Genomic DNA, 57671 nt, shown 5'->3' with positions numbered 1-57671 from the left:
TCTCATAAGTTCTATTACGCGGTAACTGTCTTTCTTACCATTTAACGGTATAGAAACCACTTGTTCTTTATTAAATCCAAGATTTTTATTGCGCATAAACTGCAATTGTCCTTGAAAAACCAACGTACCTGTTATCAAAACGATTGCAATTACAAACTGCACTACTATCAACGCATTGCGCACTCCGTTTTTTCCCAAATCCCATTTGCCTTTCAGAGCTTTTAGTGTGTTTAGCTTACTTAAAAGTAATGCCGGGTAACCACCTGTAAACAAGGTTACTATTAGAATCCCCAATAAAAAGCTACCCAAAATAGCAGGCGTTATTAAATTCTGAAAAGTAGCATCTGTATTAAAGAGTGTTTTATAGGGACCAATCAATAAATTAGAGAGTATTAGCGCCAAGACTATCGCAATGGCGAACACCATTAAACTCTCTAACCAAAATTGACCAAAAAGTTGTCCTTTTACGGCGCCAAGGGTTTTTCTCATACCTATTTCCTTAAGGCGTTTTTCACCCAAGGCAATATTCATGTTCACAAAATTGGCACAGGCAATAAAAATGATCAAAAAGGCGATGCCTAATATCATATAAGGAAATGTTCTTTTTATTTGCAGTACGCCCGAATTAAAATTTGCGAAACGTTTGTCCGTATAAGGCAATAAATTAAGTTGACTGTAATTACCGTTTACATCTGGCTGTGCCCCATCACGCTTCATATTATTCATTTGCTCTTCTTTGTGCAAAAGAGTAAACGCTACCGTACTTTCTTCAAACTGAGATTTAGAAACCCCGTCAGCCAATTGAAGGTAAACTGGGTGATTTTGAGAATCCCAATCATCTGTATATTCTTTATAATCCCAATGGCTTTCAAATGGTATTGCAATATCAAAACTGACACTACTATTATCTGGTAAGCTTTTTAAAATACTGGAAACCGTAAAAGGTTTTTCTTCTTTGCCTATTAGAATTCTTACGGTTTTTCCAATACCATCAGTAGTGCCAAATAGCTTTTTAGAAGCTTTTTCTGTAAGAGATACTGAGTTTTGATCAGGCATTGGTTTATTAGTATCCCCCAAAAGTGTAGGGAAACTAAAAATTGAAAAATAGTCGGCATCTACAAATTCTGCATCTAAATTAAAATCGTTATCGCCATACGACACAAGCGCATTTTCACTCAATGCCCTTGATATTTGTTTTACACCTGGCACCTCTTCTTTTAAAGCAGGAGCAAAAGGCACCGGATTAGCTGTAGAAATATCAGAACCTTTTGGAGTCTGATTGGTATAGTACACTTGATAGACCGACTCTTTATTTTCATGAAATTGGTCATAAGACAACTCGAACAACGCTGTCATCGTCAATAACAGTGCAACCGCAAATGCCAAGGTCAATCCCACAATATTTGCTGCAGTGAACACCTTATTTTTCAATAAGTTTCGATAAGCGACTTTTATATAATTCTTAAACATGTTTTGATTTTTGTTTTGATTGATTGATGACTTTTATATTACTCCGTTCGTAAACTCTTTACCGGGTTTGCCCTTGCAGCTTTAATGGCTTGCATACCTAAAGTAAATGCGGTTATGCATAATGCAATACAGCCCGATAGGGCAAACATCCACCATTGAATTGATATACTGTATGCAAAACCGCCCAACCAAGCATTCATCATATACCACGCAACGGGAAATGCTACAATAGTTGCAATGCCTACTAAAATCATATAATCCTTTGAAAGTAACACTACAATTTTCAATACACTTGCCCCTAAAACTTTACGAATACCTATCTCTTTTATTCTTCTTTTTGCCATAAAGGAGATTAGACCGAACATACCTAGACATGAAATAAATATGGTAAGTAACGCTACCACATTTACGGTTTTCAACATACCGTCCATTAAACGGTATTGTCCGCTTACTTTTTCACCAAGGTTACTTTGTACATAATTTTTTCTAGAATCTATTTTAGAGAATGCTAAAGCAATCATATCCCTAACCTCTTTTTCTTTACCGTCAACTACTTTAACTGACAGGTAACGATGCTTCTCTAATTCGTCCTCGTTTCGATAATAATGAACCAAGGGTTCAACAGCATTTTGTAAGTCTTGATAATGAAAGTCTTCCATGACACCAACCACAGGATTGCCTATGAAGGCGTCATTTTTATATTTTAAACGCTTTCCTTCTATAGTCGTCCAACCAAAAGCGGCCATGGCACTACGATTTATGATTACAGGTCTTTCTTCACCATTATCCATTTCCCTATTAAAATCCCTACCTGTTACTAACGGAATCTTAAGTGTACTTAAATACCCCGCATCGGCAAAAGAACGACGAAGACGCACATCGGTATCCGTATTTGCATCATAAAATCGCGTGTAATTAAAGTAGTAATCTGACGGTATGGCTTGACTTGTAGCTACATTGGTTACATACGGATTTGCCTCTAAGTTATTTAAAAGCGCTTTAAAGCTAGACTTGGCAGCATCCATATCTTTAAAATCAAGGTCAATATTACCCACTATTACATGTTCTCTTTCAAAACCTAAATCAGCTTTTTTCATAAAACTGATCTGACTGTTTAGAATAACGGCAACACAAATAAATAGAATGGCTATGGCAAACTGAAAAATGATAAATGTATTTCGTAAAATAAAACTTCCCTTAGCACTATCTAACTTACCTTTTACTCCTTGAGAAACCGGCAAGGAAATAAACCGTAACGTTGGTAAAATACCAACTATCAACGTTACTACAACACCTAATAAAATAGCACCCAATATTACAGGGTAATCATTTGCCAAACTGAAATTAATCTCCCCAAAATCAGCTCCAAAAATATCATTCATTTTGGGTAGCAGGAAGCCAAAGAACAATCCGCCAGAAATTAATATGGAAAGTATTACCAAAATTCCGTTTTCTAAGCAAAACTGCGTAATCACTCCTTTTCCACTACCACCTAATATTTTACGTACTGCAATATCCTTAGTTCTACGATACATAGTAGAGGTATTCAAGTTCAGTAAGTTTACAAGTACCAGAAGGAGCACAAAAAATGATGTAGCTATATTTCCTGCAATTATAATTTCTACTACGGGTATAGAATCAATACGGACCTCAGCATGTGGTATTACCTCCATTCGTGAAATGACCGAAGGATCTTCATAATTTTCTCTTACCAGTTGACCTACACGCTTCTCAAATTCTAGAATATCAGCATCTTGACGTAGCTTCATAAATACCGGTGAAAAACTGTCATCCCAATTATCCTGATTTTTAAAACCTACATTATCCTTTAAAATCGTGTTGGGCATTAAAACATCTAATCTAAAAGAAGAGTAAGGACTTATTGGTTCTAATACCCCTGTAATTGTTAAGTTCAAAGTGTCTGCCGCAATTAAACTTTTACCCACGGGATTTTCTTCCCCAAACAATTGCTTACTTACCTTGTCGGTCAGAACAACTGAATACTTTTCATTTAGCGCAGTACTTTGGTTGCCATATTTTAAAGGCAGTGCGAAAACATCAAAAAATTCAGGATCGGCATATGTAGTTGTTTTCTGATATTCATTATCTCCTACCTCTAACCAAATATTACCCCAACCATGTAAATGCGTACCCGCAATTACTTCTGGCGAAGTGCTTTTTATCTTATCAAGTAATGGATATACCGCTTCATTGTAATCATTACCGTCTGCCAAATGTGTCTTTAGATAAAAAATCTGGTCTTGATCTGGTATCATATCATCTGCTATATAATAAGCATAAACCGAAAACATAAGCGTTAGCACACCACCAATACCAATACTTAACCCCAATAGATTCAATGAGGAGAGCATTCTATTTTTCCATAGATTCCTAAAGGATAGTTTTAGATGATTTCTTATCATTTTTTCAAATTATTCTGTTCGTAAACTCTTTACGGGGTTAGCCCTTGCAGCTTTTATGGCTTGAAAGCTAACTGTCGCAATAGTCACCAACATAGCACCAAGCATGGCAATGGCAAAAATCCACCATTTAAGTACTACCCTATACGGATATTCCTGTAGCCAACCGTTCATAATGAAGTAAGCTATAGGTACGGCAATAAAACAAGAGATCACCACTAGTTTTAAAAAGTCTTTAGAAAGCATGTTCCATACATTGAAAATAGATGCCCCTAGCACTTTGCGTACTCCTATTTCTTTCTTTCTTTGCTCTGCAACAAATGAGGTCAACCCAAATAATCCTAAACAACTTATTAGAATTGCCAGTGCCGTGAATACCCCAGAAAGGGTTCCTATACGTTCTTCAGAAGCAAATTTTTCTCCATATTCCCCATCTATAAAATCATACTCAAATGGTATGTCTGGAAAATGTTCCTTGAATACACTTTCTATGGTTGTAATATTCTGAGTTGCACTTTGATTTGGGTTTAATCGCATGTTGTAATAACTGGCATTATTATGCCTATCATACACATACACTCCTTGCTTTACCGGTTCATAAGGAGACTGGGTAATCATATCTTGAACAACACCTATAATTTTCAATGGCGGATTGGGGTCTTCTTCATCATCATCTCGTAACAACTGCCCTACAGGATTCTCCATACCCAAATATTTCTTTGCCGTTTCATTGATCAACACCCCTAAAGAATCGGTTGCAAAATCCCTTGAAAAGTCACGCCCCTCTAAAATTTTAAGATTCAATGATTTAGCGTACTCTGGTGATACTTCTGTCCAAGCTAAATCTTCTTGAAATCCTTCCGGTTTGCCTTCCCATGTAAAACCGCCTCTGTTAGACCATATTTGGGTAGTGGGACTACTAGAAGTCGACATTTCCACTACTGCTCCCGATCCTATAAATTCAGCTCGCATTAAATCATACTTGCCCACAAAATCTTGACTGAACGTCGGTATTTGAATCAATCCTTCCTTATCATACCCAACAGGTCTATTTTTTGCAAAATTGATTTGCTGCATTACAATCACCGTACCTATAATAAAAGCTACCGAGACCGTAAACTGTATTACAACCAATATTTTTCTTGGCAACCCTGCGTACTTTCCGGTTTTGAAGGTACCCTTAAGCACATCTACCGGTTTAAAAGATGATAGGTATAGAGCCGGGTAGCTACCTGCCAACAAGGAAGTAAACACTATAAATAGCAATGACACTAACCAAAACATACCATTATCCCACGGAAAGGATATTTCTTTTCTAGATAGCTCATTAAATCCGTTTAAAGAAAGTAATACCAATAACATGGCCACAATAAATGCAAATAGCACCACGATGAAGGATTCACTTAAAAACTGATAGATCAGCTGACCTCTCTGCGATCCGATTGATTTGCGAATACCTACTTCTTTACCTCGTTTCTCTGACCGTGCAGTACTCAAATTCATAAAATTGATACATGCCAATAACAACACAAATGCACCAATAACACCAAAGAGCCAAACATACTTTATGCGTCCACCTTCTTGCTTTCCGTTTTCGAAACTGCTGCGCAAATACCAGTCTTTCATAGGAAACAGAAATATCTGCGGATTAAACTGAGCCGTATCTTCGTTTAAATCTTTTTTTACGTTTTTTATTCTATCCGTTACTTGTGCAATAGTAGTGTTATCTGCTAACTCCACGAACATTTGAAAGGAGTTGTTCCCCCACTGATCCTCTGCGTTCTTAATCCACTCATTAACTGCCAAATACTTCTCCCAAGGAATAATAAATTCTGTATCGTTAAAGGAATTATTTACCGGTATATCACTATAAACCGCGCTTACATTTAGCTTATGTTCGTTGCTAACGGTTACCGTTTTACCTATTGGGTCTTCATTACCGAACAATGCCTCTGTCGTTGATGCCGATAACATAATGGAGTTGATTTCCCGTAGCGCATCTTGTTCTCCCTTAATAATTTCCAGGCCAAAAAGCTCAGGTCCATTCTGTTGCATGTAATTACCTGGTCTAGATATACTCTTTTCACCATATTTCAAATAATGGTCATTGGTCCATGAACACATGACCAAATGCTTAAAATTATCACCGTAACCATCTCTTAAGGCTTTCTCCAAAGGTCTTGGTATGGCAGGTCCGGTTCCTGTTTCGCCATTAAAGGTTTGCGATTGAAAAACTTGGGCAATACGCTCTTTGTTCTTAAAGTAGCTATTATACGATAGCTCATCTTGGATCCAAAGCCCAATAATTAAAGTTACTGCCATACCTAGGGCAAGTCCGCCCACATTTATAACAGTATACCCCTTGTTCTTGAGTAGATTTCGCCAAGCAACTTTTAAATAGTTCTTAAACATGATAGTTCGTTTTTTGATTGATGATTAGTTGATGCTAAACATTGATTGATTGATGACCATAAATTTGAACCTAAATTCATGCCATACTACTAATTTACTATATATCAAATAGTTACAATAAAACACATAAACTAGTGTGTAAAATAATTAGACAACTGATGTACAATATATTTACAAAGACCACTTAAAAATGAGAATGTTACACCAATTTCAATCAACGAAAAACGAAGTTTAATTTATCATTTTCAACTATTACTCTGAACGTAAACTTTTTACCGGGTTTGCTACTGCAGATTTTAATGATTGTAATCCTACAGTTAAAAAGGTAATGATTATTACAAGTGCACCACTTGCTAAAAAAACCCAAAATTTAATTTCTATGCGATACGTAAAACCTTCTAACCATCTAGAAATAAGGTAATAGGCAATAGGTGATGCCAACACAAAAGCAATAAGTACCAGTTTAATAAAGTCTTTCGTAAGTAATTTAATTACAGACTGCACACTTGCACCCAAAACTTTACGAACACCTATTTCTTTTTTCTTTTGCTCAGCTACATATGAGATAAGTCCAAATAAGCCCAAACAGCTTATAAAAATTGCCAAAATGGTAAACCCTACCGAGATAATCCCTAATCGTTTTTCTTCTTCGTATAACTTTTCTATTTCTTTATCTACAAATCGATAATCAAAAGGAATGTTACTTAAGGTAGATTTCCATTTTTGCTCCAAACCTTGTAGTAATTGACCATAGTTTTCTGTGTTTGCCTTAATAAACAACCAGTCAGGTTCGGTTTCCTTATGCAAGAACAAAGGTTGAATCTCTTCTTTTAACGAAGCAAAATGATAATTTTTCACCACACCAATAATTCGTAATTCGTCAATTTCATCGCCATAACTTTTCATCAAAGTAGCACTTAGCGCGTTTTCTATGTCAATATTAAAAGCCTTTAGCGTAGCCTCGTTGACTATGATCTGGTCTACTGTATCGGCAGCATTAAAATCCCTACCTTTCAACAATTCTATACCCATGGTATTGAAATAGCCATCGCTTACGCCATTACGCTTTACCACTGTTTTATTCTCCTTGTTTCCACCAGGCAAGTAAAATCCGTTATCCGCCAAAATAATCTCCGATGGCGAATAATTTCCGCTAGCCACTTTCAATACGCCCGGTACTTTTAAAAATGATGCTTTTAAAGATTCAAACTTAGTTGACGATTCTTCGGCCCTATTCGTAATGCTAAGAGATTATCTTTTTTATAACCTAGGTCTTTGCTTTGGGTATATTTGAATTGTTGGGCCATTATAATTACCGTAGTTATTAAACATATAGAAATTACAAATTGAAATACCACCAAAGCTTTTCTAAACGTACCACTACCAGATCGTAAAATAGCCGAACTTTTTAATGCGCTCACCGGCTTTATAGAAGATAGAACAATTGCAGGATAAACACCGGAAGCCAAACCTGTAACAACACCTATCGCCAATAATATTACCACAATCTGCCATTGGTATAAGCTTGTATAGGTCAATGTTTCCTGTGTTATTCCATTTACAAATGGCAAAGACAATATAACTATTGGAATACTGATCAACATGGCGAATATGGATAGTAACAACGACTCGCCTAAAAATTGCCTCATTAATGTATTTTTACCTGCGCCAACTACTTTTCTAATCCCAATTTCACGTGCCCTTTTACTAGCCCTGGCCGTACTTAGATTTATAAAATTAATACATGCCACCAATTGGATAAAAAACGCCAAACTCAATAAAAAGTAAAGGTATGTGCTATTAGATACAACGTCTAGCTGATTTTTTCTACCATTGGAGTATAAGTGGATATCCGTAACTTTTGTAAGCTCTAGCGTCTTACTGCTCATACCGGCATCTTTTAAATCTTGCCCTCCTCTATCTTCCATAAATTGAGGTAATTTTCGTTGTAGACCTAAACTACTACCATTTGAATTCAATTTTACATAACTATAGGCAAAATTATTGGTGGCAAAGCTTTGAAAATTCTGCACAAAAGTTCCCATACCCGGGGTACTCATGCTTACAATGTAACTAGGATTAAAATGCGTTTTATAAGCCTTTTCATCATAAACTCCTTTTACGGTAAGGATCAACGCACTTTCGCCACTGCCCCAAACTACGGTTTTGTCTAAAGAACTAGTATTACCGAATAACTTATCAGACATATAGGATGACAGCATCACCGTATTGGGCTCATCTAAAGCTGTTTTCTCATCACCTTCAAGTATTTTAAAATTGAATACTTTAAAAAAGGTTGAATCTGCTAAATACACTCTTGGTTCATAGTAAGCATCTTCGCTATTTACCGCTCTTATTAATGGACTATAAAATGCATCGGTCAACACCACTCTGGTTGCTTCTTCTACCTCGGCAAAATCATCTTTTAACGCAAATGCTATGGGTGGTGACGAGGTGGCGGAATCAAAAGATTCTTGACCGTCACGATCTATAATTGTCTCGACCCTATAAATAGATGCCGCCTCGTTATGGTGCTGATCATAACCCAACTGTTCAAAAACATATAGTAGAATTACCAAACAACTTACGGTACCCAGTGTTAGCCCTAATAAGTTGATGATAGTTTGCTGCTTGTTTTTCATTAAATTACGCCAAGCTATTTTTATATAATTCTTTAACATGATGTTCTTTTTGATTGATGAAGTTTAATGCTATGCTTACTCTGACCGTAAACTTTTTACCGGGTTTACAATTGCCGCCTTTATACTTTGGTAACTTACCGTTACAATTGCAACTACAATTGCCAATACTGCTGCAAGAGCAAAAATGCCGATACCGATTTCAATGCGATATGAGAAATCTTCTAACCACTTGTTCATGGCGAACCAACCTAGAGGTAAAGAAATGAGAATAGCTACACCCACCAATTTTAAGAAGTCTACCGTAAGCCGGTAAGATATTTGACTTACAGTAGCTCCCAACACTTTTCTAACACCGATTTCTTTTGTTCGTTTTTCGGCATTAAAGGCAGCTAATCCAAATAATCCCAAACAAGCAATAAAAATGGACAGCATAGTAAAAATGAAAAATATCTGACTCAGTTTTTGTTCCGCTTCATAAGTGGTATTAAAGGCTTCGTCCATAAAACGATAATCGAAAGGTTGCCCGGGTGCCATGGCGTTCCATGTATTTTCTATTGCTGAAATATTATCTACAAAGTTTCCACCGCTCATTCTTACCGCCATATTCTCGGCATCAGAATTAAGTTGTATTCCTAGTGCATCAATATTATTACGCAAAGATGTAAAATGAAAGTCTTTGACCACACCGATTATGGTATAGTAGGTAGGATTTTCAAGTTCTATTTCTTCTGATATGCGCATACCTAAAGCCTCTTCTGCGGTGACATTTATAATAGGCAACGTAGCTTCATTTATGATCATAGCCGTAGAATCTGATGCATATTGCGGATTAAAATCTCGCCCAGCAACTATTTCCATTTCCATCGTTTTTAAGTAATCTGAATCTACTTTCCATTCTTGCATTTGAATGGCATATTCTTGACTTCTTGCACCTTCTTCAAAGAACGAACTATTTGACCTCCAAGATGGCGTTGGATAGTAATCACTCAACGTAGCGCTTTCCACAAAACCCATGGCAGCAATTTGTTCTTTAAAAGCTTTAGTCTTAGATCCTAGCGCCCCTATTTCGTTAATTAAAAGCACCCGATCTTTGGAAAAACCCAAATCTTTGTTCTGTATATAATTTAATTGTTGAAATACTACCAAAGTGCTTACAATCAGAAATACCGAAATTGAAAATTGAAATATGACCAAAGCATTACGCACCCTACCATTACCTACACTTTCTGCACTACTACCTTTTAAACTTTTAACAGCAGTAAATCTTGACATGAAAAATGCAGGATAACTGCCTGAAAATAATCCAAGTAAAAAGGTTGCCCCCAATAACGCCAACCAGAATAAGGGCTGAGTAAACGGAATAGCAATTGATTTACCTGTGAAACTATTGAAAAAAGGCAATGCTATCATTGAAATGATTAGTGCCGCTAACAAAGACACAAATGCTATTAAACCTGATTCTGTTAAAAACTGAAAAACCAGATTCATTTTATTGGACCCTAAAGTCTTTCTAACTCCAACTTCTTTGGCTCTCTTTAAAGAATGTGCCGTAGACAAGTTCATAAAATTAACGCTTGCCAAAATAATCAAGAACAATGCTATGAAGGAAAGAATATAAATATTTTGAATACTGCTCGTTGCATTCATTTCCGTATCTCTATCAGAATACAAATGAATATCGATCAAGGGCATGGTATGGTACCGAATGTAATTACCGGATGCCGCAAACGACTCTGCCGTCATACCCGGAAAATACTTTTGTGACCATGGTAACATATACCTTTCTAACATCTCTTGCAAGGGCTCTTGAAAATCTTCAACCTTGGCTCCCGGTATTAGCTTTATAAATGTAAAATAGTTATTGCCGCCCCAATTGTCTTCTCTAGATGCTACATTGCCCGCCATTGCCAAAAACACACTATAGTCATTGAAATAGGAATTTTGGGGCATGTCTTCAATCACTCCAGTTACCGTATAAGTATCGGTATTGTCCAACAGTAAATTTTGACCAATAACATCTGTATCACCAAAATGTTTCTCTGCTGCACTTTTGGTCAAGACTAACGAGTTGGTGCCGGTCAACGCCGTTTTAGCATTACCTGCGAGCAACTCTATCCCAAAAAAATCGAACATTGTAGAATCGGCGAAGGCTATATGGTTTTCTTTGGCACTTCTGTTTCCCCCAACTTTCTTTACATAAGCACTACCTATGGTTCTAAAACGCACTGAAGCTTCTACCTGCGGATAGTCCCTTTTTAAGGTTTCCGCCATTGGTGCGGCAGCTTCACCTGCCTTCATTTCAGCTCCACCAAATTTTATATCTGCATCTATACGATAAATTCTATCTGCATCGGCAAACATTTTATCATAACTAAGCTCGTCATAAATGTACAGTGATATTATTAATGCTCCTGCCATACCAATGGCTAGTCCGAATGTATTTAGAAAAGTAAAAAAGGCTTGCTTTTTTAAGCTTCTCCAGGCGATTTTTAAATAGTTTTTAAACATGGTTCTCGTTTTTTTCCTCCCCCTAACCCCTCCAAAGGAGGGGGAATGGCTTGGTGATTATTATTTACTCTCTTCCCTTAGGGAAGGGCTGGGGATGGGATTTTACTCTGTTCGTAAACTCTTTACAGGATTTACCCTAGCTGCATTGAACGCTTGAAAACTAATGGTCAATAATGCAATAAAAACGGCGACTATTGCAGCTATGACGAACGCCCAAGCATTAATAGAAATACGATAGGCAAAACCTTCTAACCAGTTTTGCATTAATAACCATGCTATTGGGGTGGCTATAATAATCGCCATAAACACCAACTGCATAAAGTCTTTGGATAATAAAGTTACAATGCCCGTAATACTAGAACCTAAAACTTTACGTACCCCAATTTCTTTTCTACGCTGATCTGCGGTAAAGGCAGATAGCCCGAATAAACCTAGGCAAGAAATCAATATGGCCAGAAGCGCAAATATTTGAGAAAGGTTCCCTATTAATTTTTCACTTTTAAACTTAGCATCATAAGTGTCATCTACAAATTCATACTCAAAAGGAAATGCAGGGTTAAACTTTTTCAACGCCGTTTCCATACTTGTTAATGCTGCTGTTGTTGCTACGCCAGACTTCGTCTTTACATACATAAAACGAGCTTGGCTTGGGTCATTAAAAAATATGACCGGATCACTAGATCCATACATATCACCATAGACATAATCTTTTACGACTCCAATAACAGGGTAATCATCTTCTATGGTTTTACCTACAGGACTGCCGCTACCCATTAATTTTGCGAAAGATTCACTTACAATTATATTGACACTGTCTTGAGCGGGATTATTACTGAATCCCCTACCTTCAATTATCTCCAATCCAGCAGTGTTGAAAAAATCTGCTGTAATATCACGTACAGAAACCAAAACGTCTTCAGTATCCACACCACCTTGCCAACTTAATCCTGATGTATTATTTCCGCCTGATAAAATATCAGAATTAATGAGTCCGATGCTTTCAATCATTCCAGAAGACTTCATATTTTCTTCAATAGGTTTGAAGTTTTTAATAATATCTCCGGTTACGGGAATCTTCACTAGGTTCTCTTTATTGTAACCCAAATCGCGCCCTTTTACATATTGTACTTGTTGGTAGACGATAATGGTACAAATGATAAATACGATGGAAACTACAAATTGTGTAGCTACTAATCCTTTTCTAATAAATGTTGCGCTCCCTTTTGTTTTGCGTGCTCCTTTCAACACATCTACAGGTTTAAAAGAAGACAAGTAGAACGCCGGATACCAGCCCGCAACAATACCACAAACCAGTGTTATGCCGATCAAGGTTAAAATATGAGTAGTATTGTACAAACTAAAGTCTAGTTGTTTATCTATCATCATATTAAACTGTGGCACCAGTAATTTTAATAACAGAATACTCAATACGGCAGATAAAGCGGCAGTTATTATCGCCTCTGCCATAAACTGAGAAATCAATCCTTTTCTACCCGACCCCAACACCTTGCGGACTCCGACTTCATTTGCTCTTTTTTCACTTCTAGCGGTAGCCAAATTCATAAAGTTGATGCAGGCTATTAATAAAATAATAATGGCAATAAGACTAAACAGCCTTACATAAGTTATTTGCCCTCCTATATTTTTACCTCCTTCAAAGGCTGACCTTAAATGCCAGTCTTTCATAGAAAATAAAAATGCTATGGTTTCGTCATCTTCCGTTTTCATAGGAAGTATGGCTTTCACTTTATTATTGACAACATCAAAATTTGCTTCTGAAGAAAGCTCTACAAAAGTGTCTGAAAAATTGGCTCCATATTCTTTTACCCATTCATTATCCTTTGCAAAGCGCTCAAAAGGGACAACCCAATCAAAACTGTAGGTTACATTGTGTGGTAAATCTTCATAAACTCCTGAAACAGTATAACTTGTTTCGTTATTTATTTTAATTACTTTATTAATTGCAGAAGTATTCTCACCAAATAACTGGCTAGCCGTCTCTTGTGAGATAACAATGGCATCTACTTCATTAAAAGCGGTTTCTAAATTACCTTCTACAAATGAGAGACTGAACATGCTTAAAAAATCTGGGTCTGCATATCGCCCAAATTTATTGATAGAAGTTTCTCCTACCTGAAATAAAAAATCTTCACCTTTTGTTCTTGCTGACCCAACTATACCTGGCACCTCTTCTTTTAAAACCTCTGCTAACGGACCGGGAGTTGCTTGAAAAAATGTACGCCATTCTCCTTCGTATTGTTGATTGGTGGGCACATAATATACCACATCTTGCTTCTCAAAATTAGCATCATACCCAACCTCATCTTCTACCCAAAGCAAAATCATGGCAGCACAGGTAATGCCAATTGCCAATCCAAAAATATTGAGTAGACTATACCCTTTATTCTTCCAAAGGTTTCTCCAAGCGATTTTGATATAGTTTTTGAACATGATTTTTGTTTTTTTCCTCCCCCTAACCCCCTCCGAAGGAGGGGGAATGGTTTGGTGATTGATTGATGAATAAACTCTTTTTTACCCCCTTCGGGGGTATGGGGGCTCTACATCATAGCTCCGATTGCCCTGTTCTGACTTTCAGTTACTATTTGACCGTCGAATAGGTTGACCACTCTATGCGCATAGTGCGAATCTCTATCTGAGTGTGTTACCATAACTATGGTGGTTCCCTCTTGGTTTAATTCGGTTAATAGGTTCATTACCTCTATTCCGTTTTTGGAATCTAGATTACCTGTTGGCTCATCTGCCAGTATTAATTTAGGATTTGTTACTACCGCTCTTGAAATAGCTACACGTTGCTGCTGACCACCTGATAGTTGCTGTGGAAAATGCTTTTCTCTATGTGCTATTTTCATACGCTCCAATACTTTCATTACTTTTTCTTTACGCTCTGCTTTACCCATTTTTAAGTAGATTAGCGGTAGCTCTACATTTTCAAAAACAGTAAGTTCATCTATCAAATTAAAGCTTTGGAATACGAAGCCTAGATTTCCTTTTCGTAGTTGGGTACGTTCGCTTTCTTTTAATCCGCCTACTTCATTGCCCGCAAAATTGTAACTGCCTTCCGTAGGGTTGTCTAACATACCAATGATATTCAACAATGTAGACTTACCACAACCAGACGGTCCCATAATGGCAACAAATTCTCCATCTTCTACTTTTAGGTTGACACTGTTCAATGCCAAAGTTTCTACTTCTTCTGTTCTAAAACTTTTTTTAAGGTTGGTAATAGTTATCATGTTCCTGCTATTTTGATTGTTATAATGACACTGAGTTTCCCCAAATGTGACAGTTTTGTTTATTTTAATACTATTCTCTCGGCTTCTCCGAAATTATCATAGTTACTTGTAATTACTTTTTCTCCAGGTTCCAAGCCTTCCAATACTTCATAGTATCTAGAATTCTGCTTTCCTATTCTTATATTTCTTTTTATTGCTTCTCCGCCATCAGCATTCACAACAAAAATCCATTGTCCGCCAGTGCTTTGAAAAAAGCTTCCTTTTGGTAATAAAAGTGCATCGTTAGATTCTCCCAATTGTAATTTAATATTGTAGCTCTGACCTGAACGAATGGTCTCTGGTTTGTTATCGGTAAACACTAAATCTACTTTAAACCTACCGTTTCTTACCTCAGGATATACCTTTCGTAATCGCAATGGAAATTCGGTACCGTTACGCTCTAAAACCGCAACCAAATCTCTTTTAACCCTATCAATATAGTGCTCATCTATTTCCGCTTCGATCTTATAATCAGTAAGAACATTTATCTGTCCTATTCGCTGACCTTGTGAAATGCTCTGTCCAATTTCGGCATCCAAAAATCCTAATTGACCATCCGCAGGGGCACGTACATTTAAGTGGTCCAACCTCTGGTACACCATACCCAATGTTTTCTGCATACGTGCCAAATCGGTATCTAAACCTCTTAATGATGTTTCTCTTAATTCATCATCTTGCTCGGTCTGTAGCTTTACAATTTCATGCTGTTTTTGTGACAACTCATAGTTCTCTTTAGATAATTGAAATGCTTCCCTAGAAATTAATTCATCATCGAACAAGGCTTTGTTCTGCTCATAATTTCGTTTTAAACGTTGTAAATCTGTACTCACGGTAGCTAATGACCTTCTACCTTCTACTTGCCTAGAGTCGAAATTTAATTTGGTAGAACGTAAATCGTTTTGCTTTAAAGCCAAGTTACTTTCACTTGCTAAAATCTGCTCGTACAAATTCATGTTTTCCAACTTCAAGATGATATCGCCTTTCTTTACCATAGCACCTTCTTCAATCAATTTCTCGCTTACACGACCACCTTCATAGGCATCCATATAAATGGTGGCTATTGGCGCAACACTACCGTTAATAGTAATATAATCATCAAATTTGCCTGCAGAAACCTCAGCGATTGAAAGCTTATCTTTTTCTGTTCTAAAAGTTGAAACAGAACTAGAAAACAATAGCTGATATCCAACAAATAATAGTAACACACCTAATGCGATGTAGCCGAAGTGTTTTGGCTTGAGTCCTTTTTTCTTTTCTAATTTTATATCCATGTTAATTCGTTGTTCGTTGTTCGTTGTTCGTGGTCCTTTATTTCTAATTGATATTGAATACCGGTAATCCTTGGTAGAAATCTATCGTACTTTTATTTACTCTTAGTTTTAATTGCGCCTGTAAGTTTTCGTTCTGCGCTGTAGCGAACAAAGTTTTTGCTTGTCCTAACTCTATGACATTGATCATTCCTCTTTCATAACGCTTTTGGGCGATATTAAAGGCAAGGTTTTGTGATTTCATTCTTTTTTGGGTTTGTGTCGTCTCCACAGTAAGGGCATCATACTCCTGTACCAATTGCTGAACGATCTGATGCAACTCTTGATCCGTAATATTTGAATTGTTCTTTGCTCTTTCCAATTCGATTTTCTGTTGTTTTACATTTGAACGATTTGCCCATGCATTGAAAATAGGTACACTAAGTCTAGCTCCTAAATAATCATACCTATTACCCCTAAATTGGTCTCTAAAACCAATTGTTTCTCCGAAACCATCGGTAATGGTCTGAAAATAACCCGTACCGATTCCTCCTAATAATGAAAGGGAAGGATATAATGTACCTCTAGTAGCACCTAATTGTTTTTCAGCTGCTTTTACTCGTAGTTCTTGTGCCTTAACAGAAGGCATAAATTCCTTTGCCTTAATAAAAAGAGAATCGGAAATTATAAATTCTCTTACATCGTCGTCTTTGCTTCCTATTAACTCAGGTCGGATGTTGATATCTTCTCTACCCTGTATGTTCATAGCTTGAATCAAGACCAATTTCGATGCTTTTAGACGATTGATATTTTGCATCAAGGTTAATTCATCGGTCAACAATAATGACTCGGCCTCATACAAATCGGCACGTGCCATTACACCCAGTTCCACTTGTCTATTAACCAATTTGAAATTGGTTTGAGAGATTTCTACCTGTTCTTTTGAAATTTTGATAAGTCCTTGAATAAATTGCACATCATAATATGCAGACATGACCTCAAAAGCCAATAAATATTTTTGTTGAAGACTTTCTTCTTTTGCCGCTTTATACAGGTATTTAGATGCTTTAATCGCATTAATTTTTTGAAAACCTTGAAACAGATCAAAAGAACCATCCATTGAATAGTCATTCGAAAAGATATCGGTATTAACAATACTATTATCTTCTGGGTTTGTCTGACGACCGTATTTAATAAAATAGCTAGAAGATGCATTTACCGATGGCAACAGATTACGAACCGATTGTCTGTAGGTTTCTCTATTAGATTGGTTGGTATACTTAAAGTCGTTCAACTGCAAATTATGCTCTAATGCATAGGCAACACATTCATCTAATGACCAATTATCTTGAGCCATTATAGAACCCCAAATAGAGAGCAGTAAAAGTGTCGTTATTTTAAATTTTTTATTCATTTCTTTATTGGTATGCCATTCTCTATACTATATGCGTGCCATAATCTTAAATTATTGATTATCAATTATTTACATTTAAATAAAAATTATACATATTTTACTAGTGTAAAAATGTTGTACAGATAATGTCAAATATTTTTACACTGGTATGAAAATACAAATTACTATGTGTAGATTTAAATGAGTTAATAGATTGTTGCCATGATAGATGCTAAAATACTTGTAGTAGACGACACCAAAAGTGTATTGAGCGCTTTAGAGATTTTATTACAGTTTGAATATAAAAGTGTTCAAACCATATCAAATCCCAACCTGCTTACCTCTTTCCCAAACCTAAAGGAAATTGATATCATTTTATTGGATATGAACTTTTCTGCAGGAGTGAACACTGGTAACGAAGGATTATACTGGTTACGAGAGATAAAAAAGAAAGCTTCACATATATCGGTCATTATGATGACAGCTTATGGTGCCGTTGAACTTGCTGTTGAAGCCATAAAAGAAGGCGCTACCGATTTTGTATTGAAACCTTGGAACAATGAGCGACTATTAACTACCGTAAAATCTGCCTATGAGCTTAGAAAGTCTCAAAAAGAGGTTCAGCATTTAAAACAGAAAGAAAGTAATCTTAAGCAGGTTATCAATCAGAATTCAAATTACATTATCGGGAATTCTAAAGCATTGAACAGTGTTCTTACTCTAGTACAGAAAGTTGCTAAAACCGATGTAAATATTTTAGTTACCGGAGAAAATGGAACGGGTAAAGAACTCATCGCCCGAGAGCTTCATAAATCGTCCGCTAGAAATAACGAGGTTTTTATCTCGGTAGATATGGGGTCTATATCAGAGAATTTATTTGAGAGTGAACTTTTTGGTCATGTAAAAGGATCTTTTACCGATGCTAAAGATGATCGCGCCGGTAAGTTTGAAGCTGCTAATGGCGGTACACTTTTCTTAGATGAAATAGGAAACCTATCGTTACAAATGCAGGCAAAATTATTATCTGTTATTCAGAATAGGGTCGTTGTGCGTGTGGGCTCCAATAAACCTGTACCAGTAGATATTAGGTTAGTTTGCGCTACCAATTGCAATCTAGACCAAATGGTTGCTGACGGATTGTTTCGTGAAGATCTTTTATACCGAATAAACACCATACAAGTACAGGTGCCAGCATTGCGAGATAGAGATAACGATGTACTAGTGCTTTCAGATTTCTTCTTGAAAAAATTTGCTAGCAAGTACGGCAAACCTAGTTTAAAAATAAACCAGACAGCGCAAGAGAAATTAATGACCTATCCTTGGCCAGGCAATGTTAGAGAACTATTACATACTATGGAGCGTGCCGTTATTTTATCGGAAGGAAATGTTTTAAAACCAACTGATTTTCTTTTGGATACTAAAACAACGGTTAGTATGGAAGGCGGACCAAAAACCTTGGAAGAAATGGAGTTGGTTATGATCAACAAAGCGTTGAACGACCATGAAGGTAATTATAGTGCCGCCGCGGATCAATTAGGCATTTCTAGACAAACACTTTACAATAAACTTAAAAAATCTGGCAAATAATGGTTAGCAAAAGTATATACTACCAACTTGTTATCAGGATTATTTTAATTGCAGTTTGCGCCCTGTTAACCGCATTTTTATTTGCTAAAGAACATTATCTTCTTGGTGGAATTTTAGCATTGGTTTTTATAGGACAAACATACGGACTCATACACTACGTAAACCAGACCAACAGAAAAATAGCCTACTTTTTTGATGCCATAAAAAATGAAGATTTTACTTTACGTTTTCCTGAAAAACTGAGTGTAAAATCTATTGAAGAACTCAACCAAAGCTTGAATATGCTGAATAACATGATTCAAGATATTCATCTTAAAAAACAGGCACAAGAGCAGTATTATCAAGAAATACTTAGACAAGCTGATATTGGGATATTCACTGTAAACGATAAAGGTCATATTCTTTACGCCAACCCTACGGTACAAAACTTATTAAATTACAGGCCTTTAAATCATGTTAAGCAATTAAAACAAATAGACCCTAATCTTTATAGTCTATTTGAATCTTTAGAGCCTTTTGAAAGCACGCTATATTCTTTAGGAAATGAACGAGGTAAAAAAGAATTGACTTTAAAGTGTACACCAATTGCTATTGAAGGCAAGCAGTTATTATTGGTCATTGTCCATGATATTCAAAAAGAACTGGATGATAAAGAAACTGATTCTTGGGTAAAACTGATTCGCGTTTTAACCCATGAAATCATGAATACCATTACGCCGATTACTTCTATCTCTGAATCTATCTTAAAATATTTTAAGAAAGGGAATGTGCTTTCCACGCCCGAAGAATTTGGCGAACTTCAAATAAAAAACTCTGCAAAAGGTTTAGAGGTTATCAAAGAACAAGGAAATGATTTAATGAGTTTTGTACAGTCTTACCGTACATTTTTAAGTGTACCCGAACCTGATCGAAAATTAATACCCGCTAGCAAGATTTTAGAAAAAGTGCGATTGTTATTACAAGAATATACCAACGGACATAATATTACTTTAGAAGTATCTTCCCAACCCGAGGACTTAGAACTATACATAGATGAAAAACAGCTCACACAAATACTTTTAAACTTAGGTAAAAATGCCCAACAGGCTTTGGAAGTACAAGATGAAGGAAGCATAGTCATTAAAGCTGGTGTAGACCAGCAAGGTAAAAAATACATTACCGTTACCGATAACGGACCGGGTATATCGCCAGAAATGTTAGACGAGGTCTTTGTTCCATTTTTTACTACCAAAAGCACAGGAACCGGAATTGGTCTAAGTTTAAGTAAACAAATTATGCGAATGCATGGTGGATCTATTCGTGTTGCATCAAACGAAACAACGACGTTTACACTTACTTTTCAGTAGTATTATAATTCTGCTTTTAGTTCCGTAAAAGGATCCCAGAAGTATTTTTCAAGGTTTACAATTTGAAGTTCTTTTATGATTACTCCCTCAGACTCTAAAAGCTGTTGCATGAGGTTGGTGCCGTCAAAATGATGCTTACCGGTAAGTAATCCGGCTTTATTGACTACTCTATGCGCTGGAATATCATCCATGTTGTGCGATGCGTTCATTGCCCAGCCTACCATTCTTGCGCTACGTGCCGCACCTAAATATTTGGCAATTGCACCGTAGGATGTCACCCGTCCCTCAGGAATTAATCGTGCCACCTGATATACTCTTTCAAAGAAATTCTCATTTTCAGGTTTCATCTGCTACGTCAATTTAATTAAACAATCTAAAAGCGGTAATTACAAATAACAACACCATTAATCCACTTAAAATAAAATTACTGTTCTTAGAGAACGACGTTGTTTTATGCTCCCACTTATTAAAATAGATCACATATAAGTACATGGCCAAAAAAGTACCACTACCGGCTGCCATTATAAACAAAACCTCATCTATAATTTTGAAGGTCATAAACCCTTGAGAATGAAAAACCGTATTTAATCCGCTATAATAAGGTATTGCCAAAAGATTGATAAGCGCCAAGAACACCCCTTTAGAAAAACTGTTCCTTTTTTTAGTTTCGGTAAGTATCAGCGGCTTATTCTCTTGTTTTCTACCCTTTATAAAGAAGACAATTGCCAGCACAAAAAAGATACCTAATGCCAATTGCAGCAATACTTCTATTACATGTTGGTTTCTAGAAATCAGTTTTGCGATCCGTACTGCAATGTAGGTCTGTAGCATTACGGCCAATGCTACGCCCAACCCAAATATTATTCCGTTTGCCTTACCCTTTTCAACACTGGTCTTGGCAGCGTTTAAATTAAGTAGACCCGGTGGTAATGATGCAAAAAAGGCTGCACCAAAGGTAAATACAAATAAGGTTGGCAATTGTTGCATTGAATCAGTTTACCTTGAACCTAATGAACGTAATAGGTTTTCCCTTTTCAAGATACTGATTTTCATAGAAAGTCTGTATTTCCAAGACTTCTTTAGGGCTGCCTTCATTCTTATACACATCATGGTTGGCATAAAGCACCTCTAAACCAAGTCCGTGCAATAAGCCCAAAGTATACCCGTGCATGAACTCACTATCTGTTTTAAGATTCACGGTACCTTCTGGTTTTAGCACTTGTTTGTAGCGCTCTAAAAATACCGCATTGGTCATACGGTGCTTGGTACGTTTATATTTTATCTGTGGATCTGGGAAGGTGATCCAAATTTCAGATACTTCTTCTTTTCCAAAAAGATGATCAACCAATTCTATTTGCGTTCGTATAAAACAAACATTAGGCAAATCTTCTTCAATGGCTTCTTTAGCGCCTTTCCAAAAACGGGCGCCTTTGATATCGATACCGATAAAATTCTTGTTCGGAAATTTCTTTGCCAAGCCAACGGTATACTCCCCTTTACCACAACCCAATTCCAATACAATAGGGTTGTCATTTTTGAAATGGGTATTCCACTTTCCCTTCAACGGAAAACCGCCTACCACTTCATCTCTTGTTGGTTGAATTACGTTTGAAAACGTCTCGTTTTCCTGAAATCTTTTTAATTTATTCTTACTTCCCACAATAATTACATCTAAACTGCGGCAAATCTAAGAAAAAAGAGAAGGGTAGCGATTATTGTACTTCCTCTATTTGAACAATACTTTTCTCTAGGGTAAAAGAAAACTCCGATCCTACCTCTACCGCACTTTCTACGTAGATTTTTTCTCCGTGCGCTTCAATCACATGTTTTACAATGGCAAGACCTAAACCTGAGCCTCCTTCACGGCGGCTACCGCTTTGATCTACCCTGTAAAAACGTTCAAAAAGCCTAGGAATATGAACGGTCGGTATACCCTCGCCATTATCGGTAACCCTAACAATTACCTTATTTTTTACCAGATCTTCTACACTGACTTCGGTAGTACCATTGTCATTACCATATTTGATGGAGTTGACGAGTAAGTTAGTGAGTACTTGCTGTATTTTTTCTTTATCGGCATAAACGAATATGGGATCAACATATTCCATATCAAACGTAAGGGTAATGTTCTTCTTTGCCGCTTTCATCTCTAAAAGATCGAACACACTTTGTATGAGCTCTACAATATCAAACGAACCCTTATCTAGATTAAGATCACCAACCTCAAGTTTCGTAATCAAATCTAAATCTTTTACAATATAAATAAGACGATCTACTGCTTTATTGGCACGGGTAAGATACTTTTTTCTAATGTTCTTATCCTCCATTGCACCGTCTAACAGGGTTTCAATATACCCTTGCACGGTAAATAAAGGGGTCTTTAATTCATGAGAAACATTACCTAAAAAATCTTTTCGGTACTCTTCTCGAATTTTTAAGGTGTCTATCTCAATTTTCTTATCCTTTGCAAATTTTTCAATTTCTGCAGTCAAGGTTCTCATATCTGTAGTTACCGGATACGAGAGTATGGTACTAGACTCCAGCAACTCTACATCATCATAAATTTTCTTAATTCTTTTGTAGATGAATTTTTCAATTCTTAATTGTAATGTGATGAAGGAAATAACAAAAAAGAACAACGCCGCAAATAATAAAATAGGCCAATTTATGGTGCTAAAGTGCCATTGCAACAATGCCAACATAGCTATGCCGATTATTACAATATAAAGCGATGAGCGAAATGCAAAACGATATGACTTTCTTGAACGAACTAGAGAAGCCATTTACAACACAAACTTATATCCTACACCCTTTACGGTCTTAAAATGGTCTTCACCTATTTTTTCGCGAAGTTTTCTAATGTGTACATCTATAGTACGGCCACCAACAACGACTTCATTACCCCATACTTTATCAAGAATTACTTCTCTTTTAAATACTTTACTAGGTTTTGAAGTCAATAAAGCTAGAAGTTCAAATTCTTTTCTTGGTAAAATGATCTCTTTACCTTTTTTGACAATCTTATACTCTTCTCTATTAATAACGATATCGCCTACTTTGGTAATATCTTCTTGAGCGTTTTCTTCATTCTTCATGCGTCTTAGTAACGCATTCACCTTACTTACCAATACTTTTGGTTTAATAGGTTTGGTAATGTAATCATCTGCACCGGCATCAAAACCTGCTACTTGAGAATAATCTTCCCCTCTAGCTGTCAAGAAGGTAATAATGGTATTTTCCATACCAGGAGTTCTTCTTAGGATCTCACAAGCTTCAATACCATCCATCTCTGGCATCATTACATCCAATATTATAAGATGTGGCAATTTCTTTTTTGCCTTGGCAACACCATCGGCACCATTCTTAGCAGTGTATACATCATATCCTTCCGCAGATAAATTATAGGCCACTATCTCTAGTATGTCTGGTTCATCATCAACTAAAAGTATTCTAATGTCCTTCTTTTTCATGGTTTTCAAATTAGATTGATTCGCTCAAAAGTAAAGATAATACTATTACTGCAAAGCCAGTTAACATTGATTTAATGTAGTAACGTTTAGATAACATTAACAAAATAAATGTTTAACATGGATCTAACCCGAAGATTACAACCTCTCTCTTTCTTTGCGGTGCAATAAAATATAATTGATAAGAACTCTATTGCCAACCTAATTAAATTAATAATTAAAAAGAAAAGATGAAAAAAATTATTTGGTCACTTGCTACGGTAACTGCAATTATTGCTGCAGCATCATGTGAAAAAGAAACTGTAGTAGAAATAGAAAAAGAAGTAATCGTTACAGATACCGTTACTGTTAACCCTGTCGAAACTTCAATAACAGTCTCAGGAGACATTAATGCAGATGCTACCTGGACCGCTGACAAAATCGTTGTTTTAGATGGTAGAGTATTCATTACTGATGGAGCAACACTTACTATTGAGCCAGGTACAATTATAAAAGCAAATGCTGGATCAGGTGTTAATGCTTCTGTATTAATAGTAACAAGAGGAAGTAAGATTGAAGCTGCAGGTACAGCTACAGCTCCAATTATCTTTACTTCTTTTGCGGATAATATTGAATTAGGACAAACTGCCGGTACCAATCTTGACCAAAATGATCGTGGTCTTTGGGGTGGTTTAATCGTATTGGGTAATGCACCTGCATCTTTTGATGGTGATGCTGAATCTGCTCAAATAGAAGGTGTACCTACTGATACTGATGGAGATAAAGGTTTATATGGTGGATCTGACTCTGCTGATGATTCTGGTACTTTACAGTACATTTCTATACGTCACGGCGGTGCTTTAATTGGTGAAGGAAACGAAATTAACGGTCTTACTTTAGGTGCTGTTGGTTCTGGAACAACTGTTGACAACATTGAAGTTGTTGGTAACGTTGATGATGGTGTTGAATTCTTTGGTGGAAGCGTAGACGCTACTAACTTATTCGTATGGGCACAAGGTGATGATGCTCTTGATATTGATCAAGCTTACTCTGGTACTATCGACAATGCAGTTGTTGTACAAGGTGGAATTTCTGACCATGCTTTGGAAATTGACGGACCAGAAGGTTCTTTACAAGGTAGCTTTACTTTAACAAACGCTACTTTAATTGGTTTAGCTGATAATGTTGAGAATGGTGAAATCGCTGATTTCCGTTCAAACGCACAAGGTACTACCAACAACATATTAGTTACTAATTTCACAGGAGTAGGTACTGACTTACAACTTTCTGACATTGAATTAGACAACGAAGGTGTTGCCGCTAACTACACCGCTGGTTCATTGGTATTTACCAACTGGGAAATTGTATTACCAGAAGGCGTTACTGCTTCTTCTGAAGTATTTAATGACACTACCGATGGTTCAACTTTTGAAGCTGATGCAGCAACTTTCTCATCTGCAGTAACCGAAGGAACTATAGGTGCTGATACATCTGCATTTTCTTGGACTTATTCTAACACTAAAGCTAGCTTAGGTTTCTAATTATAAATACAAATAATAGTTACACATAATAATTGCTCGTCTTAGACTAATCTATAGGCGGGCAATTTATTTCTTTTTTAATAATTTCAATTAATTGATTATGAAACTTAAGTTATTATTTATTTTACTCATCGCCTTTTCTACTCAAACCATCTTTGCACAAGAAGGTATTATTTCAGGAACGGTAAACGATGGTGAATTTAATGACGTTCTTCCTTTTGCAAATATTCTTATCAAAGGCACAACAAAAGGAACCACATCGGATTTTGATGGAAAATATGTTCTAGACGTTGAACCTGGCACGTACACCGTTACTTTTTCGTACTTAGGATACGAAACAAAAGAAGTAGCAGAAGTTGTCGTTGCCCCTGGCGCAGAGCAAATAATAGACATTACTTTAAATCCGCTTGCTAATGCGCTAGACGAAGTTGTGGTTACTACCACAGTTAGTAAAAACACAGAAGCTTCCGTGTTAAACCTACAAAAGAATTCGGTAGCATTATTAGATGGTTTATCTATACAAAGCATTAAAAAATCTGGTGCTAGCGATATTGCCAGTGCTATTAAATCGGTACCTGGTGTATCTGTACAAGGTGGTAAATTTGTTTACGTTCGTGGTTTAGGTGACCGTTACACTAAATCCATTTTAAATGGTGTAGATGTACCTGGTCTTGATCCAGACAGAAACACTTTGCAATTAGATATTTTTCCTACGAATATTCTTGACAATATTATTGTTGTAAAATCTGCTACAGCAGATCAACCTGCAGATTTTACCGGTGGTGTAGTCGATATTGTTACTAAAGATTTCCCATCAAGAGCTGAATACAGTTTCTCTGCTGGCTTAGGTTACAATTCTAGTATGCATTTTAAAAACAATTACCTTAAATATGACGGTAGTCCAACAGATGCATTAGGTTTTGATAATGGTCAAAGAGATTTAGCAATACCACAAAATATAGAAACTCCTTTACCTGTTGTTGACGGCAATAGATCCGCTGCCTTAACAAGATTATTGGAACCAAATCTAAAAGCACTGGAAAATCAAAGTGGTGCAGATTTTAATATTGGTTTTACAGCTGGCAACCAATATGACCTTAATGAAGATGGAACTAAAAAAATAGGTTACTTAGCCTCTCTTACATATAAAAACAGTACTGATTTCTACGAAGATGCTGTTAGCGGACAAGTATTTAGAAAACAAGACCAAGACAAATCTGTTCTTGAGCTAACCGATGACAGAACACAATCTGGTAATATCGGTGTCAACAACGTACTTATTAGTGGGCTTGCAGGTATTTCATTAAAAAGCCTTCAGTCTAAATACAAGTTAAATGTATTACATATACAAAACGGAGAATCTGGTGCATCATACATTAGACAAGATAATTTTAATGTAAATTCTAACACTATTTTCAAAGATGTACTAACGTATACACAACGTTCTATTACCAACATTTTATTAAATGGTGAACACACGAACGAAGATGCTTCTTGGAAAGTTTCTTGGAAAGTTTCGCCAACATTCTCTAAAATCTATGATAAGGATTTGAGAACGACTCCTTTTAGATTTGAGCCAGAAACTGGAAACTTTACTATTTCCCCTAGTGAATCTGGAGACCCTAGTAGAATTTGGAGAGACTTAGAAGAATACAACGTAGCTAGTAAATTAGATCTTACAAGAAAGCATCAATTATTTGGTAGAGATGCAAAACTTAAATTTGGTGGTGCGTTTACTATTAAAGAAAGAGACTTTGTTGTTAATCAGTTCTCTACACCTATACAATCACAAACAGGTAACTATAGTTTAAATTTTGAAGGTAATGCAGATTTAGTTTTAGCTCCTGAAAACATTTATGACCCAGAAACTAGAGAAGGTACTTATGTAAGACGTGATTCTAATATATCCGACTCTTTCAACTCTCAAATTACCGTTGGTGCAGGTTATGTTGGCGAAGAGTTTAAATTATCTGATAGGTTAAACGCAATTGTTGGCGTAAGATTTGAAAAGTTCGACCTACTTTACTCAGGTGAAAACCAAGATGGTGAAGTTTTTGACAATCAAACAATTTTAGACAAAGCAGATTTCTTCCCTTCTGCCAACTTTATCTACGAACTAAACGAAGAAGCAAATAAGAAAATAAGAGCTTCGTTTTCTAGTACTACGGCTAGACCTTCTTTTAAAGAGGCATCTAACGCACAGATTTTTGACCCTGTATCAAGTACGTTCTTTATTGGTAATATCGATATTCAACCAACATATATCAATAATTACGATATAAGATTTGAAGCTTATGGTGAGGGAACGAATTTCTTTGCAATCAGTGGTTTTGCCAAAACTTTTGATGATCCTATTGAACTTACGTTCATTAGAGAAGCTAGAGGGCAATTTATTCCCTTAAACTTAGGTGATGCCAAAGTATTTGGTGCTGAATTGGAATATAGAAGAAATATGGGCTTTATTCCAGGATGGGAAAATTTCAATTTCAATGCTAATATTTCTGTTATTGAATCTCAGCAAACATATAGTGAAGATGAAGAAGCTGCAAGAATAGATAACTTAAGAACAGGTGAAACATTAGATGACACTAGACAATTACAGGGGCAGTCTCCTTTACTTTTAAACGTTGGATTTGACTACTCAAATAATGATAATGGCTGGCAAGGTGGTATCGTTTACAATGTTCAAGGTAAAACTTTAGAGATTGTAGGTAATGGCGATATCCCAGATGTTTACACGCTACCTTTCCACAACTTAAAAATGAACTTAAGTAAAGAATTCGGTAAAGAAAACTCTAGCAAAATAACCTTAAAGTTTGAAAACATTATCAATGATGATATTGAGAGTGTTTACCAATCTTTTGGTGCTCAAGACCAAATATATTCTTCTAGATATCCAGGACAAGCTATTTCTTTAGGATATAGCTACCAGTTCTAAATCTTTAAAATTCAATAGTCAAAAGCCCGCAAATTGCGGGCTTTTTTTTATTCTTAAAACCGATAACTATTTGATAACATTTAATTCAAAATAGATGTGGGATAATATCTTAATTTTAGTAAGAATCTTAATATGTATATAATGAAAAAATGCATCTTCTTTTTAGCTAGCATTATTATGGTCTTTTTAGCATCTTGCTCAAAAGAAGAAAATATAGACGAGTCAACATCTGATGAAATATTAACACCGATATCTAATGATGATGCCTTTCTAATTCCTTTAGGAACTCAGATTATAAAAGATTCCTTACAATTTACATTGAGCCTAAAAGACTTTGATCTTGAAATCGATTTTGACGAAATTCACTCCATATCTTTGTTTTTTAAAGATCCCAATCTAAATGAAATGAAACCTTTGGCTTATATCGATCTAGAAAGGGACTATCGCATTTCCTACGAAGGAGGCAGCGACCTTGAAGAATTAGACTATACCATTTATATTGAAAATGCTGACGGAACCAATGATTTTAATTCAAGTTTCGAACTTAAAAACCTAACGATTATCGGCTTAAATATTTCCAAAATTAGAGATATCCCTACAGGTACTTTAGACTATAAAGATTTTGATGAGCTGGTCGATTATTTTAATCTTCAAGATTAATTCTAAACTTATTTTTAATAAAAAAAGCCCGCAAATTGCGGGCTTTTTTGTTTACAATATTTCTTACGATCAAAGACTACACGCAACTTAAAACTCCAATAAAATTGGTAGTTGACGTCATAAACTGTGCATTTCATCGATCTTTTTGCATTTCATCGATCTTTTCACAATATCTCCTCTTACAAAAATATAAGAGACTGTTAAATTCCTATATTTGTGGCATAGCATTTGTAACCAGCTATATATGAAGCAACTTTACCTAATCCTCTTCTTTTTCTTTATTTCTTTCAGCTATGGGCAAAGTACCCAAAGTAATGGAGATATTGATGGTTTTAGCATGTATCCAAATCCGGTTACTACAGGTAAAGTTTATATCTCCACAAATAATAATGCACCTAAAGAAATATTCATCTACGATGTATTTGGTACGTTGTTATTGAAGACTACGATTTTAGGTAAAGAATTAAACCTTTCTGATTTAGATGCTGGTGTTTACGTATTACGTGTTCTTGAAAAAAACAAGATGTGTACACGTAAGTTAATTGTAAAGTAACCCTATTACACATTTTTCCTTCTTTCATTTTCAATTCACCATTATCGGTTAACTACACGTTTTTACGACGAAATACTTCGCCTATTTCATTTACCTACATAAATTTAGCTTTCACAACATTTTCGGTGTTCTAGTTACACTTGTTTCTATCTTTGAAGTGTTGATCCCAAATCAATACCAAATGAAGAAAATCTACTTTATGCTATTTATGGTAGTCTCCGTTGGCTTATATGCCCAAGACACCATAGATATCAACAACCTACGCAACGATGAAATAGTCGGTTTTAAATTGTACCCCAACCCTGCAATAGCAGATGTTGTTTATGTAACAACACAAAACAACAACCTTAAAGAGGTTAGAGTTTACGATGTATTCGGTGAGCTAGTCTTAATCGAAAAACTATCTACAAAGGCAATGAACATATCTAGATTATCACCTGGTGTTTATGTTGTTCAAGTAACCGAAAACAATAAATCTATTACCCGTAAGCTGGTGGTTAAATAAATAACCTACATATTTTCTGCTTAAAACAATAAAAATAATTTGGTTCAGTACCTTTGCCAGAATTGGTACGGAACATGAAGCACAATGCTATTTTTGATATACAAACAGATGGGGATTTTCTAACCCAAGCACTCCGTATATTCAAATATCAATACGACAACAACGTTGTCTATCACGATTTTTGCACTTATTTAAATGTGCAACCAGATTCTGTTCACACCATAGAACAAATTCCTTTTTTACCTATAGAATTTTTTAAATCCAAAGATGTTCTCAGCACCACCAATACACCAGAAATAACCTTTACCAGTAGCGGCACTACAGGCAGTGAAACCAGTAAACACTTTGTTACGGACCTCAGCCTCTACGAACAGAGTTATTTAAAGGCTTTTAATCATTTCTATGGAGATATTAAGGACTATTGTGTTCTTGCCCTCTTACCTTCGTATTTAGAACGAACGGGATCTTCATTGATCTATATGGCAGATGACTTGATCAAAAAATCGGAACATCCTAAAAGCGGCTTTTTTTTAAATGAATACGAACAGTTGCACCTATTACTAACCGATCTTCAAAAAACCGACACCAAAATATTGATCATTGGTGTTTCTTTTGCATTACTTGAGTTTACTGAGCAATACCAGATGTCTTTACAAAACACCATTATTATGGAAACCGGTGGTATGAAAGGGCGAAGAAAAGAAATTGTACGCCAAGAACTGCACGAATTATTATCCACGGGATTTGGAGTTTCTAAAATACATTCTGAATATGGAATGACCGAGCTACTTTCGCAAGCCTACTCTAAAGGTGACGGAGTATTCAATTGCCCTGCCTGGATGAAGATTTTAGTTCGCGATACCGAAGATCCACTCAGCTATTTAAAAAATGGTAAATCTGGCGGAATCAACGTAATCGATTTGGCAAATATCAATTCTTGTTCTTTTATTGCCACTCAAGATTTAGGTAAGATAAACCAAAACGGCACTTTTGAAATTATCGGAAGATTCGATAATTCTGATATTAGAGGGTGTAATTTAATGGTGCTTTAATTCTTTGAAAGCGAATAATCCAAGCCTGGTCCATCACAAGCCATCCATAGGCTAGAAATCATAGTAGAATTTCTGTATATTAAAAGTTCTTTATCATCTCCCGTACAATTACCTACCAATTCATTTCCGGTTTGGTACGTAAGTTCTAAATAATGATTAAGGTCATTATCATATTCTACAACCTCAAAGGTACCTGTAGCCTCGGTAACTTCTTCATCAACAGTTCTAGATTTTATAAAAGTACCTTCCGGCGAAAAAATATAATATTCTTGCCAATCCATTTCTTCTCCCGTAGTTTCTGAATTTTGAAAACTACCTGACATTTGAACCAATTCCCATTTCTGATCTGAGAACACAAACTGTGTAGATTCTAACCCAAAGTCATCATCTTCTGCACAAGAAACAAGAATAAACAGGGATAGAAACAGAAATAAGGTGGCATATCTTTTCATAGTAACAAGACTTTTAACTAGTTACAAGATACCCAACTCACAGAATAGTTGCGTTAAGGCATTATTAAATTAAAGTCCTAATATCTTGGCATCTACGAAAAAGGTAGAATTTACTTCTAACTCATGATCCGTACTCATTAATTCATCGGTAACGGTATTCAATCGCAAACTAAATTCATCGCTCTTTATGTACTCTTTCAAATCTGTATCTGCAGTATCTAAAGTGATGACACTACCAGCATCATCTGGCACCTCTTCCAAATAGGCAATTTTAATTTCTTCTAATCCGTCGGCAGAAATATATACTTCTATCGAATTTAAAAAGCTAAAATCGGCACTATCGGGCAATATAATGACCAATTCTAATTCGGTCAACTTAATCTCTTCAATAAGGTCTTTTCTAGTATCATTGACTTCAAAAGTAGATTCTGAATTCGTCTCTATTTCCGGAGTAAAAACATCAAAAGGTAAATCAATACCTGCAGAAGAAGGTATGGTAGCACGCTGGCTATATTCCATATCAAACTTGGTCAACTCGTCTAACTTATCACATGAGGTAATTAAAGCAAACAAACAGATAACAAAAATACTCTTCTTAAACATAATGTAGGGGTTTATGCTAACAAACGCTATTCTCTAAGAATTATTGAAGAAAAGCTACTGTTTTTGAAGTGAATTAATCTTCTCGAACAAAAACATAGGTTACCTCATCATCGGCAATATCGGGGTTGTCTTCAAAAGTTAGCGTAAGTTGTTCTCCCTTAGTTTCAAAAAAGTACACGGATCCATCAGAAAAATTGATTCTATTGGCTTGACCACCATAAAAATGTTCTCCATTTTCCCTAAAAAAAATGTTTTCACTTTCATGAGAGACCGTAACCATGGCCCTACTAGAACTAAAATTAATCGTAGTTAAAGAAAAATCTACATCTTCATCAAAACTACAATAACATATGACATTCGAGAGTACCCAATCGCCTTCCAAAGCCAAATCATCTATCACCCTATCATCATCGCTACAAGAAACAAATAATAAGAACAGTACCCCTAAAAGTTTAAATTTCATAAAAGCCTAGTCTTCAGAAAATGATTTAGTTAAATACCAATACGAAATAGTTTTTCTTACCTCTTTGCAACAGCACAAACTTATCATTAATCAAATCTGCCGTGGTAATTAAAAAGTCATCTTTTACTTTTTCTTTATTTACAGAAATGGAGTTTTGCTTCAGCTCTCTTCTTGCTTCGCCATTAGAACCCAAAAAGTTAGTTTTAGCTGCCAGTGCACCGATCATATCTAAACCGTCTGTTAATTCTGACTTTGAAAGTTTTGCTTGTGGTACGCCATCAAAAATTTCTAAGAATGTTTTTTCATTCAATTCTTTTAAATCAGACGCCGTAGACTTACCGAAAAGTATTTGACTAGCTTTTACCGCATTGTCCAAATCTTCTTGCGAGTGTACCATTACCGTAATCTCGTCTGCCAATCGCTTTTGTAGTAATCTTAAGTGCGGAGCTTCTGTATGTTCTTTTATTAAATCTTCAATTTCTTGCTGACCTAAAAAAGTAAAGATCTTGATGTATTTATTAGCATCATCATCTGATGTATTCAACCAATATTGGTAAAATTTATATGGCGATGTTCTTTCTGCATCCAACCAAACGTTACCGCCTTCTGTTTTTCCGAATTTAGTACCATCTGCCTTGGTAATTAACGGGCACGTAAGTGCATACCCTTTACCACCGGCTATTCTTCTAATAAGTTCAGTACCCGTGGTAATATTACCCCACTGATCACTACCACCCATTTGAAGGCTACAATTATGCTCTTTGTACAAGTGAAGAAAATCATACCCTTGAACCAGTTGATAGGTAAATTCGGTAAAAGACATACCTTCTTTCGCTTCTGATGAAAGACGCTTTTTAACAGAGTCTTTAGACATCATGTAGTTCACCGTAATATGCTTACCTACATCTCTTATAAATTCTAAGAAAGAGAAGTCTTTCATCCAGTCATAGTTATTAACCAAAACCGCAGCATTATCTTCATTTCCAGAAAAATCTAAAAAACGTGATAATTGTTCTTTTAAAGCATTCTGATTATGACGAAGTGTTTTCTCATCAAGCAAATTACGTTCTGCAGATTTGCCAGAAGGATCACCGATCATACCCGTAGCACCACCTATTAAAGCAAACGGTTTGTGCCCTGCCAATTGAAAATGACGAAGCATCATTACCCCTACCAAGTGCCCTATATGTAAAGAATCTGCCGTTGGATCTATACCCACATATGCAGACTGCATGCCTTCTAATAAATGTTCTTCTGTTCCTGGCATTGCATCATGCAACATTCCGCGCCATTGTAACTCCTTGACAAAATTTGTCATGTCTTCCTGAATTTTAATTGAATTGCAAATATAAATGGAATTCTTGCCAGTACACAGTAGATTAAAGCATGAATTTATCCACTTGTATTTCCTAAATTTGAAATATGATATTAGTTACAGGAGGCACAGGATTGGTGGGGTCGCATTTGTTGCTGAAGTTAACAATGGATAACATAAAAGTACGGGCAATCTACAGAACCCAAAAAAAGCTGGATTCGGTAAAAAAAATTTTTTCGTATTACTCTGATAATGCCACAGCCCTTTTCAATAAAATCGATTGGGTACATGGTGATATTTTAGATATTCCATCATTAGAAAATGCCATCGAAGATATTACCCATGTGTACCATTGCGCCGCTTACATATCTTTTAATCCGTCTGATTTTAAAAAGCTGGAACGTATAAATCGTGAAGGAACTGCCAATATTGTAAATATCTGTATAGCATACGGGATCAAAAAATTATGCCATGTAAGTACCATTGGTACAATAGGAAGACCTATTAACAACGAAAAAGTAGACGAAGAAACCGAATGGACCCTACAAAATGCCAACCCATATGCAATAACAAAACACCTTGCCGAAATGGAAGTGTGGCGCGGCGCACAAGAAGAACTAGAAGTTGTAATCGTAAACCCAGGCGTTATTCTTGGGCCAGGATTTTGGAATAGCGGTAGTGGCTCATTTTTTAAAACCGCTGCAAAAGGATATAAATATTACCCACCTGGCGGATCAGGATTTATTACCATAAACGATGTCACCAATATTATGATCGCACTTATGAATTCAAATATTCATAATGAACGATTTATTCTGGTAGCCGAAAACTTGACCTATAAACAAATATTGGAAAAGATAGCTTTGGCGATGGACAAAAAACCACCTACCAAGGCATTGAAATTTTGGCAATTAAAAATGGGTAAGTTCGTAGATAAAATTAGAAATATACTAACAGGAAGCCCTAGAACTATTACTAAGAATACAATTCACGGACTAAAACACCCAACAGCATTCAACAATGAAAAAATCAAGAACACTTTGGGTATGGAGTTTGAAAGTTTGGAGAATCAAATAAAATTTTCGGCCAAACTGTTTATTTCTGAACTTTAGTAGATACGGAATCTTTCTTTTTAATATCGATATTTTCTTTAGTTTTCTCGGCAACCCTTAAACTGTCCCTAACCCTTTTTTCTGCTTCTAATTTTAATCGCTGTTCTTCTAAATCAGATTCTACCTTTTTATACATATTCTCATATCTTAAAGGTTTTGAAGCATAGTAGCGGTCACTATCGACAAACTGTGCACTATCGATTTCAAATTTTTTAAATATAAAATCTGTAGGTTCTACACCGTTTTCTCGCAACTTGCTTAAGTTGGTTGCTTTTGCGGCATTAACAATAGCCATTTCTTTGATAATCAATACCATTTTATCTTCCGGTATTAAATTATCGGGCCTTTCTATTAATTCTTCGGCACAAGACGAAACCAATAATAGTACTATCGTTAAAAGTAATAATTGCTTCATGGTCTATTAAATGTTAGCCTTTTTGCATTGCGATTTTCAGAAAACACCCCATTACTATAACCTAAATGCCCATTTACAAAAGTATGTATCACTTTAGACGAGAACGTAGTATCTTCAAAAGGAGACCATTTACATTTATACGCTATATTTTCTTTGGTAACTGTCCAAGAATTGTTTAAATCTGCCACTACTAAATCTGCATAATAGCCCTCACGTATATATCCGCGTTTTTCTATTTGAAATAGTATTGCCGGATTATGACACATTTTCTGCACCATTTTCTCAAGTGAAATCTTTCCTTCTTTTACCTTCTCTAACATCGCATTTAATGCATGTTGCACTAATGGTCCTCCTGAAGGTGCTTTTGTATATACGTTATTTTTTTCCTCTAATACATGCGGGGCATGATCAGTAGCGATGACATCTATTCTATCATCTAACAGCGCACTCCATAGCATATCTCTATCTTTGGCTGTTTTCACCGCTGGGTTCCATTTAATAAAGGTTCCTTTATTTGCATAGTCGGCATCAGAAAACCAAAGGTGATGTATACATACCTCTGCAGTAATTTTCTTTTGTTCTAAAGGAATATCGTTACGGAAAAGATCGGTTTCTTTTCCGGTGGATAAATGAAACACATGCAACCTAGCACCTGTTTTCTTTGCCAAAGCTATTGCCCTTGACGAAGAAAGGTAGCAAGCTTCTTCACTCCTTATAATAGGATGCATTTCTACAGGAATATCATCACCGTACTGCGCTTTATACTTTACCATGTTTTCGCGTATCGTGGTTTCATCTTCACAATGTGCAGAAATGACCATTTCAGTATTGCTGAATATCTTCTCTATAACTTTTTCATCATCAACCAACATATTACCCGTAGATGAACCTAAAAATAATTTGATACCTGAACAGGCATTTTTATCCAATTTTTTTAATTCCTCTAGATTATCATTGGTACCACCGAATAAAAATGAATAATTGGCGAATGCAGTATTTGCTGCAGTTGCGAATTTCTCTTCCAACTTTTCTATAGTAGTTGTTTGCGGTGTGGTATTGGGTTGCTCCATAAAGGTTGTTATACCACCTGCAAGTGCCGCCCTACTTTCTGTTGCGATTGTTCCTTTATGGGTAAGACCCGGCTCCCTGAAATGAACTTGATCATCTATAACACCTGGTAATATATGTTTGCCAGAAACATCAATTACCTCTGCTTCTGCATCGGATATGTCTTTTCCAATTTTAGAAATAAGGTCATCTATAATGAGAATATCACTTTCTTGTGCTACTCCCTCATTAACAATTATTCCGTTTTTCAATAAAATTTTACCCATAACTAAAATTTATTTTTTAAAAATAGACTTCTCATTTTCATTACAAATACACCCCAAATAGCCTCACTTACAATAGATGAACTCATTTTAGATTTTCCCAATACTCGATCTCTAAAAATAATAGAAACCTCTTCTATTTTAAAGTGCTTTAAATACGCCCTAAACTTCATTTCTATCTGAAAGGCATAACCTACAAAACGAACCGAATCTAAATTTATAGCTTCTAAAACCTGTCTTTTATAACATACAAAACCAGCTGTTGGATCATCTACGCGCATACCGGTAATGAGCTTTACATAAATAGATGCACCGTATGATAATAACACTCTATGTAGTGGCCAATTTACAACGTTTACACCTTTCTTATATCTAGAACCTACAGCCAAATCAGCACCGTTTTTACAGGCTTTTAAAAGTCTCAATAGGTCTGATGGCGTATGGGAAAAATCGGCATCCATTTCAAAAATATAATCATAACCTTTGGCTATTGCCCATTTAAAACCATGAATATATGCTGTACCCAATCCTGATTTTTCAAGTCTGGTCTCTAAAAATAATTTATCCTTGAATTCTTCTTGAAGTCCGCGAACACAGTCCCCGGTTTTGTCCGGCGAATTGTCATCTACAATAAGTACATGAAATTCTTTCTGCAAATCGAATACTGCCCTAATTATAGCCTCTACATTCTCAATCTCGTTATATGTAGGTATGATTACGATACTACTGGACATATGTTATTTATAGGTGTTTTGACAAAAGTAAGGTTTTAAAATTCTTATTAAAATGAACAACAATACCTTTATGAATTTTTTACACTAGTTACCTAACCTTAAATTTGTAATTTTGCCATTTAGTAACCTATGCAAATGTTGACTAAAATTCCAAAGCAGTTCTACTTTTTTTTAGCTGCCATATTCATATTAAATCTTATTCAATCTAGTTTTACGCAACTCATTTTTGACGAGTCTTATTACTGGTATTATAGTCAAAACATGGCTTGGGGCTATTTTGACCACCCACCAATGGTGGCGCTCTTAATAAAAATAAGCAGCATCTTCTTTAATGAAGAACTAGGTGTACGTTTTATGAGCTGCGTATTATCTGCGGTCAATATTATTCTTCTTTGGCTGATGATAGACAACCCAAAAAAGAACGACTACATTAAACATTTCTTTGTGCTGGTTTTTTCCATGACATTATTAAATGCCTATGGCTTTTTTACCTTACCAGACACACCGCTATTATTTTTTACCAGTTGCTTTTTACTTACTTACAAGCATTTTATAAAAAGACCAACTGCAGGCTTAGCAATTCTTTTAGGAGTATTCATGGCCGCCTTAATGTACAGTAAATACCATGCCGTACTGGTCATATTCTTTGTGCTGCTATCAAACTTAAAACTTACTACCAATAAATACGCTTGGCTCGCGGTTACAATTGCCCTATGTTGTTATGCACCCCATTTTTATTGGCTATACGAGAACGACCTTGTATCTATAAAATATCATTTATATGAACGCCCCAACGGCGCATATCGATTTGAAAAATATACATTGGGCTTCTTCGTGAATTTGGTAGCTATTTTTGGCCTGACTTTTCCTTTTATTTATAAAGCATTGTTTAAAACGAAAGGAAACGACCTATTCAACAAGGCGCTTATCTGTCTTACTTATGGTGTACTGATCTTCTTTTTCGTCTCTAGTTTTAACAGAAGGGTTCAAACACAATGGATAATTATTGTTTGTATTCCGTTAGTGATTGTAGCATTCAACTACATGCTACAAAACAAGCAAGCCTTAACTTGGATTTTTAGGTTAGGACTTATCAATACGGTTCTAATAATTTATTTAAGAATAGGACTTATATATCAGCCTTTACTTTTTAACTTCTATTATGAAAGTCATGGCAATAAAGAATGGGCAAAGGCTATTGAAGAGGAAGTTGGCGATATACCTGTGGTATTTGAAAATTCTTATAGGAACGCGCCAATGTATTCTTTTTATACAAATGGCACACCTACTTTCTCATTGAACAATTTCATGTATCGAAAAAACCAATATTCAATTAATGATGCTGAAGAGCAAATTCGCGGTAAAGATGTAGCGTATGTTTCCAAATATTTAAACAATCCTACATTTACCTATACACGTGAAAACGGCGGACTTTACAAAGGCAAATACATTACCAATTATCAATCGTTCAGAAAATTAGAATGTATACTTGCAGATACGACCTTGACTCTAAATTTTAAAGAAAACATTAGTCTTAAAGTCTACAACCCTTACAACGAAGATATAGACCTTAAAAAACTAAAATTTGCGGTTAGTTACATGGACGATTATAAAAAACCCATGCAGACTTTGCAGATGACAACAGAACCTGTATTGCCGAATACTAGATTTCTAAAGAAAAAAGACACTACTGATTTTATATTTCAACTACCTAAAACAAAAAAGGAAAACATTGGTTACTTTAGAGTGGTAATTTCTGAAAACGACCTTTTGTACGGTCTAAACGGAAAAGCAATTCGAGTAAAATAATGGAGCCTATAGCAAGGACTTTTGAGCAAACCGATTGGATCACCATAACACTTATGGTAAGTCTTCTATTTCCATTAATAGGCAAAAGCATCTATTATTCTAGATTTTTAAACTTCATCATTCTTCCTTTTAACAATAAATACATTACCATGTATGCGAAGAAAGAAAAGCTGTTTAATTGGTTTCATTTTCAAATGAGCCTCTTTCAAATTATCAATACAACGCTTTTTATTTTTTTTATTTGGCGTGTATATATAAGTCCTACAGAAGCAAAAAACCAATATATTTTTCCGCTACTACTTGCAAGTGTTTTCTTATTTATCACCCTAAAAACATTGGTACAGCTATTCAATGGATTCATTTTTAATTCTTACAATACTTTTAATGAGTTGATTTTTAAGAAACTAACCTACTTAAATTACGGCGGCATTGTTCTTTTTGTAGCCAACGTTTTTCTAGCTTATGTTTTTAAAGACTCACAAATAGTAATATTTATAGCGCTAATTCTATTTTTAGGGATCAATATAATTGGCTGGGTAACAGTCCTCAGGAATTACCAGAAATTTATAAGCAACTATTTTTTCTATTTTATTTTGTACCTTTGCGCACTTGAAATTGCACCCCTAGTTATTATGGGAAGCTTTCTAAAATAGTGCATCATATGAAAGTAAAAACGATTTTGGTCTCTCAACCTGAGCCGAAAATGGAAAACTCCCCCTATTCCAAGCTTATAGACAAAGAGAAAGTAAAGGTTGATTTTAGACCGTTCATACATGTAGAAGGAGTTGACGCAAAAACCGTGCGACAGCAAAAGATTGATTTGAATGATTTTACCGCTATTATCTTAACAAGTAGAAACGCAGTGGATCATTTCTTTAGAATTGCAGACGAAATGCGTTTTAAGGTGCCAGACTCTATGAAATACTTCTGCCAATCTGAAGCGGTAGCCTATTACCTTCAAAAATACGTGGTCTATAGAAAACGTAAAATTTACGTAGGTAAAAGATTATTCACCGATTTAGTACCGTTGATCAAGAAATATAAGGATGAAAAATTCTTACTTCCTTCTTCAGATGTACTTAAACAAGACGTTCCTGACACTTTAGATTCTCTAAGCATTAATTGGAAAAGAGCTATTTTTTATAAAACCGTTATTAGCGATCTTTCTGATCTACGTAATGTGTACTATGACATTTTAGTATTTTTTAGTCCGTCTGGAATTGAGTCTTTATTGCAGAATTTTCCAGATTTCGATCAAAAGGAAACCAGAATTGCCGTATTCGGTAACTCTACCGTAGATGCGGCGACCGAAGCCGGCTTACGTATAGACATTAAAGCACCAACACCTGAAACACCTTCTATGACCATGGCGTTACAGAAGTATATTATAAGTGTAAATAAATAGGTCGCTTAAAGTATAGCATAAAAAAAAGCCTTGCAATGCAAGGCTTTTTTTATTGTCTTAAAATGCGTACCGCTGTGGTCCGCCCCTTCTTATTTCTTCACTGGCATAACTTTCAAACTTTTTGAAGTTTTCCCTGAATGCATTTGTCAATTTAAATGCGGTTTTATAATATTTCTCATCGTCGTTCCAAGTTGCTCTCGGACTCAATACCGATGTTGGTACACCAGGACATTCTCTTGGTTGGGCAACACCGAATACCGAATGAATATGGTACTTATCATAAGAATACAAACCTAACTCACCACTTAGGGCAGCAGATATCATAGCTCTCGTATACTTTAATTTCATTCTTGTACCAATACCGTAAGGTCCGCCTGTCCATCCTGTATTCACAAGCCAAACATCAACGCCGGATTCTTTCATTTTCTTACTCAACATTTCAGCATACTTTGTTGGGTGTAATGGCATAAAAGGTGCGCCAAAACAAGCTGAAAACGATGGTACAGGTTCTACAACACCTGCTTCTGTACCCGCAACTTTAGCCGTGTAACCAGAAATAAAGTGATATGCAGCCTGACTAGGTGTAAGCTTAGATATCGGAGGCAGTACACCAAAAGCATCTGCAGTTAAAAAGAAAATATTTTTTACGTACTTACCAATAGATGGTTGCTGTATGTTATCTATATGATGAATTGGGTAACTAACCCTTGTATTTTGTGTTATTGAAGTATCGGCAAAATCAACATTGCCCTTATCATCTAGTACTACATTTTCAAGTATTGCGCCTGGTTTGATAGCTCCGTAAATTTCAGGTTCTTGCTCTTCAGATAAATTAATCACCTTTGCGTAACAGCCTCCTTCAAAATTGAATACGGTATTTCTACTCGTCCAACCATGTTCATCATCTCCTATTAATTTTCTATTGGGATCTGTTGATAAAGTTGTTTTTCCTGTTCCTGATAATCCAAAAAAGATTGCCGTATCTCCATCTTCACCTACATTTGACGAACAGTGCATTGGCAATGTTTCCTTATAAACCGGTAGAATAAAGTTCAAGGCAGAGAAAATACCTTTTTTAATTTCCCCTGTATACCCTGTTCCACCAATCAATGCAATTTTATCAGTGAAGTTTAGAATAGCAAAATTGTGTTGTCTTGTTCCATCCAACTCTGCATCTGCCATAAAACCAGGAGCGTTGATAACGGTCCACTCTGGCGTGAAATCTTCTAATTCTGCTTCTGTAGGACGTAAAAACATATTATACGCAAACATATTTGACCAAGGATATTCATTGATCACACGTATATTCAATTTATAGTCTTCGTCTGCACATGCATAACTATCCCTAACGAAAAGTTCTTTTTCGTTTAAATAACTAATTACCTTAGTATATAAGGCATCAAACTTTTCCTTTTCAAACGGAATATTGATATCTCCCCACCAAATTTTATCTTTAGTTATATCATCTTTGACGATATATCTATCTTTAGGGGATCTACCTGTAAATTCACCAGTATTTACAGCAAGTGTACCGTTGCTGGTTTCAACTCCCATATCCATTTCTAGAGTGGCTTTTTGGAGATTTACGGGTGTTTCCTGATAATGAAAATTGGCGTGTGTAATCCCGTAGTTTTTTAGGGATATGGTATTCGCATTTGTCGTTGAGCTTTTCATGCTTTAGAAAATTTGTTCGTGTAAAACTAAAAAAATAAAAGCTGAACCACTGGTTTTCAGAGTTCAATTCACCTTAATTTACGTCGAAATACGAAATCATTTAAAGATTGAGCAAAAACGAAAATTATTCTCAGGCTATTTATTCCTTTTAATACATTTTATAAAGCATAAACGAAATTTAAATACATTATTGTTATTTAAGGCTAACAATTTTAAGAAATAAATAAAAAAAAGGGTCTTTTTTTGACAGTCGATTTTTATAATTCAGCAAAATATTCAGCCGTTTTCGCACTCAAAAGCATGGCTGCATGCTTCATATTATACTCAAGATCCTGTTCTTTATCTTGAATTTCCAAAACATCAAAAACACCTATTTTTTGTAATTCATCTTTTGCGATATCAAGCGACCCACAAATGGCAATTGTTGGTATTTTATATTCCTTACCTAAATTTATAACACTCTGTAATAACTTACTATTTAAATTTTGCTCGTCAATTTTACCTTCGCCGGTAATTAAATAATCAAAATTTTCTTTTTCTAAAATCTTTCTAAATCCAGAGATGTTTAGAACAAAATCCATAGCACTCAAATACTCTGCGTTCAAAAATGCTTTTAACCCGAAAGCAGCTCCTCCTGCCGCACCGGCACCTGCCAGGTTGTTGTACTGCACCTTATACTTATCTGTCACCACTCTATTTAAACGTATTAGACCTTTATTTAAATCTGTAATGATATTTTCTGTAGCTCCTTTATATTTTGCATATACATGTGCAGCGCCATTGATACCGAACAAGGGATTTACAACATCATTGATCGTGTAGAAACTAACATCTTTTACGTTTTCGGGCACTCGCGAATCATCAATAGACTTAATTAATTGCAAACTAGATCCCATCGGAGGCAATATTACACCGTTCTCGTTAAGAAAATCGTACCCTAAGGCATTGGCAATACCTATACCGCCATCATTGGTAGCACTTGCCCCTAGACCGATATAAATATGTTTGACCCCTTTATCTATTGCATCCTTAATTTCAATGCCCGTACCATAAGTTGTAGTGAACATTGGGTTTTGTTCATCACTGGACAGTAGTTCAATACCTGAAGCGTTGGCCAGCTCAATATATGCTGCATTATCTTCTTTGTTATATAGGTAGTATGATTGAATAGGTTTTCTTAATGGGTTTTCACTTATTACCTGTATAGATATACAAGGCTTGTATTTACTTACAACAGTTAAAAAATCCTCACCTCCATCCGTCGCATTCAAATAACGAGTGGAAAAACCAATCCCTGATTTCTTCATACCTTCGGTAAACGCATCTTTAAAGTCATCTCTAGACAAAGAGTCGGTAAATTTATCTGGAATAAGTAATAGCTTCATTTATTTAAATTTATCGGGAAAACTATAAATAGAAATATCCCACAATTCTGGGAGAACAAAATATACGAAAAAGGTTAATATGATGACAGAAATTATATTCATAAAAAAGCCTTTGCCCACCATATCCGGAATTCTCAGGTAACCCGAACCAAAAACCACTGCATTTGGAGGTGTTGCCACCGGTAACATAAAAGCACATGATGCCGCAACCGCAGCACCCACCATTAATACAAACGGATGCACATCTATGGTTAACGCCATAGGGGCTAATACTGGTAACAACATTGCTGTGGTTGCCAGGTTGGATGTAATTTCAGTTAGAAAGTTCACCGCTGCTATCAGCACTAAAATCAGAACTATTATCGGCAACCCTGCTAAAGATGTCATTTGACTACCGATCCATACCGCCAATCCGCTAACTTCAAATCCTTTTGCCAATGCCATACCGCCACCGAACAAAAGAATAATACCCCATGGTATTTTTACGGCTTCTTCCCAATTAATGAGTTGCTCTCCTTTTTTCTTTGAAGGAATCAAGAATAATACAATTGAAAAGAATATGGCTATGATAGTATCATCTAAGCCCGGTAATATCTTTTGCAATAAAAACGAGCGCGTGATCCAACAGAATGCAGTCAAAGCAAATACAAAAGCCACTACTTTCTCTTCATATGAAATTTTACCAAGATTGGACAGTAAACGTTTGATCTCTTGCTTACCTCCTGGAAAGGATTTCTGCTTAAAGCTAAAAGCATACTGTGTCAAATACTTCCAACAAATGAAAATCAGAATAATTGAAATGGGCAAGCCAAAGGCAAACCATTGCATAAAGGTGATTTCATAACCATAAGTATCTAAAACCACACCTGCCAAAACTAGGTTTGGCGGTGTGCCTATAAGCGTAGCCACACCACCTATAGAAGCACTGTAAGCTATTGCCAACATTAGTGCCTTACCAAAGGTCTTATTTTCATCTTCTACCGTATCTGGGTTATCTTGTAACTGTTTTATAATCGCTAAACCTATAGGAAGCATCATTACCGAAGTAGCCGTATTGGAAATCCACATGGATAAAAAAGCAGTTGCCAACATAAAGCCCAGAATAATCTTTCTAACATCTGAACCTATGAGGTTGATAATATTCAAGGCTATTCTTCTATGGAGATTCCATTTTTCTATGGCAATGGCAATGATGAACCCGCCCATATAGAGAAATACATATTTATGCCCAAAAGAACCCGAGGTAGATGACAAATCCAATCCGCCAGAAAGCGGAAATAGCACCAATGGTAACAATGCCGTTACAGCTATCGGTATTGCTTCGGTAATCCACCATATGGCAATCCAAATGGTAGATGCCAAGACAGCATTTGCCTGTGTAGAAAGTCCTTCTGGATGAAAAAAGGAAAGAATCAATATAAAAGAAAAAGGACCCAAGACTAGTCCTAGTAATTTTGTTTTAGTCATGAAAAAGCCATTGATATGTTGAAAATAAGCTATTTAGTGACTGAAACAACGTATTCACCAGCTATTTTACAAATTTTGATTTCATTACACCATAGCTCATAAGTGCCCAAGCCGCAATTAAAAACAAACCACCGATAGGTGTAATGATGCCGATAACCTTAAAATCAAATGTTACCAATGAATTTAACGACAGCAGATAAATAGAAAAAGAAAATAAAACGATACCTATTACGGTACATATATAAATGGTCTTTTTAGACTTTACATATTCTAAAGGCAACAACCCAAGTACAAACAAGAAAAAGGCATGGTACATTTGATACCTAACTCCCGTCTCAAAAGTGGCTACAGATTTTGCATCCACCAAATTTTTCAGCCCATGTGCACCAAAAGCACCAAGAACAACTGCCAACATTCCAAATAGACACGCAGTACCTAAAATTGTTTTTTTCATAACTTTTATAATAACTTTTCTTATAAATGTAACAATTTGATACCTTAGTAAATCGTTACCAATCAAAAATACTGAAATCGTATGATGCGAAAAATTCTTGTTATAGGCGCAGGTAAATCTACCTCCTATTTGTTGGATTACCTTTTAGGAAAAGCGGAAGTAGAAAAATTAGAAGTCACCATTGGCGACATTAATCCTGCTGCAATTCCATCATCGATTGCACAACATCCTTCTTGCACGGTCATTGCCCTTGATATATTCGAAGATAACGCAAGAAAAAAAGCGATAGATAATTCAGACATCGTTATTTCTATGCTTCCCGCTCGCTTTCATATTAAGGTTGCAGAAGATTGTGTTCATCTCAAAAAGCATTTGGTGACAGCATCATACGTTAGTTCAGAACTGCTTGCTCTTGATAAAAAGGTGAAGGAAGCGGGACTCGTATTCATGAACGAAATAGGATTAGATCCCGGTTTAGATCATATGAGCGCCATGCAAGTAATAGACCGCATAAGAGATAAAGGTGGTAAAATAATCCTGTTCGAATCTTTTTGTGGTGGCTTGGTAGCCCCGGAACACGATAATAACCTTTGGAACTACAAATTTACCTGGAACCCCAGAAACGTAGTTCTTGCAGGGCAAGGCGGAATTGCCAAGTTCATTCAAGAGGGCACTTATAAATACATACCTTACCACCGATTATTCAGGCGTACGGAATTTTTTGAAATTGAAGGATATGGTCGTTTTGAAGGATACGCTAATCGCGATTCGTTAAATTACAGAGAGGCTTATAAATTACAAGATGCACTAACTATTTACAGAGGTACTATGCGCCGTGTCGGCTTTTCCAAAGCATGGAATATGTTCATTCAATTAGGAGTAACCGACGATACATTTACTATAGAAAACTCTGAAAAAATGAGTTATCGCGAATTCATTAATCTTTTTCTTCCTTACTCACCAACAGATTCTGTCGAACTAAAACTTAGACATTACCTGAAATTGGATCAAGATGATATACGTTGGGATAAATTAGTGGAACTAAATCTTTTTGATAACAATAAAATAATTGGGATACCAAATGCCACACCTGCTCAAGCTCTTCAGAAAATATTAGAAGATAGTTGGACACTTCAGCCAGAAGAAAAAGACATGATTGTCATGTATCATAAATTTGGTTATGAATTAAACGGAGAAAAGAAACAAATAGATTCTAAACTTGTAGTTACTGGCGAAAACCAAACGTTTACAGCAATGGCAAAAACTGTGGGTTTACCAGTAGCCATGGCAGCTTTAAAAATATTGAATGGCGATATTACTACCCCAGGTGTACAGATACCTATTACTAAAGAAGTGTACGAACCTATATTGAAGGAACTTGAGGATTACGGAGTCAATTTCATGGAATATGACATTCCTTATTTAGGTTATAATCCAAATTCTGTAGTCAACTAACACTTTTTAACTATCATTTTAAAACCAAATAAGTACATTTATGTTTTAAACTCTCATTAAAGGTTCAATTACCCAAGGCTTGCCTTGAAATTATAAATTAATTAGTATACCTCGACCTTTTACAATTGAGATAATTGATTTAAGAAAACATGAAAACACCTACTTCTTTGGCTAAAATTGACGGAATCGATAAAAAAATCTTACGATTTTTAATGGAAGACGCCCGTAAACCAGTACTTGAAATTGCGAGAAGTATTGGAATATCCGGCGCAGCTATACATCAACGTTTAAGAAAACTAGAAGCATCAGGACTTTTATCTGGTTCTAAATTTATTGTCAATCCCAAGTCATTAGGTTATACTACCATGGCATATATCGGCATCTATCTAGATAAAGCGATGAGCAACCCAATGGCAGTAAAACAATTAGAGAAAATTCCAGAAGTATTGGAATGCCACTATACCACGGGAAATTGGTCTATTTTAATTAAAGTGTTGTGTAGAGACAATGAACACTTAATGCAGGTACTTAACAAAGAAATACAAGCCATAGAAGGGGTTTCAAGAACAGAAACGTTTATTTCTTTGGCCCAACAAATAGATAGACAAATAAGTATATAAAAAAAAAACCTTCCCAATTGAGAAGGCTTTTTTTATATCAAATACTAGTTTTAGCTTAATCTCTACCACCAAAAACTTGAAGTCCCCAGTATACCAAAGTTGCCAATGAACCAATTGCAGCAACTAAATACGTACGTGCAGCCCATTTCAATGCATCTTCAGAACCTTTATATTCCTCTGGTGTTACTATATTTTTATTTTTTAACCATGCCAATGCTCGATTACTAGCATCATATTCAACTGGTAGGGTTACAAAACTGAACAACGTTGCCATACCCATCATTATTAAACCAGCGACAGCAACCCAATATCCAAATCCTACACCAGCTGCGGCACCTAACGCCAAACCACCGAATACGACCCACATAGACATACTGGATGTTACACTAACTATAGGCACTAATTTTGAACGCATACCTAACCACTCGTAAGCTTCTGCATGCTGTACAGCATGACCTACTTCGTGCGCAGAAACTGCCGCGGCAGCTGCATTTCTTTGATTGTATACTCCTTCACTTAAATTTACCGTTTTGTTAGCAGGGTTATAGTGATCCGTAAGCATACCAGGTGTAGAAACAACTTTTACATCCCTAATACCATGATCCGCCAACATCTTTTCAGCAATCTCGGCACCACTCATTCCATTTTGCAAATGCACCTTAGAATAATGCTTGAACTTACTCTTTAATTTACTACTAACTAACCAGCTGACCAAAGCTATTGCCCCAATCAGTATATAATATCCCATCATAACTTTTCAATTTTTAAATCGATTAAATATACTAAAGATTCCCACTTTTTTAAGAATCTATTGATATAAAAGCAAAAACCCCGCCAAATTCCTTTCGGATATGGCGAGGCATATTTTACTGACAAAATGTACTGGCTAAGCAACTATCTCTTCCCAACCAAAGGCTTCAATAATTTCTTGATACACTACATTTCCTTCTACGATATTTAATCCTTTCTTTAAAGCCGCGTCTTTATCACAAGCAGCTTCCCAACCTAAATTCGCCAATTTTAAAGCATATGGCAAGGTTACATTGGTCAAGGCCATTGTAGACGTATAAGGTACCGCACCTGGCATATTCGCTACCGAATAATGCACAACATCATCTATAATATAAATAGGGTCTTCATGTGTGGTAGGCTTGGTTGTTTCTACACATCCGCCTTGATCTACAGCTACATCTACTATTACCGTTCCAGGTCTCATTTCTTTCAACATGTCTCTTGTAATCAAATTTGGAGCTTTTGCTCCTTTCAACAACACACCACCAATGATTAGATCATGTGTTTTTATAAGTCTTCTTATATTAAACTCATTTGAAAATTCAGTAACCACATGTGGTGGCATTACATCATTTGCATAACGCAAACGTTTCATATTAACATCTAAGATAGTTACGTGAGCACCAAGACCTGCTGCCATTTTAGCAGCTTGTATACCAACTACACCAGCACCCAAGACCAAAACCTTACCCGGAGCCACACCTGGTACCCCACCTAATAATACACCACGCCCTTTTACAGGTTTTTCTAAATATTTAGCACCTTGTTGTATTGCCATTCTACCTGCAACTTCAGACATTGGCGTTAAAAGCGGCAAAGTACCTTCTTCATCTTCTACGGTTTCGTAAGCTATACAAATTGCCTTCTGCTTTATCATTGCCTTTGTTAGGGCTTCGCTTGATGCAAAATGAAAGTATGTGAACAATATTTGCCCTTGTTGAATTAAATCATATTCTTCGGCAATAGGCTCTTTTACTTTTACGATCATTTCGCTCATGGCGTATACCTGACCAATTGTATCTAGTATTATAGCACCTGCCTGTTGATAATCTTGATTAAAAAAACCACTGCCTTCACCAGCATCTGACTGGACATAAACTTTGTGGTTGTTTTTTACCAATTCGAAAACTCCGGCCGGCGTCATACCTACCCTGCTTTCATTGTTTTTGATTTCTTTTGGAATACCAACAATCATGATTTATCATTTTATGTTACACTGCAAAATTGAAACTAATTATGCATATATCAAACATTAAATCGATAAAACACAGGGGTTACTTGCTATAATTATCATTTTATAGTGTTTACACCCCTATTTTTTAGGTGGTGTATTTAATTTTATGATTATTTACGAAATAAAACACCGATTTTTAGTCCTACCATTGCCAAATAGCCAAACAAAAAAAGAGGTAATTGACATTACCTCTTTTTTTAAATTATAGAATTTGAGTATTAACCCACGATATTCACAATCTTACCTGGTACCACAATTACCTTTTTAGGTGTTCTACCCGCTAGTTGTTGTTGGGTTTTTTCATGCGCCATTACTGCTGCCTCTATTTCGTCTTTACTTAAATCTAAGGATAGCTGCATGGTAAACTTCATTTTACCATTAAAGGAAATAGGGTACTCTTTATCACTTTCCTTAATATACTTTTCTTCAAATTTTGGAAAAGGTGCTGTTGCAATAGAATCTGTATGACCCAATTTACTCCACAACTCTTCTGCAATGTGCGGTGCGTACGGAGATACCAATATGGCTAAAGGCTCCAATACTTTTCTGCTCACACATTTTTGAGATGACAACTCATTGACACATATCATAAATGTAGATACCGATGTATTGAAACTAAAATTCTCAATATCTTCTTCTACCTTTTTAATTGTCTTATGTAATGTCTTCCATGATTCTTTAGATGGCTCCTCCTCACTTCGGCTACGCTCAGCGACCGTAGTTTCATCTAAAAAGAGCATATACAATTTCCATAGTTTCTTCAAGAAACCATGTGCTCCCGTTATACCAGCAGTGTTCCAAGGTTTTGATTGTTCTAAAGGTCCTAAGAACATTTCATACAAACGCAAACTATCCGCGCCGTACTCCTCACAAATAGCATCAGGATTTACGACGTTGTATTTAGATTTGGACATTTTCTCTACTTCGCGACCTACTTTAAATGTTCCATCCTCTTCAGTGATAAATTCCGCATCCGCAAATTCATCCCTCCAACTTTTAAATCCTTCAATATCCAACTCGTCCGATGCATTTACTAATGATACATCTGCATGAATTGGAGAGAAGTGCTTCCAATCACATGCTGCCATATTTCTCCCACCTGGCTTAGAGGTTAGGTGGCTAATAAGCTTCTCTAATTTTTCTGAATAATCATTGATAAAGCCATTTTCCTTCACAGCCTTTGAAACAAGTCCATGTGAAACAAAAATCGGTTCTTTCAAATATTCTTGATTCCATCTATACACTAAAGCACTAGTCCCCGTAATCATCCCTTGATTAATCAACTTCTTGGCAAACTCATCTTTAGGCACCAAACCTTTATCAAACATGAATTTTTGCCAGAAACGAGAATACAATAAGTGACCTGTTGCGTGTTCGCTACCACCTATATATAAATCTACATCTTGCCAGTAGTTAATCGCTTTTTCAGAAAATATCTCCTCGCTATTATGCGGGTCCATGTATCTATTAAAATACTGTGAACTACCTGCCCAACCTGGCATGGTATTCAACTCTAATGGAAACACAGTGGTATTATTTAACTCACTATTATTTACAACCTTATTGGCAACAGTATCCCACGCCCATACCTCAGCATTACCTAATGGCGGCTCCCCAGTTTCTGTTGGTAAATATTTTTCAACCTCTGGCAACTCAATTGGTAAATGTTCTGGAGAAATCATCTGCGGCATTCCGTCTACATAATATACTGGGAATGGTTCTCCCCAGTATCTTTGACGACTAAAAACAGCATCACGCAATCTATAGTTTATTTTTCCTTCGCCATGACCAATTTTCTCCAACTCATAGATAGCCAGCTTCATTGCTTTCTTATATGGTAATCCGTTTAAGAAATCAGAGTTGGCAATAACAGTCTTCTCCTTATCGGCGAATGCTTCTTCAGAAATATCCACACCTTCAAATACATTGGGAATATCAATATTGAAATGCTTTGCAAAATCATAATCGCGCTGATCTCCACATGGAACGGACATCACAGCTCCCGTACCATAACCCGCCAATACATAATCTCCGATCCAAATAGGAATAGGTTCTTTGGTAAACGGATGCTCAGCATAAGCTCCTGTAAAAGCACCCGAAATGGTTTTTACGTCTGCCATACGATCACGCTCAGAACGCTTTGCAGTTGCCTCTATATATGCTTCCACCTCAGCTTTCTGATCTGGTGTAGTTATTTTACCTACTAATTCGTGCTCTGGCGCCAAGGTCATAAAAGAAACTCCGAAAATGGTATCAGGGCGAGTTGTAAAAACTTCTATCCCCCTAACCCCCGAAGGGGGAATATTTTGTTGTTCCAAATGAGCCTTTATCTCTTCTAAAACACCATCAATATTTCCAATTACTTCTTCATTTTTAAATCTTACGACTTTATAACCTAAACCATTTAAAACTTTAGTTCTTTTTAAATCAGCTTCCTTTTGAGTTTCATGAATTTCCCCATCTACCTCAATTACCAATTTTTTAGATAAACAAACGAAGTCTACTATGAAATCATCTATTAAATGTTGTTGCCTAAACTTATAATCTAGTTTCTTAGATTTTATAGACTCCCAAAGAACTGATTCAGCAGCAGTAGGATTAGCCCTCATTTCTTTTGCTCTATCAAGCAACAAATGAGAATTATTACCTCCGGTCATATAGCCAGGCGCAGTCCCTTCCCCTTTGGGGAAGGTTAGGATGGGGAACGTGACTGAAGCTCCTTGACTTCTTCCAATCCAATTGGTCTGCGAATCTTTTAAGGGCTGAGGCCAATCGATTTTCGCCAAACCATCTAGTAAACGTTGTGCATATGCTGAAATACGCATACTCCATTGGGTCATTTTTTTACGAATAACCGGGTGACCACCACGCTCTGATACTCCGTTTACGATTTCGTCATTTGCCAATACCGTACCTAGTGCAGGGCACCAGTTTACCTCAGTATCAGCCAAATACGTTAATCTATATTGTAATAATATTTCTTGTTTTTTAACATCAGAAAAAGCAGTCCATTCATCAGCTGTAAATGCCTCTATATCATCATCACATACGGCATTTACATTGGCATTACCATCCGTAGAAAACTTAGAAATCAATGTTTCTATATCTTCTGCCTTATCGGTATCTTTATTATACCAAGAATTGAATATTTGTATGAATATCCACTGTGTCCATTTATAATATTCGGGACTAGAAGTTCTTACTTCCCTACTCCAATCAAAAGAAAAACCTAATTGATCTAACTGCCTTCTGTACGTTTTAATATTTGCTGCTGTAGTCACTGCAGGATGCTGACCTGTTTGAATAGCATACTGCTCTGCAGGCAAACCAAAAGAATCATACCCTTGTGGATGCAATACATTGAAGCCTTTATGCCTCTTATATCTCGCATAAATATCACTTGCAATATAACCTAACGGATGCCCAACATGCAGACCCGCACCAGAAGGATAAGGAAACATATCAAGCACATAGAATTTTTCTTTTTCAGAATCGTTCTCCGCTTTAAATGTTTGGTTTTCTGCCCAGTATTTTTGCCATTTGGCTTCAATTTCGTTGAAATTGTATTGCATGATCTTTACTTCTTTTCTGTAAGTCGCAAAAATAGGTTGAATCAATGAGAGTTAAAAAGATATTGGCAATTAACAGTTTTACCATACCAAAGTATCGCAATATCACCTATTTCTAAATTTGGTATCTTAGTTTCGTGAAATTATCATACCCCAAAAAATTAATTTGTTTTTTAGCCGTAATTTGTGTTTTTTCTATGAAACTGCAAGCGCAGCTTGGTTTTTGTGGTGGCAATTCTGGCGACCCCATTTTTACGGAAGATTTTGGATCCGGCACTACCGATGGACCGGAATTACCTGCAGGCACTACTTCATATCAATTTACTACTGGCACACCAAATGATGGCGATTACACCATTTCTAGTACCACAAACTATTTTGACTGGCTTTCCATTCAAGACCACACACCTGGCGATAGCAACGGAAAACTTTTTATTGTCAACGCCAGTTTTACCGCTGGGGAATTTTATCAACGTCAAGTTACAGGCTTGTGTGAAAACACCACCTATGAGTTTTCATCATGGCTTATTAACCTACAACCCGCTGGAAGCTGCGAGGGCAATAGCATACCTGTAAATGTTCGCTTTCAAATATGGGATGAAACAGACAGCAATTTACTTGCGCAAGGGGACACTGGCAGCATACCCGGTACTGGTACTTTAGAATGGGAACAATATGCTTTGGTTTTTAAAACCGAACCGGGACAAACATCGGTTATTTTGAAGATGAGAAATAACAGTAATGGAGGATGTGGAAATGATGTAGCCATTGACGATATTCTATTTCGATCTTGCGGTGACAATGTCACCATTGCTACCGCAGCAGATGAAGCTAGTTTGGTAGTTTGTGAAGACCAAGGCAGTGTTTCAAGAACATTGACCGCAACACCAGATTCTTCTGTATTCAGTTCTCATGCCTACCAATGGCAGCAAAGTACAGATCAGCAAACCTGGGCAGACATCGCTGGTGAAAATAGTGCCATTTTAAATACTCCGGCAGTTACCACAACTACTTATTTTAGAACAAAAATTGCAGAGGATATTGTCAATGTAAACAATGATTTATGCAACGTGGTATCCGATGTTTTTGACATTACCGTTCTACCTATTCCCGCTGCACCTACAAGTAACGGAGATGTAACCATTTGTGAAGGTGAACTAGGTACGCTAACCGTTAATACACAAAATTCATATTCCATAAATTGGTACGATGCCGCTACTAGCGGAAATTTAATTTTATCTGATGACCAAAACTTAGAAACTGGCACTGCCGGCACCTATTACGCAGAAGCTAATTCAACAGAAATTGAATGTGCATCTACTACAAGAACAGCAGTTACGCTGACCGTTAATCCATTACCGATCATACCTGATGACTCTAATGTTTTTCTTTGTGAAGATTCTTTTATCACTTTAGATGCCGATGTTGAGAATGTCATCTACCAATGGTCTACAGGCGCTACCACCCAAATGATAGACGTTACTGAAGCTGGCGAATACGAAGTCATTGTAACCAACACCAATGGATGCTCTGCCACACGAACCATTACAGTTGAACAAATAGATTCACCTAGAATTGATAAAATAGTATCTGACGGACCATCAATAGTAGTTTCTACTGCCAACAGTGGAAATTTTGAATATTCTTTAGATGGAATCTCATTTCAAACCAACCCTATTTTTGAAGCTGTAGAAGGCGGATTTTACACTATTTACGTTCAAGACAATACCGATTGTGGTGTTGTAACGGAGGATTTTTACCATCTGGTCATTCAAAAATTCTTTACACCTAATGGAGATACTGTCAATGACCTTTTTGAACCTGACGGATTAGAGGTTTTTAATTCTGTTTCGATTTTAATTTTTGATCGCTATGGCAAGCTCATCAAATTTGGGAATACAAATGCTACATCTTGGGACGGTACTTTTCAAGGTGAACGAATGCCGGAAGATGATTATTGGTATCTAATTGAGGCAGATACCACTCAATTCAAAGGACACTTTAGCTTAAAACGTTAAGGCTTTATTTTTTTAAGTTCCATTTAACAATACTTTGCTATTTTTACTGCACTTTTAAGTACTATGGCGAACTCCTTCGAAAATTATCAAAGACGCAAACTCATCTCCTCCTATTTTTCAGTGGTGCTAAGTATTGCATTAGTCTTATTTCTACTGGGCATTTTAGGATTACTGGTTCTGAACACAAAAAAAATGGCGGATCGTTCTAAAGAACAAATCACAATTTCTGTGTTTCTAAAAGAAAATACCAAGGAAATTGAAGTTGAACAACTTCAAAAAACCCTGGCAATGTCTGAATACACCAAATCTTCTACATACGTATCTAAAGAAGAGGCAGCAAAACAGCATAGTGAAGATATTGGCGAGGACTTTGTTGATTATTTAGGGTATAATCCGCTGAAAAACTCCATCGACGTAAAATTAAATGCAGATTTCGTTACCGCAGAGAAAGTTGAAGAAATAGCCGATACCCTTTCAGAAAAGAGCTTTGTAGACGAAGTAAGCTATGACCGAGTTCTAGTGAGCATGGTTGCCAAGAGCGTTGAACAGATTGGTTTCTGGATTTTGGTTGCCAGTGCCATATTTACCTTTATTGCGGTATTATTGATCAATAGCTCTATTCGATTATCTATTTATTCAAAAAGATTTATCATTAAAACCATGCAAATGGTAGGCGCAACGAAAACCTTCATTAGAAGGCCGTTTATATGGCAAAATATTAAATTAGGCATGATCGGGGCCGCAATTGCTTTATTGGCCATTGGTGGAGTCGTGTATTATGTAAATACTAATTTTCAAGATTTAGGTTTATTTGACGAACCCTATATTTTAGTCATTTTATTTGTTAGCGTTTTTCTATTGGGTATACTTATTTCGTTCATTAGCACCTATTTTGCGACCCAACGCTTCCTAAACCTTAGAACGGACGAATTATATTATTAAATTTGCGGCATGAGTAAAAACAACAAAGTGGAACAGCATTCTAAACAAGAATTCATTTTTCAAAAGAAAAATTACATGTTCATGTTTATTGGTCTTGCCTGTATTGCAGTAGGTTTTATTTTAATGAGCGGTGGCGGTAGTGACGACCCTAACGTTTTCAACCCTGAAATCTATAGTTTTAGAAGAATAAGACTTGCACCAACTTTAGTGCTTATTGGCTTAGGCATAGAAATTTATGCCATTTTATTAAACCCACACAAAAAGAAAGATTAATTGGATACTTTAGACGCTATTATTCTCGGTATTATTCAAGGATTAACCGAGTTTTTACCTGTTTCATCAAGTGGGCATTTAGAATTGGGTAAAGCCATTTTAGGAGACAACTCTGTTCAAGAAGAAAGTTTATTATTTACCGTAGTACTACACTTTGCAACCGCATTGAGTACAATTGTAGTTTTTAGAAAAGATATTTGGGAAATTTTAAGCGGATTGTTTCAGTTTAAATGGAACGAAGAAAGTCAGTTTTCCGCCAAAATCATCATCTCCATGTTACCCGCTGTATTTGTGGGCTTATTTTTTGAAGAACAGTTAGAAGCCTTTTTTGGGGGAAATATTAGATTTGTAGGCTTTATGTTGATCATTACGGCAGTACTTTTATATTTTGCCGATAAAGCCAAAGACACGGATAAGAAAGTAAGTTTTGGTAATGCCTTTATTGTAGGAATCTCTCAAGCGATTGCTATGCTACCTGGTATTTCACGAAGTGGAGCCACCATTTCCACTTCTGTTCTTTTAGGTGTAGACAAATCTAAAGCCGCCAGATTTTCATTTTTAATGGTAGTACCATTGATCTTTGGTAAAATTGCCAAAGACCTTATGAGCGGAGATTTAACTTTTGACGGAGAAAATAATGTAGCCATGGGCGCTGGTTTTATTGCCGCCTTTGTTGCCGGCCTTGCCGCTTGTACTTGGATGATTAAATTAGTTCGCAAAAGCAAGCTATCTTACTTTGCCATTTACTGCCTTGTGGTAGGATTTATTGCCGTTATATACGGTTTTACTAATCCGTAATACAAAATAAACACCCAAATTCATGGAAGATTTGACCAAAGAAGACTATTTGAACGGTCAGGTATTATTGATCGATAAACCACTAGAATGGTCCTCTTTTCAAGCGGTCAATAAATTGAAATGGGCTATCAGAAAAAAATTCAGCTTAAAGAAGTTTAAAATAGGGCACGCGGGTACTTTAGATCCGTTAGCAACAGGACTTCTAATTATCTGTACCGGTAAATTCACTAAAAAAATCACTGAATACCAAGGGCAGGAAAAAGAATATACAGGTGTTTTCACTTTAGGTGCAACTACTTCTTCGTATGATCTTGAAACCGAAATAAACGAGACTTTTG

48 protein-coding genes (2 of these 48 running past the window's edge) are annotated in these 57671 nt (G+C 36.1%); 19 read left to right on the top strand and 29 right to left on the bottom strand.

Going from position 1 to position 57671, the window contains the following annotated elements:
- The 10 genes from SJY30_RS16230 to SJY30_RS16185 form a co-directional block, all read right to left on the bottom strand.
- A protein-coding gene (locus tag SJY30_RS16230) for an FtsX-like permease family protein (protein WP_396633171.1) crosses the window boundary here: on the bottom strand, positions 1-1470 show its 5' portion. 948 nt of this gene lie to the left of the window's left edge; 1470 of the gene's 2418 nt are visible here — the first part of the coding sequence; the start codon lies at positions 1468-1470; its stop codon lies beyond the left edge, outside the window.
- 38 nt (positions 1471-1508) lie between these two features.
- Positions 1509-3893 (bottom strand): ABC transporter permease, encoded by a 2385-nt coding sequence (locus SJY30_RS16225; RefSeq protein ID WP_396633170.1) that lies wholly within the window; start codon positions 3891-3893, stop codon positions 1509-1511.
- Between the two features lie 9 nt (positions 3894-3902).
- Positions 3903-6302: an ABC transporter permease gene (locus SJY30_RS16220; protein WP_396633169.1), complete on the bottom strand. Its 2400-nt coding sequence runs from the start codon at positions 6300-6302 to the stop codon at positions 3903-3905.
- Positions 6303-6554: 252 nt separating this feature from the next.
- Positions 6555-7463, bottom strand: a complete 909-nt coding sequence (locus SJY30_RS16215) for an ABC transporter permease (protein WP_396633168.1) — start codon at positions 7461-7463, stop codon at positions 6555-6557.
- 35 nt (positions 7464-7498) lie between these two features.
- On the bottom strand, positions 7499-8983 hold the full coding sequence (locus SJY30_RS16210; RefSeq protein ID WP_396633167.1) for an ABC transporter permease: 1485 nt from the start codon (positions 8981-8983) through the stop codon (positions 7499-7501).
- Between the two features lie 36 nt (positions 8984-9019).
- A complete protein-coding gene (locus SJY30_RS16205; protein ID WP_396633166.1) occupies positions 9020-11452 on the bottom strand; it encodes an ABC transporter permease in 2433 nt (810 codons plus the stop codon).
- 102 nt (positions 11453-11554) lie between these two features.
- The gene (locus SJY30_RS16200; protein WP_396633165.1) at positions 11555-13903 is read right to left on the bottom strand and encodes an ABC transporter permease; all 2349 of its coding nucleotides are present in this window, start codon (positions 13901-13903) and stop codon (positions 11555-11557) included.
- 107 nt (positions 13904-14010) lie between these two features.
- Positions 14011-14706: an ABC transporter ATP-binding protein gene (locus SJY30_RS16195; RefSeq protein WP_058104953.1), complete on the bottom strand. Its 696-nt coding sequence runs from the start codon at positions 14704-14706 to the stop codon at positions 14011-14013.
- Between the two features lie 59 nt (positions 14707-14765).
- The gene (locus tag SJY30_RS16190; RefSeq protein WP_396633164.1) at positions 14766-16016 is read right to left on the bottom strand and encodes an efflux RND transporter periplasmic adaptor subunit; all 1251 of its coding nucleotides are present in this window, start codon (positions 16014-16016) and stop codon (positions 14766-14768) included.
- 43 nt (positions 16017-16059) lie between these two features.
- The gene (locus SJY30_RS16185; protein WP_396633163.1) at positions 16060-17406 is read right to left on the bottom strand and encodes a TolC family protein; all 1347 of its coding nucleotides are present in this window, start codon (positions 17404-17406) and stop codon (positions 16060-16062) included.
- Between the two features lie 201 nt (positions 17407-17607).
- On the opposite strand from SJY30_RS16185, the gene SJY30_RS16180 reads away from it, so the two are divergent.
- On the top strand, positions 17608-18972 hold the full coding sequence (locus tag SJY30_RS16180) for a sigma-54-dependent transcriptional regulator (RefSeq protein ID WP_396633162.1): 1365 nt from the start codon (positions 17608-17610) through the stop codon (positions 18970-18972).
- Positions 18972-20318 carry a sensor histidine kinase gene (locus tag SJY30_RS16175; RefSeq protein ID WP_396633161.1) on the top strand — a complete coding sequence of 449 codons (1347 nt, stop codon included), beginning with the start codon at positions 18972-18974 and terminating at the stop codon, positions 20316-20318. Before SJY30_RS16180 ends, SJY30_RS16175 begins: the two co-directional genes overlap by 1 nt.
- Before the next feature lie 2 nt (positions 20319-20320).
- On the opposite strand, the gene SJY30_RS16170 is transcribed toward SJY30_RS16175, so the two are convergent.
- The 5 genes from SJY30_RS16170 to SJY30_RS16150 are packed head-to-tail and all read right to left on the bottom strand — an operon-like array spanning position 20321 to position 23788.
- Positions 20321-20665, bottom strand: a complete 345-nt coding sequence (locus tag SJY30_RS16170; protein ID WP_036157011.1) for an MGMT family protein — start codon at positions 20663-20665, stop codon at positions 20321-20323.
- 13 nt (positions 20666-20678) lie between these two features.
- Entirely contained in the window at positions 20679-21305 is a 627-nt protein-coding gene (locus SJY30_RS16165) for a LysE family transporter (protein WP_396633160.1), read from the bottom strand.
- Positions 21306-21309: 4 nt separating this feature from the next.
- Complete coding sequence (gene trmB / locus SJY30_RS16160) at positions 21310-21978, bottom strand: tRNA (guanosine(46)-N7)-methyltransferase TrmB (protein ID WP_396633159.1); 669 nt, start codon at positions 21976-21978, stop codon at positions 21310-21312.
- A gap of 52 nt (positions 21979-22030) precedes the next feature.
- On the bottom strand, positions 22031-23101 hold the full coding sequence (locus tag SJY30_RS16155; RefSeq protein ID WP_396633158.1) for a sensor histidine kinase: 1071 nt from the start codon (positions 23099-23101) through the stop codon (positions 22031-22033).
- Positions 23102-23788, bottom strand: coding sequence for a response regulator transcription factor (locus SJY30_RS16150; protein ID WP_396633157.1), 687 nt, complete (start codon positions 23786-23788; stop codon positions 23102-23104).
- Positions 23789-24015: 227 nt separating this feature from the next.
- On the opposite strand from SJY30_RS16150, the gene SJY30_RS16145 reads away from it, so the two are divergent.
- The 6 genes from SJY30_RS16145 (at position 24016) to SJY30_RS16120 (ending at position 31013) form a co-directional block, all read left to right on the top strand.
- Positions 24016-25305: a hypothetical protein gene (locus SJY30_RS16145; protein ID WP_396633156.1), complete on the top strand. Its 1290-nt coding sequence runs from the start codon at positions 24016-24018 to the stop codon at positions 25303-25305.
- A 100-nt stretch (positions 25306-25405) separates the two neighbouring features.
- On the top strand, positions 25406-28243 hold the full coding sequence (locus SJY30_RS16140; protein WP_396633155.1) for a TonB-dependent receptor domain-containing protein: 2838 nt from the start codon (positions 25406-25408) through the stop codon (positions 28241-28243).
- 141 nt (positions 28244-28384) lie between these two features.
- Positions 28385-28903, top strand: coding sequence for a hypothetical protein (locus SJY30_RS16135; RefSeq protein WP_396633154.1), 519 nt, complete (start codon positions 28385-28387; stop codon positions 28901-28903).
- Positions 28904-29147: 244 nt separating this feature from the next.
- Positions 29148-29456, top strand: a complete 309-nt coding sequence (locus SJY30_RS16130) for a T9SS type A sorting domain-containing protein (protein ID WP_396633153.1) — start codon at positions 29148-29150, stop codon at positions 29454-29456.
- Between the two features lie 181 nt (positions 29457-29637).
- On the top strand, positions 29638-29961 hold the full coding sequence (locus SJY30_RS16125) for a T9SS type A sorting domain-containing protein (protein WP_396633152.1): 324 nt from the start codon (positions 29638-29640) through the stop codon (positions 29959-29961).
- Positions 29962-30035: 74 nt separating this feature from the next.
- Positions 30036-31013 (top strand): acyl transferase, encoded by a 978-nt coding sequence (locus SJY30_RS16120; RefSeq protein ID WP_396633151.1) that lies wholly within the window; start codon positions 30036-30038, stop codon positions 31011-31013.
- On the opposite strand, the gene SJY30_RS16115 is transcribed toward SJY30_RS16120, so the two are convergent.
- From SJY30_RS16115 to tyrS, 4 genes are all read right to left on the bottom strand, one after another.
- On the bottom strand, positions 31010-31465 hold the full coding sequence (locus SJY30_RS16115; RefSeq protein ID WP_396633150.1) for a hypothetical protein: 456 nt from the start codon (positions 31463-31465) through the stop codon (positions 31010-31012). The two genes, SJY30_RS16120 and SJY30_RS16115, sit on opposite strands and share 4 nt — an antisense overlap.
- 69 nt (positions 31466-31534) lie before the next feature.
- Positions 31535-32068 carry a hypothetical protein gene (locus SJY30_RS16110; protein WP_396633149.1) on the bottom strand — a complete coding sequence of 178 codons (534 nt, stop codon included), beginning with the start codon at positions 32066-32068 and terminating at the stop codon, positions 31535-31537.
- A 73-nt stretch (positions 32069-32141) separates the two neighbouring features.
- A complete protein-coding gene (locus SJY30_RS16105; RefSeq protein ID WP_396633148.1) occupies positions 32142-32531 on the bottom strand; it encodes a hypothetical protein in 390 nt (129 codons plus the stop codon).
- A gap of 25 nt (positions 32532-32556) precedes the next feature.
- The gene (gene tyrS, locus SJY30_RS16100; RefSeq protein WP_396633147.1) at positions 32557-33849 is read right to left on the bottom strand and encodes a tyrosine--tRNA ligase; all 1293 of its coding nucleotides are present in this window, start codon (positions 33847-33849) and stop codon (positions 32557-32559) included.
- 104 nt (positions 33850-33953) lie between these two features.
- Here tyrS and SJY30_RS16095 point away from each other — a divergent pair, with 104 nt between their 5' ends.
- On the top strand, positions 33954-34958 hold the full coding sequence (locus SJY30_RS16095) for an NAD-dependent epimerase/dehydratase family protein (RefSeq protein ID WP_396633146.1): 1005 nt from the start codon (positions 33954-33956) through the stop codon (positions 34956-34958).
- Here SJY30_RS16095 and SJY30_RS16090 read toward each other — a convergent pair.
- From SJY30_RS16090 to SJY30_RS16080, 3 genes are read right to left on the bottom strand one after another with little or no spacing between them, the layout of a single operon-like run.
- Positions 34942-35373, bottom strand: a complete 432-nt coding sequence (locus tag SJY30_RS16090; RefSeq protein WP_396633145.1) for a DUF4296 domain-containing protein — start codon at positions 35371-35373, stop codon at positions 34942-34944. The two genes, SJY30_RS16095 and SJY30_RS16090, sit on opposite strands and share 17 nt — an antisense overlap.
- The gene (locus SJY30_RS16085) at positions 35370-36707 is read right to left on the bottom strand and encodes a dihydroorotase (RefSeq protein ID WP_396633144.1); all 1338 of its coding nucleotides are present in this window, start codon (positions 36705-36707) and stop codon (positions 35370-35372) included. The genes SJY30_RS16090 and SJY30_RS16085 overlap by 4 nt, the downstream gene beginning before the upstream one ends.
- A 2-nt stretch (positions 36708-36709) precedes the next feature.
- Complete coding sequence (locus tag SJY30_RS16080; RefSeq protein ID WP_396633143.1) at positions 36710-37438, bottom strand: polyprenol monophosphomannose synthase; 729 nt, start codon at positions 37436-37438, stop codon at positions 36710-36712.
- Between the two features lie 135 nt (positions 37439-37573).
- On the opposite strand from SJY30_RS16080, the gene SJY30_RS16075 reads away from it, so the two are divergent.
- Genes SJY30_RS16075 through SJY30_RS16065 form a run of 3 tightly spaced genes read left to right on the top strand, consistent with a single transcriptional unit; the run spans position 37574 to position 40652 of the window.
- Positions 37574-39247, top strand: a complete 1674-nt coding sequence (locus SJY30_RS16075) for an ArnT family glycosyltransferase (RefSeq protein ID WP_396633142.1) — start codon at positions 37574-37576, stop codon at positions 39245-39247.
- Positions 39247-39900 (top strand): DUF4271 domain-containing protein, encoded by a 654-nt coding sequence (locus SJY30_RS16070; RefSeq protein ID WP_396633141.1) that lies wholly within the window; start codon positions 39247-39249, stop codon positions 39898-39900. The genes SJY30_RS16075 and SJY30_RS16070 overlap by 1 nt, the downstream gene beginning before the upstream one ends.
- A gap of 8 nt (positions 39901-39908) precedes the next feature.
- Entirely contained in the window at positions 39909-40652 is a 744-nt protein-coding gene (locus SJY30_RS16065; RefSeq protein ID WP_396633140.1) for a uroporphyrinogen-III synthase, read from the top strand.
- A 57-nt stretch (positions 40653-40709) separates the two neighbouring features.
- Here SJY30_RS16065 and pckA read toward each other — a convergent pair whose 3' ends face one another.
- The 4 genes from pckA to SJY30_RS16045 all read right to left on the bottom strand — a co-directional run bounded on the left by pckA (position 40710) and on the right by SJY30_RS16045 (position 45632).
- The gene (gene pckA / locus SJY30_RS16060) at positions 40710-42326 is read right to left on the bottom strand and encodes a phosphoenolpyruvate carboxykinase (ATP) (RefSeq protein ID WP_396633139.1); all 1617 of its coding nucleotides are present in this window, start codon (positions 42324-42326) and stop codon (positions 40710-40712) included.
- A 257-nt stretch (positions 42327-42583) separates the two neighbouring features.
- The gene (locus tag SJY30_RS16055) at positions 42584-43711 is read right to left on the bottom strand and encodes a glycerate kinase (RefSeq protein ID WP_396633138.1); all 1128 of its coding nucleotides are present in this window, start codon (positions 43709-43711) and stop codon (positions 42584-42586) included.
- Positions 43712-45178, bottom strand: a complete 1467-nt coding sequence (locus SJY30_RS16050) for an SLC13 family permease (RefSeq protein WP_396633137.1) — start codon at positions 45176-45178, stop codon at positions 43712-43714.
- Between the two features lie 61 nt (positions 45179-45239).
- Positions 45240-45632: a DUF423 domain-containing protein gene (locus tag SJY30_RS16045; protein ID WP_396633136.1), complete on the bottom strand. Its 393-nt coding sequence runs from the start codon at positions 45630-45632 to the stop codon at positions 45240-45242.
- A gap of 81 nt (positions 45633-45713) precedes the next feature.
- Between SJY30_RS16045 and SJY30_RS16040 the strand changes: the two genes are divergently transcribed.
- Both SJY30_RS16040 and SJY30_RS16035 read left to right on the top strand, forming a co-directional pair.
- On the top strand, positions 45714-47087 hold the full coding sequence (locus SJY30_RS16040; protein WP_396633135.1) for a saccharopine dehydrogenase family protein: 1374 nt from the start codon (positions 45714-45716) through the stop codon (positions 47085-47087).
- Between the two features lie 149 nt (positions 47088-47236).
- A complete protein-coding gene (locus SJY30_RS16035) occupies positions 47237-47707 on the top strand; it encodes an Lrp/AsnC ligand binding domain-containing protein (protein ID WP_027065872.1) in 471 nt (156 codons plus the stop codon).
- 55 nt (positions 47708-47762) lie between these two features.
- On the opposite strand, the gene SJY30_RS16030 is transcribed toward SJY30_RS16035, so the two are convergent.
- From SJY30_RS16030 to SJY30_RS16020, 3 genes are all read right to left on the bottom strand, one after another.
- Positions 47763-48458: a zinc metallopeptidase gene (locus SJY30_RS16030; RefSeq protein WP_396633134.1), complete on the bottom strand. Its 696-nt coding sequence runs from the start codon at positions 48456-48458 to the stop codon at positions 47763-47765.
- Between the two features lie 135 nt (positions 48459-48593).
- Positions 48594-49694, bottom strand: a complete 1101-nt coding sequence (ald, locus tag SJY30_RS16025) for an alanine dehydrogenase (RefSeq protein ID WP_396633133.1) — start codon at positions 49692-49694, stop codon at positions 48594-48596.
- Positions 49695-49951: 257 nt separating this feature from the next.
- A complete protein-coding gene (locus SJY30_RS16020) occupies positions 49952-53305 on the bottom strand; it encodes a leucine--tRNA ligase (protein WP_396633132.1) in 3354 nt (1117 codons plus the stop codon).
- A gap of 194 nt (positions 53306-53499) precedes the next feature.
- Here SJY30_RS16020 and SJY30_RS16015 point away from each other — a divergent pair, with 194 nt between their 5' ends.
- The 5 genes from SJY30_RS16015 to truB form a co-directional block, all read left to right on the top strand.
- Complete coding sequence (locus tag SJY30_RS16015; protein ID WP_396633131.1) at positions 53500-55320, top strand: T9SS type B sorting domain-containing protein; 1821 nt, start codon at positions 53500-53502, stop codon at positions 55318-55320.
- Positions 55321-55383: 63 nt separating this feature from the next.
- Entirely contained in the window at positions 55384-56262 is an 879-nt protein-coding gene (locus SJY30_RS16010) for an ABC transporter permease (protein WP_036157076.1), read from the top strand.
- A 9-nt stretch (positions 56263-56271) separates the two neighbouring features.
- Positions 56272-56535: a DUF3098 domain-containing protein gene (locus SJY30_RS16005; RefSeq protein WP_396633130.1), complete on the top strand. Its 264-nt coding sequence runs from the start codon at positions 56272-56274 to the stop codon at positions 56533-56535.
- Positions 56536-57333, top strand: coding sequence for an undecaprenyl-diphosphate phosphatase (locus SJY30_RS16000; RefSeq protein ID WP_396633129.1), 798 nt, complete (start codon positions 56536-56538; stop codon positions 57331-57333). It begins immediately after the preceding gene.
- A gap of 22 nt (positions 57334-57355) precedes the next feature.
- Positions 57356-57671, top strand: the start of a protein-coding gene (truB, locus tag SJY30_RS15995) for a tRNA pseudouridine(55) synthase TruB (RefSeq protein WP_396633128.1). The gene runs 398 nt beyond the window's last position; only the first 316 of its 714 coding nucleotides appear in the window; its start codon is at positions 57356-57358; the stop codon falls past the right edge of the window.

Source organism: Maribacter sp. R86514 (assembly GCF_044597005.1).
Taxonomy (GTDB): Bacteria; Bacteroidota; Bacteroidia; order Flavobacteriales; family Flavobacteriaceae; genus Maribacter.
Note: the sequence above shows the minus strand (reverse complement) of the source record. Positions and strands in the feature narration are given on the sequence as shown.

Coding starts and splice junctions, on each gene's coding strand:
- SJY30_RS16225 (WP_396633170.1), bottom strand. CDS start 3,893: ATGATAAGAAATCATCTAAAACTATCCTTTAGGAATCTATGGAAAAAT.
- SJY30_RS16220 (WP_396633169.1), bottom strand. CDS start 6,302: ATGTTTAAGAACTATTTAAAAGTTGCTTGGCGAAATCTACTCAAGAAC.
- SJY30_RS16210 (WP_396633167.1), bottom strand. CDS start 8,983: ATGTTAAAGAATTATATAAAAATAGCTTGGCGTAATTTAATGAAAAAC.
- SJY30_RS16205 (WP_396633166.1), bottom strand. CDS start 11,452: ATGTTTAAAAACTATTTAAAAATCGCCTGGAGAAGCTTAAAAAAGCAA.
- SJY30_RS16200 (WP_396633165.1), bottom strand. CDS start 13,903: ATGTTCAAAAACTATATCAAAATCGCTTGGAGAAACCTTTGGAAGAAT.
- SJY30_RS16195 (WP_058104953.1), bottom strand. CDS start 14,706: ATGATAACTATTACCAACCTTAAAAAAAGTTTTAGAACAGAAGAAGTA.
- SJY30_RS16190 (WP_396633164.1), bottom strand. CDS start 16,016: ATGGATATAAAATTAGAAAAGAAAAAAGGACTCAAGCCAAAACACTTC.
- SJY30_RS16185 (WP_396633163.1), bottom strand. CDS start 17,406: ATGAATAAAAAATTTAAAATAACGACACTTTTACTGCTCTCTATTTGG.
- SJY30_RS16180 (WP_396633162.1), top strand. CDS start 17,608: ATGATAGATGCTAAAATACTTGTAGTAGACGACACCAAAAGTGTATTG.
- SJY30_RS16175 (WP_396633161.1), top strand. CDS start 18,972: ATGGTTAGCAAAAGTATATACTACCAACTTGTTATCAGGATTATTTTA.
- SJY30_RS16170 (WP_036157011.1), bottom strand. CDS start 20,665: ATGAAACCTGAAAATGAGAATTTCTTTGAAAGAGTATATCAGGTGGCA.
- SJY30_RS16165 (WP_396633160.1), bottom strand. CDS start 21,305: ATGCAACAATTGCCAACCTTATTTGTATTTACCTTTGGTGCAGCCTTT.
- SJY30_RS16155 (WP_396633158.1), bottom strand. CDS start 23,101: ATGGCTTCTCTAGTTCGTTCAAGAAAGTCATATCGTTTTGCATTTCGC.
- SJY30_RS16150 (WP_396633157.1), bottom strand. CDS start 23,788: ATGAAAAAGAAGGACATTAGAATACTTTTAGTTGATGATGAACCAGAC.
- SJY30_RS16145 (WP_396633156.1), top strand. CDS start 24,016: ATGAAAAAAATTATTTGGTCACTTGCTACGGTAACTGCAATTATTGCT.
- SJY30_RS16140 (WP_396633155.1), top strand. CDS start 25,406: ATGAAACTTAAGTTATTATTTATTTTACTCATCGCCTTTTCTACTCAA.
- SJY30_RS16135 (WP_396633154.1), top strand. CDS start 28,385: ATGAAAAAATGCATCTTCTTTTTAGCTAGCATTATTATGGTCTTTTTA.
- SJY30_RS16130 (WP_396633153.1), top strand. CDS start 29,148: ATGAAGCAACTTTACCTAATCCTCTTCTTTTTCTTTATTTCTTTCAGC.
- SJY30_RS16125 (WP_396633152.1), top strand. CDS start 29,638: ATGAAGAAAATCTACTTTATGCTATTTATGGTAGTCTCCGTTGGCTTA.
- SJY30_RS16120 (WP_396633151.1), top strand. CDS start 30,036: ATGAAGCACAATGCTATTTTTGATATACAAACAGATGGGGATTTTCTA.
- SJY30_RS16115 (WP_396633150.1), bottom strand. CDS start 31,465: ATGAAAAGATATGCCACCTTATTTCTGTTTCTATCCCTGTTTATTCTT.
- SJY30_RS16110 (WP_396633149.1), bottom strand. CDS start 32,068: ATGTTTAAGAAGAGTATTTTTGTTATCTGTTTGTTTGCTTTAATTACC.
- SJY30_RS16105 (WP_396633148.1), bottom strand. CDS start 32,531: ATGAAATTTAAACTTTTAGGGGTACTGTTCTTATTATTTGTTTCTTGT.
- tyrS (WP_396633147.1), bottom strand. CDS start 33,849: ATGACAAATTTTGTCAAGGAGTTACAATGGCGCGGAATGTTGCATGAT.
- SJY30_RS16095 (WP_396633146.1), top strand. CDS start 33,954: ATGATATTAGTTACAGGAGGCACAGGATTGGTGGGGTCGCATTTGTTG.
- SJY30_RS16090 (WP_396633145.1), bottom strand. CDS start 35,373: ATGAAGCAATTATTACTTTTAACGATAGTACTATTATTGGTTTCGTCT.
- SJY30_RS16085 (WP_396633144.1), bottom strand. CDS start 36,707: ATGGGTAAAATTTTATTGAAAAACGGAATAATTGTTAATGAGGGAGTA.
- SJY30_RS16080 (WP_396633143.1), bottom strand. CDS start 37,438: ATGTCCAGTAGTATCGTAATCATACCTACATATAACGAGATTGAGAAT.
- SJY30_RS16075 (WP_396633142.1), top strand. CDS start 37,574: ATGTTGACTAAAATTCCAAAGCAGTTCTACTTTTTTTTAGCTGCCATA.
- SJY30_RS16070 (WP_396633141.1), top strand. CDS start 39,247: ATGGAGCCTATAGCAAGGACTTTTGAGCAAACCGATTGGATCACCATA.
- SJY30_RS16065 (WP_396633140.1), top strand. CDS start 39,909: ATGAAAGTAAAAACGATTTTGGTCTCTCAACCTGAGCCGAAAATGGAA.
- pckA (WP_396633139.1), bottom strand. CDS start 42,326: ATGAAAAGCTCAACGACAAATGCGAATACCATATCCCTAAAAAACTAC.
- SJY30_RS16055 (WP_396633138.1), bottom strand. CDS start 43,711: ATGAAGCTATTACTTATTCCAGATAAATTTACCGACTCTTTGTCTAGA.
- SJY30_RS16050 (WP_396633137.1), bottom strand. CDS start 45,178: ATGACTAAAACAAAATTACTAGGACTAGTCTTGGGTCCTTTTTCTTTT.
- SJY30_RS16045 (WP_396633136.1), bottom strand. CDS start 45,632: ATGAAAAAAACAATTTTAGGTACTGCGTGTCTATTTGGAATGTTGGCA.
- SJY30_RS16040 (WP_396633135.1), top strand. CDS start 45,714: ATGATGCGAAAAATTCTTGTTATAGGCGCAGGTAAATCTACCTCCTAT.
- SJY30_RS16035 (WP_027065872.1), top strand. CDS start 47,237: ATGAAAACACCTACTTCTTTGGCTAAAATTGACGGAATCGATAAAAAA.
- SJY30_RS16030 (WP_396633134.1), bottom strand. CDS start 48,458: ATGATGGGATATTATATACTGATTGGGGCAATAGCTTTGGTCAGCTGG.
- ald (WP_396633133.1), bottom strand. CDS start 49,694: ATGATTGTTGGTATTCCAAAAGAAATCAAAAACAATGAAAGCAGGGTA.
- SJY30_RS16020 (WP_396633132.1), bottom strand. CDS start 53,305: ATGCAATACAATTTCAACGAAATTGAAGCCAAATGGCAAAAATACTGG.
- SJY30_RS16015 (WP_396633131.1), top strand. CDS start 53,500: ATGAAACTGCAAGCGCAGCTTGGTTTTTGTGGTGGCAATTCTGGCGAC.
- SJY30_RS16010 (WP_036157076.1), top strand. CDS start 55,384: ATGGCGAACTCCTTCGAAAATTATCAAAGACGCAAACTCATCTCCTCC.
- SJY30_RS16005 (WP_396633130.1), top strand. CDS start 56,272: ATGAGTAAAAACAACAAAGTGGAACAGCATTCTAAACAAGAATTCATT.